The organism is Enterococcus sp. 2STP, assembly GCF_032465635.1.
GTDB classification, from domain to species: Bacteria; Bacillota; Bacilli; order Lactobacillales; family Enterococcaceae; genus Enterococcus_B; species Enterococcus_B lactis.
The window spans coordinates 1-57,671 of sequence record NZ_JAWDJH010000009.1 but is presented as its reverse complement, the minus strand read 5'-3'; the positions used below and the strand labels follow the sequence as shown (position 1 = coordinate 57,671).

The following is a 57,671-nucleotide window of genomic DNA, read 5'->3' as shown; positions in this document are numbered from 1 at the left end:
ATCAGCCTTGCCCTCTTTTTAAATAAAAAAATATATAAGTACAGCGTATACTATATAAGGGAGCGGGAAGTAATGAAAGCAGAAATAATAGCTGTCGGAACAGAACTTTTACTAGGACAAGTCGTGAATACGAATGCCACTTTCTTGTCAGAACAGCTAGCTGATCTAGGTATCGAAGTTTATTATCAGACAGTCGTAGGAGATAATCAGCAGCGTTTAGAAGAGTTGATTGCTCTAGCTGAAACAAGAAGTGAACTCATACTCTTATGTGGCGGATTAGGGCCGACAGAAGATGATCTGACAAAAGAAGCAACTGCGGCTCACCTCGGTAAGTCTCTCATACAAAATACGGAAGGATACAAAAAATTATTGGCATATTTTGAAACAACCCATCGAAAAATGACCAAAAACAATCTGCAACAGTCTCAAATCATCGAAGGCGGGGTTCCTCTACCAAATCGTACAGGGCTTGCTTTAGGGACTTTTTATCAAACAGATACACACGCATATATCCTTCTTCCCGGTCCGCCTAATGAGTTGAAACCAATGTTTGTGGAACAAGTACGTCCATTACTAGAGGAACGTTTTCCTTCTGAAGAAAAACTGATTTCTAAAGTTTTGCGCTTTTATGGGATTGGTGAATCGCGACTGGTCACTGAACTAAAAGATCTGATCGAGACACAGATCAATCCAACGATCGCTCCTTATGCCAAACCAAATGAAGTGACATTGCGTCTAACAGTGAAAACAAAGGATGTTCAGGCAGGAAATCAAGCTCTTTTAGCATTGGAAGAAAAGATTCAAGAACGAGTAGGAGAATATTTTTATGGATATGGCGATGATAATTCGCTAGCAAAAGTCGTAGTGGAACTGCTGAAAGCAAACAAGCAGACTGTAACAGCGGCGGAAAGCTTGACAGCCGGTGCCTTCCAAGCCGCATTGGGCGATATTGCTGGTGTATCTGAAGTATTTCCAGGCGGCTTCGTTACCTACTCGTTCCAAACAAAAGCTGGTTTTCTGGAGATTGATCCGGAGCTATTAGCAAAATATGGAACAGTCAGCAAAGAATGTGTGGAGCAGATGGCCATTCAAGCACGTGAGATAGCAAGAACAGATTACAGTGTAGCTTTCACCGGAGTGGCTGGACCGGACACATTAGAAGGTCACCCTGCAGGAACAGTATGGATCGCAATTTCATCTAAAGATGGCGTGGTTTCAGAAAAATATCACTTTGCCAGAGACCGTGCGGCTATCAGATATAATGCGGTTATGCAAGGATTTGATCTTTTGAGAAAACAGCTTTTAAGAAAATGATAAATGCGAATATTTGTTCGGTTTTTTCTTGCTTTTTATTACTAAAAACGATATGATAAGGATAATGAAATGTTGCTCTGATTTGTAAATATAAGGAGGATTATCGTATTGGCAGATGATCGTAAAGCAGCCTTAGATGCTGCACTGAAAAAAATTGAAAAGAGCTATGGTAAAGGCTCTATTATGAAATTGGGCGAAAAAATCGACCAACAAATCTCTACAATTCCAAGTGGCTCTCTTGCGTTAGATGTCGCTTTAGGTGTCGGCGGTTACCCCCGTGGACGTATCATCGAAGTATATGGACCTGAAAGTTCAGGTAAAACAACAGTGGCGCTACACGCTATTGCAGAAGTACAAAAAAATGGCGGAACGGCCGCTTTCATTGATGCTGAGCATGCGTTAGATCCGCAATATGCACAAAAATTAGGTGTGAATATCGATGAACTACTTCTTTCACAGCCTGATACAGGAGAACAAGGTCTGGAGATCGCTGATGCTTTAGTATCAAGTGGGGCTGTAGATATCGTAGTAGTCGATTCAGTTGCTGCTTTAGTTCCACGAGCAGAAATCGACGGCGAAATGGGTGACTCACATGTCGGGTTACAAGCACGTTTGATGTCTCAAGCATTGCGTAAACTCTCTGGTTCGATCAACAAAACAAAAACAATCGCTATTTTCATCAACCAAATCCGTGAAAAAGTAGGCGTGATGTTTGGGAATCCAGAAATCACTCCTGGAGGACGCGCATTGAAATTCTACGCAACGATCCGTTTAGAAGTACGTCGTGCAGAACAATTGAAACAAGGAACAGATATTGTTGGTAACCGTACAAAGATCAAAGTCGTAAAAAACAAAGTAGCACCTCCTTTCAAAATCGCTGAAGTAGATGTCATGTATGGTTTAGGGATCTCACAAGAAGGAGAACTTCTAGATATGGCAGTAGAAAAAGACATCGTTGATAAAAGCGGTGCTTGGTACTCTTATAAAGAAGATCGGATTGGCCAAGGACGAGAAAATGCTAAAATCTATATGGCTAATCATCCTGAAATGATGGCAGAAGTTTCTGCTCTAGTTAGAGCAGCTTATGGCATTGGTGAAGAAGTGGCTGTCCCAGAAGATACAAAAGGCCAAGAAGAATTACCTTTAGAAGAAGAATAATAAACAACATAAATAAAAACGGCTGGTCTGAAGAGTAGATACTCTCCTTGACCTGCCGTTTTTTTATTGAATAAAGAACAAAGAAATCTTGAGTTATTTAATCATACGAGTAGCTACATAAAATAAAAAATATCTATTCGACTACAAAAAGTAATTTAGTGAAAAAGTTTCTCAACTTAAAGGTTTACCTATATGAAACTAGTGTCATTTATTCTAAAAACCACCGTTTAATGAATAACCAGAAAGCCGTTTCTTTGTTTATTTAAAGTTGACACTACGGGGTACAAACATTAGAATAAAGTTGTGCATGTTTTTTGTACACATATATGCGAAGATGCATATTGACAAGTTTAGAATAATTTATCATAGAAGCTGTATAGATGATAAAAATGAAAAAGATAGTATGGAGGTGGATTTTATGGTATTCAACATTCTCCTCGCTATCATCGGTTTAATTGTCGGTCTTGGTTTAGGGTTTATGGTCGCAAAGTCACGTCACGAGAAAGAAATAGCTGGTGCACAATCATCAGCTGCTGGGATCATCGATAGTGCAAAGAAAGAAGCAGAAACTCTAAAAAAAGAAGCATTGTTAGAAGCTAAGGAAGAAAATCAGAAATACCGTTCTGAAGTTGAAAGTGAGCTGAGAGAAAGTAAGTTAGAATTAAAATCTCAAGAGAATCGTTTGATTCAACGCGAACAAACGCTGAATCGTAAAGATGACTCGTTAGAAAAACGCGAGAACTCACTTGAAAGTAAAGAAGAAGCACTTAGTTCAAAACAGCAATTAATTGAAGAGCGAGAAAAAGACGTTGAAAAAATGATTGAAGATCAACAAAAAGAACTAGAAAAAATTGCTGGTTTATCAAAAGAGGACGCACGAGATGTCATCATGAAATCGACTGAAGAAGAGCTGAATCATGAGTTAACTCTAATGGTAAAAGAATCTGAACAGCGTGCCAAAGAAGAAGCAGATCGCAAAGCGAAAAACTTATTATCATTAGCGATTCAACGCTGCGCAGCAGATCAAGTTTCAGAAACGACTGTTTCAGTCGTTACCCTTCCGAATGATGAAATGAAAGGTCGTATCATTGGACGAGAAGGTCGTAATATTCGAACGCTTGAGACGCTGACTGGTATCGATTTGATCATCGATGACACACCTGAAGCAGTTGTTCTTTCCGGATTTGATCCAATCCGAAGAGAAATCGCACGAATGACCTTGGAAAAACTGATACAAGATGGACGAATCCATCCAGCACGAATCGAAGAAATGGTCGAGAAATCTCGTAAAGAAATGGATGAACGTATTCGTGAATACGGGGAAGAAGCAGCATTTGAAGTCGGTGCCCATACACTTCATCCAGATCTAATCAAGATCATCGGACGTCTGAGATTCAGAACTAGTTACGGACAAAACGTCTTGAAGCATTCGGTTGAAGTTGCAAAATTAGCTGGTATCTTAGCAGCAGAACTTGGCGAAGATATCCAATTAGCAAAACGTGCCGGATTGCTCCATGATATTGGAAAAGCACTTGACCATGAGATTGAAGGATCTCACGTTGAGATCGGTGCGGAATTAGCTGCCAAGTACAAAGAAAACCCAGTAGTCATCAACGCAATCGCTTCTCACCATGGCGATGTGGAAGCGACTTCTGTTATCTCTGTCCTTGTAGCTGCAGCAGACGCGCTTTCAGCAGCAAGACCTGGTGCGCGAAGTGAATCATTGGAAAACTACATCCGTCGTTTAAGAAGTCTGGAAAATATTTCGAACAGCTTCGCCGGTGTAGAATCAAGTTACGCAGTTCAAGCTGGACGCGAAGTTCGGGTAATGGTCAAACCAGAAGAAATCTCGGATCTGGACGCTGTTCGTTTAGTACGCGATATCCGTAAACGAATCGAAGAAGAGCTGGATTATCCTGGACATATCAAAGTAATCGTTATTCGGGAAACTCGCGCAACTGATTATGCTAAATAAGAGTAAACAAAAAAGAAGAGTCGCGGCAAAAGCCGCAGCTCTTCTTTTTTTGTAAGGCACGAAAAAACATTGCTATTATTATTTATTCAACATCTCAAGATCTTTCTCGATCGTCGTATTGATTCCTTTGATGATTGCTGGGATGAATCCTGCTTCTTCTAGGGCAACTACACCGGCAACGGTTGTACCACCAGGAGAAGAAACTTGGTCTACAAGTTCCCATGGATTTTTATCACTTGAAAGGAATTTTTGACAAGAACCCATGATTGCTTTTGCAGCAATTTCAGTTGCTGTTTGTTTGGACAAACCATTTAATACACCAGTCCGTCCCATCGCATCGATCAGCATATAAATGAATGCGGGCGAGCTGCCAGCAAGTCCGATGAATGTACTGAAATCTGCTTCTGCTAAAGGATAGACGCTACCGATTGCTTCAAAAATTATCGTGGCTTGTTGAAGCTGTTCATCCGTGGCAGCTTCATTTTTGCAAATCGCAGAAACGCCTGCTCCTACGCTGACATTGACATTCGGCATCACACGTACGATGGAGGCCTGAGGATCTTCAAGCGCTGTTTCTAAATCTGTTAATGATTTTCCTGAAGCAATAGAAATGAATAAGACCTTCTGGCTGTATTCTTTTAGTTCTTTCAATACTTTTTCAATGATTTTTGGTTTCACGGCTAAAAGAACGATATCTGATTTTGATGCAACTTCCTGGTTGCTTTTGCACGCATGGACGCCAGTTTCAGCAGCGAATGTTTGTGCATTTTCAAAATGACCACTGGAAACGAACACTTTTTCTTTCGAGACTGTTCCTGTTTTCAATAAACCATCAATAATAGCTTGTGCCATATTCCCTGTACCGATAAATCCTACTTTCATGTTATCCTCTCCTTTAGCATTAGGATATCTTTCTTTTTCTATGATCGCAAGCAAAGAACAGGTCTAAAGTGGAAAAATTAAAATAAATAAGATAACATTGGGGTATAACACAAAAGTATACAAGTTAGGAATGGGAAAATGTGAAAAATAAACGATACTTGATGCTGCAATGGATAAAGGAACATAGTCTGATTTTAAAATTGATTTTTTTCGGCTCCGTGTTAGTCTTTGTGGCAAATCAAGTCGCAAATATTGCTAATGGCATGAGTTGGCAAGATATTTGGCAAAGGATGGGACAACAAAGCCATATGACGATCCTGCTCATGATTCTGGCTGGACTGCTGGGTGTCACTCCGATGTTGTTGTATGATTGGGTGACGATCAGAGTCTTAGAAAAACAAGGAAAACCAAAAATGGAAAGAAAAGAGTTTCTTCTTGCTGCGTGGGTAACAAACACGATCAACAATCTCGCCGGTTTTGGTGGTGTGGTAGGAGCAAGTCTTCGGGCTAGTTTTTATGGAAAGCAGACAAATAGGAAAATGGTGTTAGTGACTGTTTCAAAAGTCGCACTATTTATGCTGACTGGTTTGTCTGTATGGTCATTTCTTACATTTATTGATGTCTTTTTTATTCAGTCAGAAAGTATTTTTCGGAGCTATTGGATCTGGCTTTTCGGCGGTAGTTTTTTAGCGCCAGTCATTTTCTTTTTTGCTTACCTAAAGAGAAAGACCTTGTTCTCTGAGTTTTATCCAAAAGGCTTGCTTGGTTTGCTACTGGCATCTTTTGGACAATGGACAGGGGCACTTGCGGTATTTCTGACTATCGGCAAGTTGATGAGAATAGATATTTCCATGTTTTCGATCTATCCTATGTTCATGATTGCGACGCTGATAGGAATGTTGACAATGGTCCCAGGTGGAATGGGGACTTTTGATGTTTTGATGATCTTAGGAATGAGTCAATTGTCTGTTCGGCAAGACGTAGCAGTAGTTTGGTTGTTATATTATCGGTTGTTTTATTATGTCCTGCCTTTTTTGACGGGACTTCTATTGTTCATCACACATACAGGAGTCAAAATCAATCGATTTTTAGATAATATACCGCGATTATTTTTCCAAAAGGTTGCGCATATCGTGCTCGTAAGTGCTGTATATTTTGCAGGGATCATGATGGTACTCCTGTCAACGATCACTAATCTGTCTGCAATCAGTCGGCTGTTTCAGGTATTATTGCCGTTCTCGTTCAACTTTTTAGACCAGACATTGAACCTATTAGTGGGCTTTTTATTGCTCGGTCTTGCTCGAGCACTTTCAGTAAAAGTCAAAAAGGCATTTCTGCCTACGATCGCTTTACTAGCTTTTGGTATTTTAAATACGATCACACGTACATTATCTTGGCAATTGTTATTGGTATATGTCTTGATTCTATTGGCTGTGTGGTTATCTAGAAAAGAATTTTATCGAACAAAATTCGTTTATTCTTGGGGAGCGATACTCTTTGATGCTAGCTTGTTCGGTTTCTTGTTTATTGTTTACGCAATTGCAGGTTATCATAGTGGACGCTTTTTAGTTGGACGGATAACAGGTAACCATTTTATTTTGTTTCCTTCAGATGATGTGTGGTTCTCAGGGCTCATTGGTTTGGGCATCTCATTGCTAGCTTTAGTGGCGCTTTATCAATACTTAGCAGAAGATCCTACGACGCTTGGCATTGAGTACGAAAAAGAACGTTTTGACCGTTTATTGGAAACATATGGAGGCACAGCTACAAGCCATCAGCTTCGCTTGCCAGGATACAGTTATTTTTATTACCAAAAAGACGACCAAGACCAAGTCGTTTTTGGCTATCAAATCAAAGGGAACAAATGCTTTGTTTTAGGAGATCCAATTGGTAATCCCAAAATGATGCGGGCAGCAACGAATCAGTTCATGAAACGAGCAGATTGTTTAGGTTATCAGCTTGCTTTTTATAAGATATCAGAAAGCTACGTAGTGATGCTTCACGAATTGGGCTTTCATTTCACGAAAGTAGGTGAAGCAGGAATTGTTGATCTAGAGACAGAAGACTTGTCTCGGCTGAGTCAGCAACTTGAATATCAACGTTTGATGAAAGAAGGATACCATTTCACTTGGTACGACCAACTACCAGAAGAATTACATCAAGCTGTAAATGAAGTTTCACAAAAATGGCTTCACGGGGCACGAGAAAAATACTTTTCTGTGGGACGATTTGATGAATCCTATGTATTGTCTAGTGGCGTCGGTATTGTCCGTAAAGATCAAAAAGTCGTAGGCTTCATCACCGCTCAACCGATGACGAAAGAACAAGCGGGGTATGATTTGCTGCGAATCTTGCCTGAAGAGCCTGAAGAATTAGCGGATTATCTATTAGCTAATTTGTTCATTGTATACGAGAAAATGGGCTATCTGGAAGCAAATCTAGGATTAGCTCCTTTAGCAAATGTTGGAGAAACAGATTTTTCTTTCTTTCAAGAAAAAGTCATGCATATCGTATATAATTATGGTAATTTTTTCTATTCCTTCCAGTCTGCTTATGAAAAGAAATTAAAATATGTCGATCATTGGGAAGGTCGCTACTTTGCATATCGGAAAGGAAGTAATTTCGGATTTGCTACCATGCAGCTGCTCAGTCTGATAGGGAAAGAAAAAGGAAATGTGCCGAGTTTGGCAGAAGAAGTGCTCACAGAATTATAAGAATCACTAGAGTTTATTTGGATTATGAAGAGAAAATTCTATGAAAGCTGTTGAAACGATGACAAAATCAACAGCTAAGCGGACATAAGCTATACTTTTATTTTTCCCTATGATAGAATACTTGCGACTTAGACTTTTCGAATGGGTGAGAGGATGGAATTGATTGAAAAAGCGCCAGCCAAGATAAATTTAGGACTGGATGTATTATATAGACGGCAAGATGGGTATCATGAGTTGGAAATGGTGATGTCGAGCGTAGACTTGGCAGATCATCTATTTTTTGAAGAAATAGCAGAAGATAAAATCATTGTAGAAACAAATAAAGCATTTTTACCGGTAGATGAGCGTAACAATGTTTATCAAGCTGCTTTATTATTAAAAAACAAATACAATATCAAAACCGGTGTCAAGATCTTTGTTAAGAAGAATATTCCAGTAGCCGCTGGATTAGGCGGAGGAAGTACAGACTGTGCAGCTGCTTTAAGAGGGATCAACCAATTATGGAATCTAGGTTGTTCATTAGAAGAGCTAGCAGAGATCGGTTTGGAAGTTGGTACAGACGTTCCTTACTGTGTATATGGAAGTACGGCTTTTGTCGGAGGTAAAGGGGAAGAAATCCAAGTATTACCTTCTATGCCGCAGTGCTGGGTTGTGTTGGTCAAACCAAGAATGAGTGTTTCCACACGTACAGTGTTTAGGGAAGTAGATACGCAAGTTATCCAACATCAAGATATCCACGGACTTGTTGAAGCCATCCGAGAGCAAGATTATCAGCAGATGATCAAAAAAATGGGAAACAGTTTAGAAGATGTAACGGGAAACCGGCATCCAGTCATCCATCAAATCAAAGAACGTATGGTCAAGTACGGAGCAGATGCTGCATTGATGAGTGGAAGCGGACCAACCGTTTTTGCCTTGTGCCAACATTATTCAAGAGCGCAGAGAGTATATAATGGGTTAAAGGGTTTTTGTGAAGAAGTTTATTTAGTACGAACCTTGCAATAAAAATAGAAGAAGTAAAACAGGTAAGGAAAGACTGAGGAGTCCTAAAATAGGATTCTTCAGTTTTTTTATTGTAATGAACAGCTTAAACATGAGTGTTAACTCATCCATTTTACGATTTAATCAGAATATCCATGTTTAAATCAGAAATTGATGGATTTCTATTGACGGCGTTTTTTTATTTTGATACATTAATTCACGTTGATAAATCGTAAAATTACGATTTGTTTATTTGAAAGGAGCATATAGATGAAAAAATATCTTTTGACAGCTACGGTAATGATAGGTGCTTTATTGTTTGCAGCATGTGGAAATACGAATAAGGAAGCAGATAAAAAAGAAGACTTGACGATCGTTACGACATTTTATCCGATATATGATTTTACAAAAGAGATCGTAGGGGACGAAGGAAACGTGAAACTTTTGATCCCTGCCGGAACGGAGCCTCATGATTTTGAACCAAGCGCAAAAGAAAGAGCAGAAATTTCCGATGCAGATGTTTTCGTGTATAATAGTTCAGACATGGAATTTTTCGTGGATTCGTTGAAGGATTCAGTGGACAGCAAACAGACCTTGATGATCGAAGCAGCTAAAGGAATTGACCGCTTAGAATCTCAAGAAGCAGATGAACACGAAGAATCAGAAGAAGGACATAATCATGCGCATGAATATGATCCCCATGTTTGGCTCGATCCGGTATTAGCTATAAAAGAAGTCAGAACAATTGCTGGAGAATTAGGCGAAAAATATCCAGATAAAAAGGAAATATTTACGAAGAATGCTGATGCTTATATCAAAAAGCTTGAAGCACTGGATCAAAAATACTCCGAAGAACTCAAAAATGCGACAAACCGCACATTCGTCACTCAGCATGCTGCTTTTGCTTATTTAGCGAATCAATACAACTTAGAACAAGTGGCGATTTCAGGTGTTTCGCCAGATCAGGAACCAACACCAAGCCGCTTAGCTGAACTAAAAGAATTTGTGAAGAAAAACAACATCAAAGTGATTTACTTTGAAGAAAACGCCTCTTCGAAGGTGGCAGAGACATTGTCGAATGAAACGGGTGTGAAGTTAGAGGTGTTGAATCCTTTAGAAAGCTTGACCAATGAACAAATCAAAGCAGGCGAAAATTATATTTCTGTCATGGAAAAAAATCTGGAAGCTTTAAAAGAAAGTATCAATTAAGTCTAGAATGGAGGTTATAAGGTGCGTTACATCGAAATATCTGATTTGACCTTTTATTATGATGATGAACCAGTACTAGAAGATGTCTCCTATCATGTAGACGCGGGTGAATTTGTCATTTTGACTGGAGAAAATGGAGCAGCCAAGTCAACCTTGGTGAAAGCATCGTTAGGATTACTGAAACCTTCAAAAGGAACGATAAAGATTGCTGAGAAAAATCAAGAGGGAAAAAAATTAAGTATCGGCTATATTCCCCAACAAGTTGCATCTTTCAATGCAGGTTTTCCAAGTACGGTGATCGAATTAGTCCGATCAGGAAGATACCCAAGAGGCCGCTGGTTCAAGCGTCTCTCTGAAAAAGATCATCAACATGTACAGCGGGCTCTAGAAGCTGTTGGGATGTGGGATATGCGAAACCGGCGGATAGGTGAATTGTCTGGCGGACAAAAGCAGCGGATCAGCTTAGCACGTATTTTTGCTACTGATCCTGACTTATTTGTCCTTGATGAGCCAACAACAGGAATGGATGAAGAGTCTCGAAATGAGTTTTATCGCCTTCTTCGACATAGTGCCCATGTCCATGGGAAATCAGTTCTAATGATCACTCATGATCATGAAGATATCAAACAGTATGCGGACAGACAGATCCGACTGGTGAGAAAGGAGGATTCTCAATGGCGTTGCTTTCATATGAATTCATGAGAAGAGCTTTTCTTGCGGCTATCTTCATAGCGGGGATCGCCCCGATGCTAGGTGTGTTTTTAGTGATCAGAAGACAATCGCTGATGGCTGATACACTTTCCCATGTCTCTTTAGCAGGGGTAGCGTTAGGATTCTTTTTGAACCTTAATCCTACACTTACGACCATGCTAGTCGTTGTGCTAGCAGCTGTGATATTGGAATATCTGCGAACGATCTACCGAACCTATTCGGAAATCTCCATTGCCATTTTAATGGCTGGCGGTTTAGCGCTAGCTTTAGTATTAATGAATCTGAGTGGCGGGAATTCTGCAACAAGCATCCAATCTTATCTGTTTGGTTCGATCGTGACCATTACTTGGGAGCAAGTCATCTTTTTAGGAATCTTATTCGTTGCGATCGGTATATTGTTCTTTTTATTCAAACGTCCGATGTATGTTCTGACTTTTGATGAGGATACCGCTCATGTAGATGGATTACCCGTTCATTTGATGTCAATGATGTTCAATGTGATTACTGGTGTAGCTATTGCTGTGATGATCCCGATTGCCGGTGCACTTTTGATATCCGCAATCATGGTTCTTCCTGCAGCAATCGGTATGCGGTTAGGTAAAAGTTTCAATGTTGTGATTGCTATCAGTGTTTGTGTCGGATTTCTAGGGATGCTGTCAGGATTGACTAGCTCGTTTTATCTAGATACCCCTCCAGGAGCAACAATCACATTAGTCTTTATTGCTTTGTTCCTGATTGTAAATATCATCAAACGAATATTGGTTGCCTTTAGAAGAAAAAATAACTGAATGATAAAGAAAAGAAGCCTGATAAAAACGAAAAATTTTTTATAGGCTTCTTTTTATTTTAATAAATACCGAACTATTTTCTTATTTTTTCATAAAATGCTCGAATTTTTGAAGAAAAACTTATATAATGTAAAACGATAAAATTTCTTAAAAGGAGTTGGAATAGGTGAAAGTACGTCGCAGTGAACGTCTGGTTGACATGACACAGTATTTATTGAATCACCCGCATGAATTGATTTCCTTAACAAGCTTTGCCGAACGTTATGAATCTGCTAAATCTTCCATCAGTGAAGATTTGGGAATCATCAAGAAAACATTTAAAGAACGAGGGTATGGTACCTTGGAAACAATCCCAGGTGCTGCAGGTGGTGTATTGTTCATCCCTGAAATTTCATATGAAGAGGCGAAAAAATATATTGAATCTCTAGCAGAACGTCTATCAGAACAAGATCGTCTGCTTCCAGGAGGATATGTTTATCTCTCTGATTTGTTAGGAGAACCTGAACTGCTGCGTCAAGTTGGGAGAATCATTGCTTCTAAATACCTTGGTGAAAAAATCGATGCTGTAATGACTGTAGCCACAAAAGGCGTACCTATTGCCCAAGCTGTGTCCTATTATCTGAATGCACCATTCGTTATTGTACGCCGAGACTCAAAAATAACAGAAGGATCAACAGTAAGTGTCAACTATGTGTCCGGTTCTTCTGAAAGAATTGAAAAAATGGAATTGTCTAAGAGAAGCTTGAAACGTGGTTCACGTGTCCTTGTAGTGGATGATTTCATGAAAGGCGGCGGAACAGTTAACGGAATGAAGAGCTTGATCGAAGAATTCGAATCAGAACTTGTTGGCATCACTGTATTTGCCGAATCGAAATTCAACGGACATCGCGCTATCGATGATTATACGTCACTGCTTTATGTCAAAGATGTAGATACTCAAACGAAAAATATCACGGTTGTGCCGGGAAATTATTTTTCAGAATAAGAGGTTGTGAAAAAGCCGCTTAGTTTCGAGTAGTAAGAAAAATTTTGTGAAAATGGCTTTCCACATTTTTTCATAAATTTGGCTTAATACCGAGGAGTTGGCAGGAGAGCACCGGTTACCCAATAGATAGGCCCTTTATGGTCTATCTATTTTTTTATCCAAAGAACACCGTGGTGAAAGAAAATCACTTGTTTTGTTGAAAAAATGGGTATACTGGGATAAACTGAAATCAGCAAACTATATTTAGGAGTGACGCAGTTGGACGCACGTTATGCAATTATTTTGGCGGCAGGGAAAGGTACCCGCATGAAGTCAAAATTATATAAAGTTTTACATCCCGTCTCTGGTAAACCTATGGTAGAACATATCATCAATCGGGTCAGTGAAACGAAACCAGATGAAGTGATTACCATCGTTGGACACGGAGCAGAACAAGTCAAAGCACAACTAGGAGAACGCAGTAAATATGCGTTACAGGCGGAGCAATTGGGAACAGGACATGCTGTTTTGCAAGCCGCTTCTTTCTTGGAAGGAAAAAAAGGAACGACGTTAGTTATCAGTGGCGATACACCATTATTGACTACTGAAACGCTGAACAATCTTTTTGAATATCACCAAGGAAAAAATGCAAGTGCGACGATCTTGACGGCACAAGCAGAAAACCCAACAGGATATGGTCGGATCATTCGTGACCATATTGGGATCGTAGAAAAAATCGTGGAACAAAAAGACGCAACACCAGAAGAAGCACTTGTACAAGAAATCAATACAGGAACATACTGTTTTGACAACGAAGCTTTGTTCGATGCGTTAAGCAAAGTCGGAACAAACAATGCTCAAGGTGAATACTATCTGACAGATATCATCGAAATCTTAAAAGAAGAAGGCAATACAGTTGCTGCTTATCAAACAGATGATTTCGAAGAATCAATGGGAGTCAATGATCGGATCGCGTTAGCTAAAGCAAATGAGATCATGAGAAAGCGGATCAACCAGATGCATATGGTCAATGGCGTAAGCTTTGTCGATTCAGCAACGACATACATCGATGCAGGCGTAGAGATTGGTCCAGACACATTGATTGAAGCAGGTGTACAAATCCAAGGCAATACAGTCATCGGTTCTGATTGTGTCATCGGGGCACATTCAAAAATCGTAGACAGTAGGATTGAGGATCACGTCGTCATTGAAAACTCAGTCATTGAAAGCAGCCATGTCAAGAAGCATGCAGATGTGGGACCTTATGCACATTTACGACCAAAAGCTGAAATTGGCGAAAACGTCCATATCGGAAACTTTGTGGAAGTGAAAAATGCTCAAATCGGCAAAGGAACGAAAGTCGGTCACTTGACTTATGTTGGTGATGCTACGTTGGGAGAAGAGATCAATGTCGGATGTGGTGTTGTCTTCGTCAACTATGATGGAAAGAACAAGCATCATACGACTGTCGGCGACCACAGCTTTATTGGTTCTAGCACGAATATCATCGGACCTGTCGAGGTAGCTAAAAACAGTTCGATTGCTGCCGGGTCAACAATTACAGACAATATTCCAGAATATGCGCTGGCAATTGCGAGAGCAAGACAAGTCAATAAAGAAGGATATGCAAAAAAACTCCCTTATCTAAACTAAGACTTTTGCAAAATCACTTGATTTATTTAAAAAATATGACTACTATTTATTAGGTAGAATTCTAGAGTTGTGAAAAAGAAAGTGGAGGTCCCCATGTCAAAACATTACTTTGACCCAAGATTAAAAATTTTTGCGTTAAATTCCAATCGCCCATTAGCAGAGAAAATTGCAGCAGCAGTCGGTGTCGAGTTAGGAAAATCATCTGTTACTCAATTTAGTGATGGAGAAATTCAAGTAAACATTGAAGAAAGTATTCGTGGATCGCATGTCTATGTGATCCAATCAACGAGCAGCCCAGTCAATGATAACTTGATGGAGTTGCTGATCATGATTGATGCACTGAAACGAGCAAGTGCAAAAACAATCAACGTAGTCATGCCTTATTATGGTTATGCGCGTCAAGATCGTAAAGCACGTGCACGGGAACCAATCACAGCGAAATTAGTAGCAAACATGATCCAAAAAGCCGGTGCAACACGAATGCTGACTTTGGACCTTCATGCAGTCCAAATCCAAGGTTTCTTTGATATTCCAGTCGATCATTTGATGGGTGCGCCACTTATTGCTAATTATTTCTTGGAAAAAGGAATCAAAGGCGACGATGTTGTCGTTGTTTCACCAGACCACGGTGGCGTTACACGAGCACGTAAATTAGCGGAATTCTTGAAATCTCCGATTGCGATCATCGACAAACGCCGTCCAAAAGCAAATGTTGCAGAAGTAATGAACATCATTGGTCAAGTCAAAGGCAAAACTTGTGTACTGATCGACGATATGATCGATACAGCAGGTACGATCACATTGGCTGCCAATGCTTTGAAAGAAGCTGGTGCAACAAGTGTGTATGCTTCATGTACCCATCCAGTATTATCTGGTCCTGCTTTACAAAGAATAGAAGATTCAGCTATCGAGCGACTAGTTGTCACAGACTCGATCTATCTTCCAGAAGATCGTAAAATCGATAAAATCGATGAAGTAAGTGTTGGCGGACTAATGGGAGATGCAATCAAACGTATCCATGAAAACAAACCAGTTAGTCCATTATTTGAAACAAAAAATAAATAATAAATAAACTCACAAAGGGGAGTCCAATTGGGCTGAGATTGAATCTATTTCTAAACCCTTCGTACCTGTTTCGGTTATGCGAGCGTAGGAATTGTGAAAAAACAGCTGTTTGAAGATTTTCGAAAGCTGCTTCCTCCTTTGTGACTTTTTTATTCAAAGGAGGAAGTTTTTTTATGGGAAAAAATAGAGTTTGGGTAGAAGGAACGATTGTTGCAGCGTTAGCGATGGTGCTGTCATTGATACCAATCCAGATCGGCAGCAGCTTTTCTATTTCATTAGGGCAGATTCCATTGACTCTTTTTGCGTTAAGAAGAGGGACAAAGGCAGGGATGCTGGCAGGTTTCATTTGGGGGATCTTACACTTTCCGTTGGGACAAGTTTATTATTTAAGTGTCGTTCAAGTGTTGATTGAGTATCCGATTGCTTATACTTTTGCAGGTGCAGCAGGGCTCATGGCTTCAAATGTCCAAAAAAGCTATGCAGATGGAAATACGAAACAAATCAGAAAAAACATAGTGTTTGGTGCATTGATTGGCGCACTTTCCAGATATTTTTGGCATTTTATTGCGGGAGTTGTTTTCTGGGGAGCCTATGCACTATGGGGGATGAATCCTTGGCTCTTTTCTTTCGTAATGAATGGTGCTAGCGGGTTGAGCACAGCGATTGTGACGATGATCGTTTTATTAGGGATCCAACAAACGATTCCATCGCTTTTTGTGCCAGATAAACGACAGAATCTTTAAATAAAAAAGGAAACAAAAAACTTGAGACAGAATCATGTCCTAAGTTCCTTGTTTCCTTTTTGTTTTTCGGTAAGAAATAGATTCACTTCAATGGCAGATAAGAAAGACCGGCATCTTCTACCAATTGCCAGCGCCGATCGTTGACAGAGTAGATTAAAGTAGCGACGACTTCTTCTTCCCGATACCGAGTACCTTTCAATTTCCAAATATAGTCCTCAATCACATAAATAGGAATACGGTATTCGTCATCGATCAAACCAACTTGATCAAAAGAAAAAATGATCCCTTCCTGCATTAAATTACGCATTTCTTTCAATAATTCCACACTGATTTTTTCAACAGGAGTTTCCTTTTTAAAAAAGGATTTTTTTACATTGATCTTATCTGACAGGATAGAACTTAATTTACTAGCAAAAATCCTGTAAAATTCATCTAAATAGCGATAATAAATTCGGTTCAACTGATCGTTCAGATCGAAGTACACGAAATTATTTTGTAGCTTATAAAAAAATGGTGAGTGGAGGTGTGTTTTCATATGGCCAAAATATAACAATTCTGAAATTTCTAAAGGTGTCAATTCTTTCAGCATCGTTAAATCAGTAAAGTCGATCCATTTCAATTCATCGAATCCACGCCTGTTTCGAGAAGAGGAAAAGAAACGCTGGATATTTTCTGTACCACGGATTACTTTCAGTCCTGTATGAGATTCGTATTCTCCAGCAGAAGCAGATGGATCAAGCAAAAGCAAGTTTTGAGGAAAATGCACGATACTGTTCGCAAAATCAGTAGCAGTCAGTCCTTTTGTTAAAACAGCATTACTTGTGGTATCAATATGTACATAAACTGACTCAGTCATCATGTTCCTCCTCTTATTTCCTCTTAATCTCTTTTATTTTACAACATTTGCATAAAAAAAGCTTGTTTCTTTTATTTTAAAATTCCATTACAAAATCACGTTTTCATTGAAAATACTCTCATTTTCAATTAATTTTTGTATTTTTTATTTAAAGGTGGTTTTATGAATTGTTTTCTTATGGAATATCCAAAGTCGAATACGATACTCATGAACTTTTTTCGACGTACTGGTATACTTGAAGAAAAAGGAGAAAGCGATGGAGATAAAAAAAGTTTACTTTTCACAGAAAATGTCGCTGTATTCGCGTATCAACCAAGCAAAACAACCTCTTCCGTTTTTTCAAAGCCATCAAGAAAGTAGAGAAGCATTTTGGCGTTCTGCAAAAAAGCAATGTGCCTTTGAAGCAGTATCAAAAAAATATACCATCTATTTTACTATTGATAAAAGTAGAGAAGATGTTATTTTTAATAACTTGCTGATTGAAGGCGAAACTTTTGAATGGCAAAAACTTTTTCAGCATATGGAAGCTTGCGCTCGTTTTTTTATTAAAGAAAACTGTTGTTTTTTATTTCAATCTCCTCTATCAGAAGAATGGTTGCGTATTTTTCATAAAAACGGCTATCAAGGAACCATGCAACTAAATAAAAAGCTGGTCTATCACACAGCACTTGTATTAGGAGGAGGGGGAGCACACGGTGCCTATCAGATTGGTGTATGGCAGGCGCTGAAGGAACATAACATCCAATTTGAAATCATCACTGGGACCTCGGTAGGTGCGCTGAACGGCGCATTGATTTTACAAGGAGACATGGAAAAAGCTGTGGGTTTATGGAAAAAGCTATCAACCAGACAAGTGCTTGCGTTACCAGAAATGGCTGACGTAGAAGACTTGCGTGAACGTTTCTATCAAGAAAGACGCCAAATGACGAAAACGGCACTAGTTGAAGGTGGGGTTTCGTCTGCGCCATTGGAAAAGCTGGTCAAGGAAAATTTAGATTTGTCTTTGCTCAAATACAATTCCAAAATACGTTTATACACGGTGTCTACTAAATTGCCAGAACTAGCGGAAGTAGTGACTGCTATCCAACAAACAAAAACAGAAGAAATACCAGATTGGATACTTGCCTCTGCTTCATTTTATCCTGCTATGGCTTACCGAAAGATCGGAAAAAATAAATATGCAGATGGTGGATATCGTAACAAAATTCCTATTGACATCGCGATTAACGAAGGCGCAACAGAGGCGTTTGTCGTGGATGTGCAAGGACCAGGGCCAGCGAAAAGAATCCGTGTGCCAGATACGTTTATCCATTGGAAATGTCAAACATTGTGGACGCTTGGCAGCTTTCTGCTTTTTGATAGCCAAAGAAACCAATTAAATTTACAATTAGGCTATCTGGAAATGAAAAAACGATTAGGCTGTTACTACGGGAATTGGTATACATTTGATTCTGTCAAACAAGCAGGAACATGCTGGCGTGGATTTTTATCTTACTTAATAAAAGAACTTCAGTTAGAGCTATCTTTTTTCAAAACCATAAAATTTTGGCAAAAACTGCGTAATATATATAAGAACAGGGTCGAACCAGAAACATGCGGACTGGCGATGCTGGAACTTTTAGCAAAAAAACATTTTTTATTGCCAAACAAAGTCTATGAAGTAGATTGGATGTTTCAAATGATCTGCCAACAAGATAGAAAAAGTATGCCAGACGATTTATTGGCACAAGTTGGTCAATTAAGTACAGAAGAATGGCGGAGGTATCGAAAATATCAGCAGAAAATACAAAATGAACGCACGAAAGCCGTTTATTTTGAAAAACTGCTGCAAGAAAAATGTAAGGATCGTTTGCAGCGTGAACTGCTTGAACAGCCAGTTGACACATTACTGATCCTATATTTATATTATCTCAAGGAGGAACAACCATGGCACAAGAATTTTCATATGAAATCGTAGAAGAAATCGCTGTTTTATCAGAAAACAACAAAGGATGGCGTAAAGAGCTGAACTTAGTTAGCTGGAATGGTCGTCCGCCGAAATTCGATCTTCGAGATTGGGCACCCGACCATGAAAAGATGGGGAAAGGGCTGACACTGACGAACGAAGAGTTTGAACAACTGCAAAAAGCAATAGAAAATATGTAATGAGGAAGGACCCTGTCGAATGAAAAGTATGACTGGTTTTGGCAAAGCCATCCGCGAAACAAAAGCATATCAGCTAGATATCGAAATAAAAAGTGTCAATCAGCGTTTTCTAGATGTCCAAATACGAAGTCCTAAAATCCTGAACTTTATTGAAAACGATTTTCGTCAGCTTATCAAACAGCAGTTAAGCCGCGGACGGATCGAGGTATTTGTGAATCTAGCTTATATTGGCAAAAACGAAAAGCAGATCGTCATCAACTGGGAATTGATTGATTCACTTATCACCCAATTGACAGACGGGATTCAACAACGATACGGGAGTCAAAATCAAGTGTCAATTCGTCGGCTGGCGGAACGCTTCGCGCTGGATGAAAACTTCGTAACGGTAGAAGAAAAACCGGAAGAGAGCATGGAAGAATTGGCACAGTTAGCTCTAGATACATTGAAAAGTGCACTTGATTCTATTGAAGCCAGTCGAGAAAAAGAAGGACAAGCCTTAGCTTCAGTGCTGAAAAAGAACACGGAAGAATTCAAACAAGTACTAAAAAAACTCAATAGTTTTGTAGACATCTATGAACAGGAATTTCAATTAAGGTATCAAAAAAAGCTGGAGGAATTTCTTGGAGCGAAAGTGGATGAGCAACGGTTGCTGACGGAGTTGGCTATCTTGCTGGAACGTGGAGATATCCACGAGGAACTGGACCGTTTGGCGATCCATGTCCAAAAACTAGATGAACTTATCGAGGCGCAATGTCCTGTAGGGCGAGAATTAGATTTTTTGATCCAGGAAATGAATCGGGAAATCAACACGATCGGTTCCAAATCAAATGCAATCGAAATTAAAAATCAAGTCGTCCAATCCAAGACGATCTTAGAAAAAATCAGAGAACAGGTCCAAAATATTGAATGACGAAAGAGGTAGAGACAATGAAATACTATGACGTAACGTTCCACGAATTAAGTGGAAAAACTGTTGTTAAACGGGATATCCCTTCTGAAAAAAACGGCTTTGACGTATGGAAAGATGCCTGTGCAGACTATACTGAGAACGAACTGTTTATTTTGATCAACGACGGTGCTTACGTGACGATGAATCGGAAATTTATTGTTCGAATCGACACAGAAGAGGTAGAAGATCCGACAGAAAAAGCACGTTCTCGAAAAGATGAGATCATGGGTGTAGTGAATACTTTGTCCAATATGGGCTTTTAGCAAGGACGTTGAACAAAGAAATACAATAAATAATCAGAATTGCATTTCTACGCTTAGCTTCTTTGCTCTAGGAATACATTTAAAGGTTGTGACAAAATTCGTGTCACAATCTTTTTTTATTTTGAATAAGTGATGTTCAAAAAACATTTTCTCGGTATGAAGCCAAATTTATGCAAAAATGTGAGAAGCCATTTTTATTTGGCTGTTCTTATTACTTGATGCAGGGTAGCTTTTTTGCCAATTTCTAGCTATAATTAAAGATAACCTTGAAAGTTGCAGAAAAAAAGTGCAAAATAAACGATAAGTACAAAAAGACTAGTTGAAAGGACGTCGTCATGTCAGAGCGTGGATTATTAATCGTGTTGTCTGGTCCATCCGGTGTAGGAAAAGGCACAGTACGAAAAGCAATTTTTGAGAGTGAGGATAATGATTTTCAGTATTCAATCTCAATGACTACCCGTAAAATGCGTGAAGGGGAGGTCGAAGGCGTTGATTATTTCTTCCGAAGCAAAGAAGAGTTTGAATCAATGATCGAAGCTGGAGAGATGCTGGAATACGCAGAATATGTCGGGAATTATTATGGAACGCCTTTGTCATATGTCAACAAGACATTGGATGAAGGAAAAGATGTTTTCTTGGAGATTGAAGTCCAAGGAGCAAAACAAGTCAAAGAAAAAGTGCCCGATGGTGTATTCATTTTTTTGACTCCGCCAGATTTAGCGGAATTAAAATCACGGATCGTAGGCCGAGGAACAGATGCAGATGAAGTAATCGAAGAACGAATGAAAGTTGCAAAAGAAGAAATCGAAATGATGGCTCTTTACGACTATGCTGTTGTGAATGATGAAGTGCCGCTAGCAGTTGAACGAATCAAACACATTATTGCCAGTGAACATTTTCGAGTAGATCGCGTAATCGGTAAATATATTAAAATGTTAAAGGAGATGTAGTCTTATGATGTTAAAACCTTCAATTGACTCACTATTAGATCGTGTAAATTCAAAATATTCTCTAGTAATTTTAGCAAGTAAACGCGCGCATGAGTTGGATGCAAGTGCACAACCTACACTAGATTCTTTTGATTCAGTAAAAAGCGTTGGTCAAGCTTTAGAAGAAATCGATGCAGGGAATGTAGTCAATGATCCTCATCCTGAATTAAAACGTGAACGTTTGAAGATGGAAGAAGAGGAACGTCAAGCTCAAAAAGAACGTGAACAACACGAATTGGAATCACGTATCCGCGAAGAGCAAAAAATGTAATAAAGAAAAGTAGAGCGAACATCTAAAAAGAAAAGCAAACCCAGCTGTTTCCTTTTCAAACATTCGCCACTTATTGTCTGGTAGAAAAGGCTGTGTCTGAACTTTTTGACACAGTTCTTTTTTTTCTTATCCGCTGTTAATTTTTTGTTAGGATTTGGCAGAAAATAAGACAAATCCAGCGATCTCTAGTAAAATAGGCAAGGAACTTTTTGTCGCTTGATATGAAAAGACAAAAAAAGGAGGAAACGAACCATGACATTAACAGCTGAAGTCATTGTGGACGTACCTACTATGCAGACCGATCAGCCATTCACCTATCTGGTTCCCTCTGAAATGGAAACAGCTTTGCAAGTCGGGATGCGGGTAGAGGTCCCTTTTGGTAATGGCAATCGTCATGTCCAAGGATTTGTTATGGCTATCCAAAAATCAGAAGAATCAGCTAACCCATCGTTGAAGGCAGTGATCCGTTTGCTGGACCTTGCCCCAGTGGTCAATGAAGAATTACTTTCATTAGCTGATTATATGAAAAAGATCACTTATGCATTCAAAATCACTTGTCTACAAACGATGCTTCCGAGTGTGATGAAAGCAGAATATGATAAATTGATCTATCCTTTGGCAGATACACCAGAAATTCAGGCATTGTTTGGTCAACGGGAAGTGATTTCCTGGAAAGAAGCAGAAGAAGGCAGCCTTTCTCAGTTGATTCGTTGGCGCCAAGAGCAATTAGTAGATATCAAATACGAAGTCCATACACGAAATAAAGTAAAAACGATTCGTTTGGTCCGTTCCCTATTAACTGAAAAGCAAATCGAAGAAGAATGGGCAAAATTACGGCAAAATGCCAAGAAACAAAAAGAGCTTCTTTTGTGTTTATCTGAACTGAGCCAAGAAGAACCAATCGCTTATTTCAAAGATAAAGAAATCAGTACTGCTGTCTTGAATCAAGGAAAAGAAAAGGGCTGGCTGGAGTTTGTAGAATCAGAACGTTATCGAGACCCTTATCAAGACCGAGTATTTGACCAAACGACGGCATTGGAACTGAATGCAGAACAAAAAAATGCTGTCGAACAAATCATCACAGCAGGTCAGCAACAAAAAGATCAGGTCTTTTTGCTAGAGGGAATCACCGGTAGTGGAAAAACAGAAGTATATCTTCAATCAATCGCTGATGTTTTGTCAGAAAATAAAACGGCTATTATGTTAGTGCCTGAAATCGCATTGACTCCGCAAATGGTCGAGCGATTCAAAGGACGCTTCGGTGAATCAGTTGCGGTCTTACATAGCGGACTTTCCCAAGGTGAAAAATATGATGAATGGCGCAAGATCGAGCGGGAAGAAGCACAAGTAGTAGTAGGCGCACGCTCTGCTATTTTTGCTCCGCTGAAAAATATAGGATTGATCATTATCGATGAAGAACATGAATCAAGTTATAAACAAGATGAGACGCCGCGTTATCATGCGAGAGATTTAGCTATTTGGCGCAGTAAATACCATCATTGCCCAATAGTCCTTGGAAGTGCGACACCCTCTTTGGAATCAAGAGCACGAGCTCAAAAAGGTGTGTATCAGTTATTGCAGTTGAACCACCGAGCCAAAGCAGCTGCACAACTTCCAGCTATTGAGATCGTAGACATGCGTGAAGAGTTTCAGAATCATCGGACCTCTACTTTTTCTGCTAATTTGCAGGAAAAGATACAAGATCGGTTAGACAAAAAAGAACAAACTGTCCTATTGCTCAATCGTCGAGGATATTCGTCTTTTGTGATGTGCAGAGACTGCGGATTTGTTCTCCCATGCCCTAATTGCGATATCTCTCTTACCTTGCATATGGATACACGTTCGATGCGCTGTCATTATTGCGGACACGAAGAACCTATTCCTAATCGCTGTCCCAATTGTGGGGGCAACAAAATCCGCTACTATGGGACAGGCACCCAAAAAGTAGAAGAGGAACTCCGAGAACTTTATCCGCAAGCTAGGATTTTGCGTATGGATGTAGATACCACCCGAAGAAAAGGGGCACACGAACAGATTTTACAAAAATTCGGTGCAAAAGAAGCAGATATTTTATTAGGGACACAAATGATCGCTAAAGGCTTGGATTTTCCAGAAGTCACATTAGTTGGCGTGTTGAATGCCGATACCTCCCTGAATTTACCGGATTTTCGTTCTAGCGAGCATACATTCCAATTGCTGACCCAAGTCTCAGGACGAGCAGGACGAGCGGAAAAACCAGGTGAAGTCGTGATCCAAACGTTCAATCCTCAGCATTACGCCATAGAATTGGCTAAAAAACAAAACTATGAACAGTTTTATCAGCAGGAAATGCATGTACGGCATCGTGGAGGTTACCCTCCGTATTACTTTACTGTGAAAATAACTGCCAGCCATCCTGAAGAACAAGTGGCGGCAAAGAAAATCTTTCAGATTGCCAATCAGCTAAAAGAAGTATTAAGTCCTCAAAGTTTGTTACTAGGACCAACACCCAGCATGATTTTGAGAGTGAAAAATCGATACTATTATCAACTGATCATCAAATATAAACATGAGCCGAATCTTCCTCATGTTTTGGATGAAATCTTGAATGGAAGCCAGAAAGAACAGCGGCAAGGTCTTTTTGTGGCAATTGACAACGAACCATTAAACTTTATTTAAGAAAGGACCAACTTATGCGCTATCCTATATTGATCCACCCTAATGATAAATTAAAAAGACCTGCTCAGCCAATCGACGTGATCACGGATGAAACGATTGCTTTGTTAGACAACTTATATGAGACGATGATTGCGAATGACGGAATAGGGATTGCTGCTCCTCAAGTAGGAAAAAACAAGAGAATCGCTGTGATCGAAGTAGATGAAGGCGAAAAATTCGAACTGATAAACCCAGAAATCATTGAAGCAAAAGGTGAAAGCATGGACGTAGAAGGCTGTCTCAGTATTCCGCATGTCTATGGAACAGTCAAGCGAGCAGATGAAGTGACTGTACGCTATTATGACCGAGATGGAGAAGAGATAGAAGTGACAGCTTTCGGCTATTTAGCCCGTGCCTTCCAGCATGAAATCGATCACTTAGACGGTATTCTGTTCATTGAGAAAATGGTACAGCAGATCCCGGAAGAAGAACTTGAAGAATATATGGAGGAACATCTTGATGACTAAGTTAGTATTTATGGGCACACCTGCTTTTTCTGTGCCAATTCTTGAAGGGCTGATAGAATCAGGCTACGAGATCCAGGCAGTAGTCACACAGCCCGACCGTCCAGTTGGGCGGAAACGAGTAATTACGCCGACACCGGTAAAAGAAGCTGCTCTAAAGCACGGTATCCGTGTGTTGCAACCAGAGAAAATCTCCGGTTCGCCAGAAATGGAAGAAATCATTGAATTGGCGCCTGATTTGATCGTCACTGCGGCGTTTGGTCAATTCTTGCCTGAAAAGTTATTGCAAGTGCCAAAATTAGGGGCAATCAATGTCCATGCTTCTTTACTTCCTAAATATCGGGGAGGTGCGCCTGTTCATTATGCCATCATGAGCGGGGAGAAAGAAACTGGTGTAACGATCATGGAAATGATCAAAAAAATGGATGCAGGCGGAATCTATGCGCAAGAAAGCATGCCAATCACTAAACAAGATGATGTGGGGACGATGTTTGAAAAGCTCAGCCTTTTAGGAAGAAAGCTATTGCTAGAAACATTGCCTAATATTTTGAATGGACAAAAACCAGTTCCTCAAGACGAGTCAAAAGCCACTTTTTCGCCAAACATCACACGTGAACAAGAAGCGGTCGATTGGCATAAAACTGCAGAAGAAATTGACAACCAAGTACGCGGGATGCGTCCTTGGCCGATTGCATTCACGACCTATGAAGGTACACGCTGGAAATTATTATCGGTTGAAGTACTGGCAGAAAGTACAGACGAAGCACCAGGCACGATCATCCGAAAAGACAAAAAAAATCTATGGATTGCTTGCGGTAAACAGACCGTATTAGCCATCAATGAATTACAGCCAGCTGGTAAAGGAAAACAAGCCGTACACGATTTTCTTAACGGAAGCGGTCAGCAAGTTCAGATTGGTCAGCAGGTGAAATAATGAAAAAAATCCCTAAAAAAATGAAAAAATCTGTACGATATATGGCATTACTGACATTAGAGCGAGTGAACAAGGGCGGCGCCTACTCGAATCTTTTGTTGAATGAGATGATCAAACAAAGCGAGCTAAATCAAAAAGATGTGGGTCTATTTACAGAATTGATCTACGGTACGATTAGCCATCAGCGACTATTGGAATTTTACGTTGCACCATTGATCGCTAAAGCAAAAAAAGTGGATGACTGGGTCAAGACGCTTCTTTATCTTTCTGTATATCAATTAGAATTTTTAGATAAAGTCCCTGCACATGCTATTTTAAACGAGGCGGTCGAAATCGCGAAAGTAAAAGGAAATCCTGGGACAGGAAAATTTGTAAATGGTGTTTTGAGGAATTATCAGCGTCAAGGAGCACCAGATCTGCAAGGCATTACTGATCCTATCGAAAGACTTTCTGTCAAAATCAGCCTGCCTCTATGGATGACGAAGCGGTTGGTGGATCAAATCGGTTACGAAGAAACTGAAAAGCTCGGTTTATCGCTATATCAGCCTAGCCATGCTAGTGCCCGAGTAGATACACGCCGACTTTCCAGAGATCAGGCCATCACTGTTTTGCAAGAAGAAGAGATCACAGCTGAAAAAAGCCAAGTCAGTCCATACGGTATAGTAGCGAAAAAAGGGCATTTAGCTTCTAGCTCATTGTTCCACGATGGCGTCATGACGATCCAAGATGAAAGTTCGATGCTTGTAGCGCCGTCTATGCAAATCGAGCCTGAACATCATGTCTTAGATGCCTGTGCAGCACCCGGAGGTAAGACGACACATATTGCTTCTTTTTTGGATCCTTCATGTGGTGGGGAAGTGATTGCTTTAGATGTACATGAACACAAAGTCAAACTCATTGAAGAAAATGCAACACGTCTGGGTGTCTCTTCTGCTGTTTACGCTCAAAAGATGGATGCTAGAGAAGTCAGCAAGCAGTTTGAACCAGAGCAGTTCGATCGGATTTTAGTAGACGCGCCTTGTTCAGGTCTAGGGCTCCTTCGGCGAAAACCAGATATCCGTTATAAAAAACAGCCGGATGAATTAGCGAATTTACCAAAAATCCAATTGGAAATTTTAGAAAGCTGCGCACCAGCTTTAAAGTCTTCCGGTATTCTGACTTATAGTACTTGTACGATCTTAAAAGAAGAAAACCAAGACGTTGTTTCTGCTTTCTTGGAAACACACCCTGATTTTGAGAGGATTGATGTTTTGACCGATCCTATGCTACAATCATCAATCGTAGAGAAAATGTTGACTTTGTATCCGCATCAGTTTTACACAGATGGATTTTTCATTTGTTGTTTGCGCAAAAAGTAATGAGGTGAAAAAATGCAGATTGAATATCAATCAGATGTAGGAAGACGACGTAACACCAATCAAGACTATGCCAGTGTATTTACTAGCCGTTCAGGTCTCAAGCTTGCTGTATTAGCAGATGGGATGGGTGGCCACCGTGCTGGAGACATTGCTAGTCAAATGGCGGTAACAAATCTAGGCGAAGCTTGGGAAGAACAAGAAGCTGCCGACGATGAAAAAATCGCCCAGTGGTTCATTCAATCGATCCAAGAGGAAAATGTGCTGATTTATCAGCGAGGACAAGAACAGCCGGAATATAACGGTATGGGAACAACAATCGTAGCGGCAGCTCTGTCAGATGACTGGTTCACGATTGCGAATGTTGGCGACAGCAGAGCGTATTTGATTCGCGAAGATAAAATCATGCAATTGACAGAGGATCATTCTTTAGTTAACGAACTAGTCAAATCAGGGGAAATCAGCGAAGAAATGGCAGTGAACCATCCAAGAAAGAATATTTTAACACGTTCTGTCGGCATGCCAGGAACAGTCGAAGTAGATGTTTCTACTCATCTTTGGCAACTAAAAGATCGCTTGCTGTTATGTTCAGATGGCTTGACGAATATGCTATCTGAAGAAGAAATAGGAACGATCATTAATCAAGAAGGCCCGTTATCCCATAAAGTAACTGAGCTGATTGATCGTGCCAATGAAGCAGGCGGAGCGGATAATATCACCGTTCTTCTTATCGAATATAAGGAGGACAGTGTATGATCGAGTTGGGAAAAAAATTAAATGGCCGTTATCAAATCACGGGGAATATCGGTAGTGGTGGTATGGCTAATGTATTTTTGGCGCACGATTTGATCTTGGATCGAGATGTAGCAGTCAAAGTCTTACGATTCGACTTTCAAAATGATCAAACCGCGATTCGACGATTTCAGCGAGAAGCTTTAGCAGCAACAGAACTCGTTCATCCAAATATTGTCAGTGTTTACGATGTTGGTGAAGAAGACAATATGCAGTATCTAGTGATGGAATACGTCAAAGGAATGGACTTGAAACGATATATCCAAACACATTATCCTGTTCCTTATGAAACAGCAGTAAATATTATGCAGCAGATTCTTTCTGCTATTTCTTTAGCTCATAACCATCAAATCATCCACCGAGATTTGAAACCCCAAAACGTATTGATCGATAACGAAGGTGTAGTAAAAATCACGGATTTCGGGATTGCTATTGCTTTATCTGAAACATCGATCACACAGACAAATACGATGCTGGGATCTGTTCATTACCTATCTCCTGAGCAAGCAAGAGGGAGTATGGCAACGAAGCAGTCAGATATTTATGCTTTAGGGATCATTCTTTATGAGATGCTGACAGGTAGCGTGCCGTTTGACGGTGAATCTGCTGTGACGATTGCTTTAAAACATTTCCAAGATGATCTTCCATCCATAAAGGCACTTGATCCAAATGTACCGCAAGCACTGGAAAATGTGATTTTACGGGCGACGGCTAAAGAACCTGCAGACCGTTACAAGTCAGCCGAAGAAATGTCTGATGATCTTTCTACAGTATTATCACCAGCTCGTGCAAACGAAGAAAAATGGCAACCTCATGCGATGGATAACGAAACAAAAGTTATCACACCGCTTGCGGCAGATACACCAATGCCGGATTCATTCAAATCTATGCCTCTGCCAAAAGACGAACCGAGAAACGAAACATTGCCGGAAGAGGAAGAAGTTCTGCCTGACCCTAAAAAGAAAGGGCAGAAAAAATGGTGGCTGATTCTGTTAGCTGTCCTCGCTGTTTTAGGAATCGGAACAGCTGTATTCTTTGCTTCTGGCGGACGGGGAGAAGTTGTTGTTCCTGATGTTTCTGATCTTTCTGAAGCTTCCGCCAGAGAAACACTCGCAAAAGCGAAATTAGAAGTAGCAACAAAAACAGAAGAAATTGCAGATGACAAAATCGAAGAAGGCAATGTGGTGAAGACAGACCCAGCAGCGGGAACGACAGTCAAGCAAAAACGCGAAGTCACTCTTTATATCAGCAGTGGCACGAAAAAAATCAAATTAGATGATTACAGTGGTAAAAGTTATGAAGATGCTGAAGCAAGTTTGAAAGAATTAGGATTTTCTGCTGATTTGATTCAAAAAGAAGAGGAATTCAGTTCAGAGGTAGAAAGCGGAATGATCATTTCGCAATCTCCATCAGAAGATACAGAAGTCGATCCTAAAACAGACACGATTACTTTCACAGTCAGCAAAGGACCAGAAACAGTGACTTTGAGTAGTCATGTAGGAGAAAACTACGAAACTGTCCGTAATTGGCTTGTTACACAAGGATTCAATATCAATAACATTAGTGCTACTTATGACTATAGCGACACTGTGCCATCGGGTTCGATCATTAGCCAGGATCCAGCCTCAGGTGAAGTTGTAGCAGAAGAAACTTACATCAGTTTTGTCGTAAGCCAAGGAACAGAACCTAAACTGAATGACATCTCCGGCTATACAAAAAGCGAAGCACAAAGTTATTTGGCTAGTATTGGTGCAGAATATATCGGTCATGAGACTTCTGAATATTCAAGCACGGTGGATAAGGACAAAGTAATCCGTACAGTGCCAGGGGCAGGTACGACGATTACCAAAGGAATGGTTGTAAACGTGATTTACTCTAAAGGACCAGACCCAGCGTCTTCTAGTTCTGAGAAAGATTCTTCAGACAGTTCTAGCAGCTCAAGTAGCTCTAGCAGTACGAGCAGCTCTTCCAAAGAAGAATCTTCCAGCACCACAAGTTCATCAGATAGTACCTCAGAAAGCTCAAAATAAGTTTTTAATAAAATAGAACAAAGAGGTTGTGACAGAAGCTACTTCTGGAACACCGTTTATTCGAAGGGACTGTGTCGCAGTCCCTTTTTTGTGTTTTCTATCCCTTTTGATTAGTTTTCAAGCCTTTTACTTTGAGAAGTTTGCGTGGAACGACACCTACTTTCCTCTTCATATGGTAAAATAAACAAAAACGGAGGTGGCACTTATCAAAGGACAAATCAGAAAAGCAATCAGCGGTTTTTACTATGTATACGCAGACGGAGAAACCTATCAAACAAGAGGAAGAGGGAATTTCCGGAATCGGAAAATCACGCCGCTTGTCGGAGATCAGGTAATCTTTGAGAGTGAAAATCAAACAGACGGCTATCTTCTGGAAATCTTGCCGAGAAAAAATCAATTAGTTCGCCCGCCAGTCACAAATGTTGATCTTGGAATCATTGTCACAAGTATCGTGGAACCTGCATTTTCTTATAATCTGCTTGACCGCTTTCTAGTTACCTTGGAATATGAATCAATCGAACCGCTCATTTTTTTGACGAAGACCGACTTGTCAGACGACCCGAAAACAATCGAAGAAATCAAACAAACCTATACTAAGATAGGCTACCCAGTGATTGTACCCAATCATGCGGGTGACACGACAGAATTGATCCGTTACTTTCCAGAACGGCTATCGGTCTTCATGGGACAGTCTGGAGCAGGAAAATCAACACTACTGAATCAAATATCTCCAGAACTGAATTTAGCAACAGGAGAGATTTCTGATGCACTTGGAAGAGGGCGTCATACAACACGGCATGTGGAGCTGCTCCCTATCTACGGTGGGTTAGTAGCAGATACACCAGGATTCAGCTCGATTGACTTTTTGACTATCGAAGCAGGAGAATTGCCAAGACAATTTCCGGAATTTGTGGAAGCTTCTGCCCATTGCAAATTTAGGGAGTGCATGCATGCCAAAGAACCTGGCTGTGAAGTGAAACATAGAGTAGAAACAGGTGGTATCGCACAGACACGTTACGATAATTATTTGCAATTCTTACAAGAAATCGAGAAAAGAAAACCCATGTATACGAAAAAAGAAGGTAAACGAAAATAGGAGGAACCAAGAATGAAAATAGCACCATCCATTTTGAGCGCAGATTTTGCCAATTTGCAAAGAGATATTGAGTTAGTAGAAAAAGGAGGCGCAGATTACATCCACGTAGATGTCATGGATGGCCAATTTGTCCCAAATATCACGTTAGGGCCAAATATTGTTCAGGCAATCCGACCTGTCACTAAATTACCGCTAGACGTCCATCTGATGATCGTTGATCCGGAAAATTACATTCCAGCATTTGCGAAAGCTGGAGCAGATATCATTACTGTTCATGTAGAAGCAACTCCTCATATCCATCGGGCACTCCAAATGACAAAAAGCTTAGGTGTCAAAGCTGGAGTAGTTATTAATCCGGGGACACCAGTCTCCATGATCAAACATGTTTTGCCTTTGGCTGATCAAGTGCTGGTCATGACTGTCAATCCTGGGTTTGGCGGACAAAGCTTTATTGAAGAAACGGTAGAAAAAATCACAGAACTCGCTGATCTACGTAAAGAGAACACTTGGTCTTATGCAATCGAAGTAGATGGCGGAATCGTTCCAGAAACAGCAAAAATCTGTAAAGATGCAGGGGCGGATGTCTTTGTTGCAGGATCATATATCTATGGAGCCGAAAATCCAGTCGGACAAATCGAACGGTTAAAAGAGGCATTAAATTAAATGAAAATTTTATTAGCTGCTGGAGGTAATCCGGAAAACTGGCCGCAGCCTCTACTGACCAAATACGATGCCTATGTCGGAATAGATCGTGGTGCGCTGTATCTGCTTCAAGCAGGCTACCCAGTAGATCTGGCAGTAGGTGATTTTGATTCATTGTCGAACGAAGAGCAGGAGGAAGTATTTGCAAAAGCCAAAGAGTATGCCCGTTCACCCGCAGAAAAAGACGATACAGATACACAATTGGGGATCTTAAAGACATTTGAACGTTATCCGCAAGCTGAAGTCACTTTGATCGGCGCCACAGGCGGAAGATTGGATCATCTTTTAGCCAATCTCTGGTTAGGTCTGGAACCTCGATTCAAACCGTTTGCCCATCAGCTTATTATTAGAGATCGTCAAAATTATTTGGCTTATTATTTGCCTGGAAAGCATATAGTAAGACAGGTTCCAAGTATGAAGTATCTAGCTTATTGCTGTTTGACGCCCGTCTCGGCTCTTACATTGAAAGGCAGTAAGTATGTATTGGAAAATAAAGCAGTTGAATACCCGATATCTTATGCAAGTAACGAGTTTCTTTCAGATACCGCTGAATTTTCTTTTTCAGATGGTATGATTGCAGTTATTCAAAGCAAAGACTGACCAATGAACAAAAGGAAAAGTTTTGTCTTTCAGGCTAAAAATGACAGAATCTATTATTTACTAAAAAAAAGCTTAAGAGGAGCAACTTGCCTTTTGTTTCCCGACATTTAGTGATAAAATTGAACACAAGAGTCTAATTAATTCGAGGTGTCTTTGTGAAGAAGTTCAATCCTAATAAAAATATTATTATTACCTTGGTTATTGTTATCATCGTGGTGACGATACTAAGTGTGACCGCTGCACAGCGAGCGAATGAAGGAAAGCCTAATTTCTTCCAATCCATCGTTAATGACAGTGTTGCAATGGTTGATAAAACAATCTCTGCCCCAGTACGGTGGGTGCGAAACGGAGTAGATTCTGTCCATAATCTTTTTTCAACTTATGCCGAAAATGAACGGCTAAAAGAAAAAATCGATAGCTATGATGACGTTGCACAGCAAAACAAGAATTACGAGAGAGAAATCGAATCTTTGAAAAAAGAACTTGATTTGAACCAGACGCTGACGAGTTACGAAAAAGTAACGGCAAATGTCATTACCCGTTCACCAGATAGCTGGCAGGACATGCTGATCGTAGACAAGGGTTCTAAAGACGGTATCGAAGCAAATATGGCAGTCATGTCGCAAAAAGGATTGATCGGCCGAGTGATCGAAGTCAATACAGCTTCGTCTAAAATCGAATTACTGTCATCCTCTAACGAAAGCTCCAATCATTTTCCAGTACGGGTATCTTCGGCTAATGGCGAAGCATTCGGTTTGCTTAAAAACTATGATGAAAAACTCCATGCATTAGTGGTGACCCAATTGACTGGTGATACGGATATCAAAGAAGGGGATGTTGTTCAGACATCCGGTCTTGGAGGAAATTCTCCAGCTAACTTGCCGATCGGTACGGTTATCAAAACGAAACCAGACAGTTATGGCCTGGATCGGGAAGTTTATGTGAAACCTTATGCAGAAATGTATGATGTGTCAGTTGTGACGATTGTCCAACGGCTAGCGGAGGATTAGTCCATGTTGAAAAAAGAAACAATGAAGTACTATCTGCCAATCGTTCTTTTCTTTTTGATGTTGATAGATGGCCATTTAACAAGAATGCTAGGAGAGTGGTCGAAAGGCAGTTATATGTCAAATGCCCACTTTCTGATCTTGGCATTGTTATGTTGCAGTATGGCATTTGAAAAACGCTATTTGCTAATCACCACGATTGTTCTCGGTGCAGTCTATGATGTTTACTATATCGGTGTTATCGGTATCTATGCCGTAGCTCTCCCTTTGATCGTATGGTTGATGTATGTAATGAAAGATGTTATCCACGTCAACATCTTTACTGAATTTTTCAGTATGATTATCTTTGTCACGGGGTATGAACTGTTTACGATGGTGGTCCAATTGATTTTTAAACTAGCAGTAGTAAATAACACGTATTTTATTACAAGGTTCTTAGGGCCTACACTGCTGTTGAACATGATTATTTTTGTATTATTCATTTTTCCATTTAAGAAATTATTCAGTGATGAATAATTTCTTTTTTTGTTTTTCCTCTGAAAGTAAAAAAGAATTGTTGTTATCTTAAAAAAAGCCCGTCTTAGCATGCCTTTTTCATGATCATTTTCTGAAACGAACAGTTTTGTCATTTTTAGAGGTTGTTTTGAAACATTTTTGTAACATAACTATTATATCGCTGACATACTGCTATGGTACAATTTTTATATCGTTAAGAAAGACTTAAATATATTTAGATATTTATTAAATTAAGCCAGTCGGAGGAATGAAGAGTGAAAAAGAGTTTAATATCAGCAGTAATGGTATGTTCAATGACCTTGACTGCCGTAGCATCACCGATCGCTGCCGCGGCGGACGATTTTGATTCTCAGATACAACAACAAGATCAAAAGATTGCAGACTTGAAAAACCAACAAGCAGATGCACAATCACAAATCGATGCCCTAGAAAGCCAAGTTTCTGAAATCAACACACAAGCACAAGATCTATTAGCAAAACAAGACACATTGCGTCAAGAATCTGCACAATTAGTAAAAGATATTGCAGATTTACAAGAACGTATTGAAAAACGTGAAGATACAATCCAAAAACAAGCACGTGAAGCACAAGTAAGCAATACAAGCTCAAACTATATTGACGCTGTATTGAATGCTGATTCATTAGCAGATGCTATCGGACGCGTTCAAGCAATGACAACGATGGTAAAAGCAAACAACGACTTGATGGAACAACAAAAACAAGATAAAAAAGCTGTAGAAGACAAAAAAGCTGAAAACGATGCTAAACTAAAAGAATTAGCTGAAAACCAAGCTGCTTTGGAATCTCAAAAAGGCGATCTTTTATCTAAACAAGCTGATTTGAACGTACTGAAAACTTCATTAGCTGCTGAACAAGCAACTGCTGAAGACAAGAAAGCTGACTTGAACCGCCAAAAAGCAGAAGCAGAAGCAGAACAAGCACGCATTCGTGAACAACAACGTCTAGCAGAACAAGCACGTCAACAAGCAGCACAAGAAAAAGCTGAAAAAGAAGCACGCGAACAAGCAGAAGCACAAGCACAAGCTACTCAAGCTTCATCAACTGCACAAAGCTCAGCAACAGAAGAATCATCAGCTGCTCAATCTTCAACGACTGAAGAATCATCATCAGCTGCTCAATCTTCAACAACAGAAGAATCAACAACAGCACCTGAATCTTCAACGACAGAAGAATCAACAACAGTTCCTGAATCTTCAACAACAGAAGAATCAACAACAGCGCCTGAATCTTCAACAACAGAAGAATCAACAACAGTGCCTGAATCTTCAACAACAGAAGAGTCAACAACTGTACCTGAATCTTCAACAGAAGAATCAACAACACCTGCGCCTACAACACCATCAACAGATCAAAGTGTTGATCCTGGGAACAGTACTGGTAGTAATGCAACTAATAACACAACTAATACAACACCAACACCAACACCTTCTGGAAGTGTGAATGGTGCAGCAATCGTAGCAGAAGCTTACAAATATATCGGTACTCCATATGTTTGGGGCGGTAAAGATCCAAGTGGATTTGACTGCTCAGGATTCACACGCTATGTTTACTTGCAAGTAACTGGTCGTGACATTGGTGGTTGGACAGTTCCTCAAGAATCAGCTGGAACAAAAATATCAGTTTCTCAAGCAAAAGCTGGAGACTTATTATTCTGGGGTTCACCAGGCGGAACTTACCACGTAGCGATTGCTTTAGGCGGAGGACAATATATCCATGCTCCTCAACCAGGCGAAAGCGTAAAAGTTGGTTCAGTTCAATGGTTTGCACCTGACTTTGCTGTCAGCATGTAAGAATGATTAATCAAAAAGAGTTAGTCCAGAAAAGGGCTAACTCTTTTTTTGTTGAGAGAAAATAGAAATCAGATGAATTCTTCTGTCAATTCCATGAACGTTTGGATATCTTCCATCACCATATCGATACCTGCTTGCCAAAAATCTGGTTGAGTGAGATCGACATTCAAATGTTTCTTTGCAAGCTCTTCCGTCGTCATTGAAGCAGTATCACGTAGTAAATGGATATATTCTTCTTCGAAATTTGCCCCTTTTTGATTAGCGTAAGCATAAATGCCTAAACTAAACAGGTAGCCAAAGGTGTATGGGAAGTTATAAAACGGTACGTCATCAATAAAGAAATGTAATTTTGCAGCCCAGAAATATGGATGATAAGTGGCTAAAGCTCCTTGGTAGCCTTCTTTTTGTGCTTCAACCATCATCTCTGTGATCTTATCTTCTGAGACTAATCCTTCTTGCCGTGCTTCATAGAATCGATTCTCAAAAATGAATCGAGAATGGATATTCATGAACATAGCTAAAGCATTTTGCAGTTTTGTATCTAGCAAATTGATTTTTTCTTCTTTTGTTTTTGCGGCTTTTAATGTAGCATCGGCTACGATCAGTTCTGCGAATGTACTTGCTGTTTCTGCGACATTCATTGCGTATTCACGATTTAAAGAAGGCAAGTCCCACATCGTGCTGCTATGGAAAGCATGCCCCAATTCATGAGCAAGTGTCGCAACCTCATTAACAGAATTGCTGTAGGTCATAAAGATCCTTGATTCTTTTGTTTCTGGTAACTCAGTACAATAACCACCAGGACGTTTTCCAGGACGATCTTCTGCTTCGATCCAGCTCTTTTCAAAAGCAGATTGTGCGAATTTAGCCATTTTTGGACTGAATTTATTAAAGTTTTCGATAATAAATGCAGCTGCTTCGTCAAAACTAAAGGCTTTTTCTTTCAAATCGCCTAAAATAATAGGTGCATCTTGATCCTGCCATTCCATTTTTTCTTTACCGAAAAGATTGGCTTTTCTAGTCAAGTAATCAACAAGGGGTTGTTTGTTTTTTTGGATCGTCTCCCACATGACAGACAATGTTTCTTTTTTCAAACGGTTGTATTCTAATGGTTTTTGCAGAAAATCCGTGATGCCATGAAGTTCATAGTTAGAAAGTCTGAAACCATCTAAATGATTCAAAGTATCTGTGAAGAGGGGGGCCTTTTCTTTCCATGCTTTTTCCCATGCTGCGAAAAGTGTTTCTCTGATTTTTGGATCTGGATCGCCCATCATCTTATTGAAGGTTTGGCCAGCAGATAATTCGACTACTTGGCCATCTTGTTCGAAGGGAATCGAAATGCTGGCTACAATCGTATCATAATGACTGCTCCAAGCATTTAGACCATCTAATGAGAGCGTGTTGATAATGTTCTCTTCAGCTTCTGATAATAATTGTGAACCGTCACGACGGATCTCGTTTAAACGAAATGCGATTGTTTCAAACGAACCTTGGGAAAGCATCTGATTCCAATCATTGTCAGATATTTCTGCAAATTTCTTCGACAATACTGTTTCGGCTGATTGTAGACGAGGAAGCATGGCGTAAAGCTTACCTGATAAGATCTTTGCATCTGAATCATTGACATTGGCAGAAAGCAATGCAGTAATATAGCTGTTGCATTGGGTAAAGCCGTTCGTAATCGTTTCTTGCAATTGAAGAATCGCGTTTAGCTGCTCTGCCTTGTCAGAACTAGGTGACCATTTTGTTACACGTTGATAATATTCGTTCGTTTGGTCTTCCAATTGCTTCATCCGTTGGTTCAAAGCATCAGAATGGCTTCCTCCGGGGAAAATAGAATCTAGATCCCAATTTAATGAATAACTCATGAAAAAACTCCCTTCATATTGTAATACAAAATTAAGTATAGCACTTTTTTATAGAAGAAGTCTCTATGAAAATGATTGTTGTTTCTTCAAAAAAAGTCTAAGATAAATACAGAGGTGACTTATGAATTCTTCAAAAAAACAACTGAAAAACGGAAATATTTATTTAGTGATCGCACTTATAGTCGTTGCCATCTTATTTTACAGTTCTTCTCAAACTTACGGACAGCAATCACAAGTTTCGCGATTAGAAAGCTGGCTTCCTAATCAGCCATTTAAGGACACATTAGCAGGTATACGTTTTAATTATGGTGGAAGTATCGTGAGTATCGACCATCTGGGCTATGCCAAATTTGTAGAGTTCTTTTTAAGAAAGGGCGCACATTTTGCTACTTATTTTGTTTTGGGTGGCAGCTTGTTTTTAGGTGTTTTCCCTAAACTAAAAATTTGGTGGCTGACAGCGATCCTTGCTTGGCTTTCAGCAACAGGGTACGCAGGTTTGGACGAATTCCATCAGATGATGACCGGTGGACGAACACCTATGTTCCAAGATGTCATGTTGGATTCGATCGGTGCTCTGACTGCTGTGGTATTATGTGTGCTTTTTGCGGCATTCAAGAAGCGTTTATAGATTGGCTGTGGCTTTGTTTTTTTGTGAAATAGTACTAGAATAGAAGTGTATTCTCAAAAGAACAAGGGAGGAAAAATCATGTCAGGACATAGTAAGTGGCATAATATCCAAGGAAGAAAAAATGCCCAAGATGCGAAACGAGGAAAAGTCTTTCAGAAACTTTCTCGTGAAATCTATATGGCAGCTAAAGCAGGCGGTCCTGATCCATCCATGAACCCAGCTCTGCGGCTTGTTGTGGACAAAGCAAAAGCTGCAAATATGCCAAACGACAATGTAGAACGGGCGATTAAAAAGGCTACCAGTGCCGTAGATGAAACAAATTACGATGAAATCACGTATGAAGGATATGGTCCGGGTGGAGTAGGAATCTTAGTCCATGCATTGACGGATAATCGTAATCGGACAGCGACAAATGTCCGAGTAGCTTTTACTCGAAACGGCGGGTCACTGGGAGAAACGGGTTCAGTCAGTTACTTGTTTGATCGTAAAGGGTATATCGTCATTGAACGCGATGGGTTGGCTGTGGATGAAGAGACGATGTTTGAAGATGTATTAGAGGCGGGGGCAGAAGATCTGCAAACTTCTCCTGAAGTGTTCGAGATTTATACTGCACCAGAAGATTTTGCTGCTGTACGAGATGAGCTGGAAAAAGAGTTCACTTTAGCGCAAGCAGAATTGACGATGATCCCACAAACGACGATCGATTTAAATGAGGAACAACGGGAGCAATTGGAACGTCTAGTAGATAAGCTAGAGGACGATGATGATGTCTCAGAAGTCTTTACTGCTGCTGAAATGTAAGCAGCGCATAGTTGAGATAATAAGTAAGAACGCACCTGTACGATTCGTACAGGTGCGTTCTTTTTATCAATTCTTTTTTGTTAGAAGACCAATACAGGTGTTCCTTTTTCGACCATCCCGAATAATTCCTTCATTACACTTGGCGGAGTGTTGATACAGCCATGTGAACCGCGGGTTTTCCATAAGTCTCCGCCGTATTCAGGTTGCCAGTCAGAATCGTGGATACCAACACCTGTCCAATCAATCGGCATCCAGTAATTTACTGGACTCTCGTAAGGTGTTCCGTCGTCATTTGTTCCTTTTAAAGTTGCATCTTCTTCTTTATTCCAAACATAGAAGACCCCAGCAGGTGTAGGTGTAGATGGCTTTCCGGAAACGATATCTGTTTCAAGGGCTACTTTTCCGTCTTTATAATACCACATATGCTGGTTCTCTAGATCAACTTCGATATACGTATCTTCGATCAATGGATGATCAGCGGTTGTGCCACCTTGCACAATCGGAGAACGAGTAAAGTCTTGGCCTGTCAGAATAGCTTTTTTCAACGCTTCTGTCTCGCTATCTGTTTGGATCGTCCAGCTGTAAGTGCCAACTGGGACCGTAACTTCTCCTCTTTTTGTACTTTTAAATTTTGTGTCATTCGTACTTGTGTTATACTTTGTGCCTAAATCTGTTACATATTGACGTACTTGTTCTGTATCTAAATCGACTTTTCCGTCGTAGGTCAGCCAGCTCATGATATCACTTGATGGGATCTGGAAAGTCTCACCGTTTATACTGTAAGTAGCTTTTACTTTTGCGATAGCATTCATGGATTCGAGCTGTTCTTTCAGTGAACTGTCTCCGGAGGTTACTTTTGGTTTTTCTTTGAACTCAGTTAATTCAATCGTATCTTTACCGGAATTTACTGCACTTTTTATTTGTTTGACCGCAGCATCGACGTTGATGGTATTTCCATTGACTTCAGGCTTGATAACAAAAGAGTCGCCTGATTTTTCAATTGTTGCATCAGTTGTAGGTGTCCGGTCTTTATTCAGATCAGTCAGTTTAGTTGTCAATGTCTGAACGGTAGTATCCAGTTTCTGGTGGTCTTGACTGATAGGATCGATTTCTTGTTTTTCCGCTGCTGAAACATAAGTCATTCCCCAAGTCCATCCGTTTTGTTCATTTAGGATCGGAGAAAGCTCAGAAGTGAAATCATCTTTATAGCCGAGCTCAGATTTTGGTACTTCCTGCCAGACTTTTCCATCTTCTTTAATAGCTAATTTTTTATCGGAATAAGCTTCTTTTAATTTTTCATTTGCTTTTTCGACTGTTAGATCGCTGACATTTATTCCGTTGATTTCCGTATTCGGCAAAAAATGTTTTGTGTAGTATGTACTGCGATAGGTATAAAAGCTAATCAGCACTAAGAGAACACCAAGAGCTGAAAGCAAAGCAACATGTTTCGATTTTTTTCGATGCGAAGATCTTGTCATATCGACAACTCCTTAAGTAAAAGTTTAGGGTGGAACGGTCTCATGATAGCATAATTTAGACGAAAAGACGAAGGTTATCTCTTCTTTATGAAAAAATTTAGAAACCAGAAGAGTGATAAAATAAAAAAACGGAAAACACCGTTTAGATGTTTTCCGTCATATTCAAAAATTATTCAGCGTCTAGTTTAGCAAAAGCTTCATCTAGAATTTCTTTTAATTGTTTAGCAGAAGCAGCCATGCGGTCTTGTTCGCTGTCGCTTAAAGGAATTTCGATTACTTTTTGGATACCTTGACGGTTGATAACAGCAGGTGCACCAATGTAGATGTCGTTCAATCCATATTCGCCATTCATGAAGACTGATAAAGGAAGAACAGCATTTTCATCATCTAAGATGGCACGAGTGATACGTGCTAATGCTACTGCGATACCATAGAAAGTAGCGCCTTTTTTCTCGATAATTGTGTAAGCAGCGTCACGTACGCCGAAGAATAGGTTAACCATAGCTTCTTCATCGATTTCAGGGTTGTTTTTCACCCATTCATAGATTTGCAAGCCGGCAACATTTGCATGTGACCAAACTGGGAATTCTGAATCTCCGTGTTCACCTAAGATGTAAGCATGGACATTACGTGCATCAACGTCAACTAATTCCGCAAGTGCTTGACGGAAACGAGCAGAGTCAAGAGACGTACCTGAACCGATAACGCGTTCTTTAGGGAAACCTGAGAATTTCCAAGTTGAGTAAGTCAAAATATCTACTGGGTTAGCGGCAACTAAAAAGATACCGTTAAATCCTGATTCAACGATTTGTGTGACAACATCGCGGTTGATTTTTAAGTTTTTGTTTACTAAGTCTAAACGAGTTTCACCTGGTTTTTGTGGTGCGCCAGCTGTAATAACAACTAAGTCAGCATCATGTGCGTCTGCGTAAGTAGCAGAGTAGATTTTTTTAGGTGAAGTAAATGCCAAAGCGTGAGACAAGTCAATTGCGTCTCCTTCAGTTTTAGCAGTATTGATATCCACGATACCTACTTCTTGAGCAATATTTTGAGTAACTAGAGCAAAGGCATAGCTAGAACCTACGGCGCCGTCTCCAACAAGAATAACTTTTTGATGATCTTTTTTTTCTGCAGCTGCAGTCATTTAGTATCAATCCTTCCATTGATTTGTTTTTTCCCATGCTTATGCTAACATTTCTCAAGCCCCATGTCACGCTATTTGGCTATAAAATATAACAGATAACAAGGTTGTATTATATGTAAAAGCTTACATGTGCGTTATTTCACTATTTTTATAAATCAATTATTTCATTAAACTTTGAAGAAATTTTTAATTTCTTTATCATTTATTAACGATTCTCTTTTAGCCGAAACGCTTTGTTTTGTGGTATACTATACATTGACAGTATAAAAAAGAAAAAAAGCTCGATGGACTGGACCGCTAATTAGCAGTCCAGCCTTTTGTGCTGTTTTTAGAATTAGGTGGAAAAACAAAAATGAAAATGATTGTCGGGTTAGGAAACCCAGGTACCAAATACCAATATACTAAACACAATATCGGCTTTATGGTCGTGGATCAAATTGCACGCGAACATCAAGCTACTTTCAAAAAAAATCCATTCGAAGCAGAAGTTGCCGAATTTTTTCATAATGGAGAAAAGATCCTTCTAGTCAAACCACAGACATTTATGAATGAATCTGGTCGTGCAGTCGGACCGTTAATGACTTATTTTGGGATTTATCCAGAAGAATTAGTCGTCATCTACGATGATTTGGATCTGGCAGTAGGAAAGATCCGGCTCCGTCAAAAGGGGAGTGCCGGCGGGCATAATGGTATCAAAAGTATCATTTCCCATTTGAATACGAATGTCTTTGATCGAATCAAGGTGGGAATCGGCAGACCAGAAGGAAAAAAAACAGTGGTCCAACATGTGCTTAGTCCTTTCAGCAAAGAAAACCAGCCTTTGATAGAAGAAAGCATATTTCAATCTGTTAAAGCAGTCGAATATCTCATAGAAGGGCATTCGTTCGTGGATGCGATGAATCAATTCAATTGAGAAAGGAGGAAAAGGAATGGATATCATTCAATTAGTCGGAAAAGATCCGCAAGTAAAAGAATGGATCAGCAATTTAGAAGAAAAAATGCCTAGACAACTAATCACAGGATTAGCTGGCTCAGCGAAGACGCTTCTATTTGCTCGAGCATTTAAGAAAACAAATAAAAATATGATCATTCTGATGCCAAATTTGTATTATGCCAATCAGTTAGCAGAAGATCTGCAACATGTGATTCCGCAGGATCAGATCCATTTATTTCCAGTGGATGAAGTGCTTTCTGCTGAAATGGCCTTTTCTTCTCCAGAAGCGCGAGGCGAGAGAGTCGCAACGCTCAACGCACTTCAAGAAAAAAAAGCAGGTATCTATTTGTTGCCAGTCGCAGCTTTGCACAAGCGGCTGCCGAATAAGAAAACTTGGCTACAGGCGCAATTGAATTGGCATGTTGGTGATGAGATAGATGTGGAAAATCTTCCTCGCCAATTGACTTTGATGGGCTATGTACGAGAAGAAATGGTCGCAAAACCCGGAGAATTCAGTATTCGAGGAAGCATCGTCGATATTTACCCATTAACAACAAACTATCCTATTCGTGTAGAATTATTTGATGTAGAGATAGATTCTATGCGGTATTTTGAAGCAGAAACACAACGTTCAATCGAAAAAACGGAAGAAATCTGGGTTTCTCCAACGAGTGAACAAGTCTATGGACCAAAGGATCTGGAACATGGAATAGAGCAAATGCAAAAAATGCTAGAAAAACGGCTTGCTGCGACCACAGAAGAAGCAGACCGCGAGTTTTTACAAGATTACTTCGGTCAGATGACTTCAAGTTGGCAAGCAGGTATCCCGACAGAAGAAGCAAAATTCTACTCAGATCTTCTTTACCAAGAATTTGTAACGATCTTGGATTATTTTCCTTCAAATAGTTTACTAGTCGTTGATGATTACCAGCGGATCATGGAAACAAATCGGGAAATCGAAAGGGAAGCGGCAGAATGGCATACTCAAAAAATCAGCGAATTGCGGGTTTTTTCTGAGCAGTCATTTTCAGCAGATGTACAAAGAATCGTTCAAAAGGAAAAATTTACTACAACCTTTTTCTCACTCTTCCAAAAAGGGATGGGAAATCTTCGTTTCCAAGCAATCCATAATTTTCAATATCGGACGATGCAACAGTTCTTCGGACAAATGCCATTGCTGAAAACAGAAATGGATCGTTGGCGCAAGCAAAAACAGACTGTTGTGATCTTTATTCCGACAAAGGACAGAATACGTAAAGCAGAACAAATGCTTCGAGATGAAGATATATTAGTAGTAGAAACAGAAAAAAATGCATTGATCAGAGGACAGGTACAATTAGTTGAAGGAGCTTTGCAGGCTGGTTTTGAACTTCCTCAAGAAAAAATAGTAGCTATCACAGAAAAAGAAATTTTCCAAAAAACGACGAAAAAACAAACGAGACGACAAACAGTAACAAACGCAGAGCGATTGAAAAGCTATAATGAGTTAAAAGCAGGAGATTACGTTGTCCATGCCAATCATGGTATCGGGAAATACATTGGGATGGAAACGCTAGAAGTAGATGGCGTTCACCAAGACTATATGACTATTTTGTATCAAAACGACGACAAACTGTTTATTCCTGTTACTCAACTGAATCTGATCCAAAAATATGTCGCCTCGGAAGCCAAAGCACCTCGCATCAATAAGTTAGGCGGAAGTGAATGGACGAAAACTAAACGAAAAGTATCTTCGAAAATCGAAGATATCGCTGACGATTTAATCAAACTATACGCAGCAAGAGAATCAGAAAAAGGATATGCTTTTGGTCCTGATGACGCCTACCAAAAAGAATTTGAAAATGCTTTCCCTTATTCTGAAACAGATGACCAGTTGAGAAGTGCAGCGGAGATCAAGCGGGATATGGAAAAAGAAAAACCAATGGATCGACTACTCGTAGGTGATGTTGGTTATGGGAAAACAGAAGTAGCGCTTCGAGCGGCCTTTAAAGCGATAAAGGAAAGCAAACAAGTAGCCTTTTTAGTTCCAACAACGATCTTGGCACAGCAGCACTATGAAACGATGCTGGAAAGATTTGAAGGTTTCCCCGTAAATATCGGGCTATTAAGTCGTTTCAGAACAAGAAAGCAACAAAAAGAAACCATCGAACAACTGCGCACAGGTCAAGTTGATATTGTTGTAGGAACCCATCGAATCTTGTCAAAAGATATTGAATTTAGCGATTTGGGTCTATTGATCATTGACGAAGAACAACGTTTTGGTGTAAAACATAAAGAACGATTGAAACAGTTACGTGCACAAGTGGATGTTTTGACTCTGACAGCAACACCGATTCCGAGAACTTTGCATATGTCGATGCTAGGCGTGCGGGATCTTTCAGTAATCGAAACACCGCCTGCGAATCGTTATCCGATCCAAACATATGTTATGGAAAAAAATCCTGGGGCTATCCGCGAAGCAATCCATCGAGAAATGGGACGAGGTGGACAAGTATTCTATTTATATAATCGAGTAGAAACGATCGAACAAAAAGTAGAAGAAATCCAAGAACTCGTTCCGGAAGCGCGGATCGGCTATGCTCATGGACAAATGACAGAGGCGCAATTAGAAAATACGCTCTTTGAATTTATTGAAGGTCAGTATGATGTTCTTGTCACTACGACCATCATTGAAACAGGAGTGGATATCCCGAACGCAAATACATTGTTTGTTGAGAACGCTGATTATATGGGTTTATCCACGTTATATCAATTACGCGGACGGGTAGGAAGAAGTAGCCGTGTCGCATATGCTTACTTTATGTATGAGCAGCAGAAGATCCTTAATGAAGTCAGTGAAAAACGTCTTCAGGCAATCAAAGATTTTACAGAACTGGGATCTGGATTCAAAATTGCGATGCGTGATCTTTCCATTCGCGGTGCAGGTAATCTCTTAGGTGCTCAGCAACATGGATTTATTGATGCAGTCGGTTTCGATATGTATTCTCAAATGCTGAGCGAAGCAGTGTCTCGTAAACAAGGAAAGAATAGTCAAGTGGAGAAGACCACTGTTGAGATCGACCTCGGTGTTGACGCATATCTACCTGAAACATACGTGGCAGATCAGCGGCAGAAAATCGAGATCTATAAACGAATTCGTGAACTTGATTCGCAAGAAATGCTAGATGAACTGGAAGATGATCTGCTCGACCGTTTTGGAGAATACCCAGAAGAAGTAGCACACCTCCTGACAATCGGACAGATTAAAATGGATGGCGATCGAGCGCTCTTGGAAACGATAAGGAAACAGGAGCCGCATATCGTCTTTACTCTAAGCAAAGTTGGAACGAAACGCTACAGCGTGGAACAATTATTCGAAGCGCTAACGGCGACGAAACTAAAAGCCAGTCTAGGCGTTGAAAAAGAACAGATGGTGATACGCTTGACGATTCCAAACCAAATGGAAGAAGCAGTGTGGCTTCAGGAAATCCAAAAGTTTGTCAAAGCATTGCGTGAGCAAAAATATCTGTCAGCGTAGGAAGGAGCAACGATTTGGATCATAAAGAAATGCGGCGCGTCATGCAAGGAGCATTTGTACTGACGATTGCTTCTTTCATAGCAAAAGTATTAAGTGCCCTTTACCGAATTCCCCTCCAAAACTTAGTCGGCGACGAAGGTTTTTATGTTTATCAGCAAGTTTATCCAATTTATGGGATAGCAATGACTTTAGCTTTATCAGGTCTTCCGCAGTTCATATCAAAGTACGTTGCAGAAAGAAAGAATCCTTTCGAGCGAAAGCAAGCTTTGCAAAGTCTTTATCCCTTGGTGTTTTGGACAGGCGTCTTTCTGTGGTTGTTTGTCTTTTCATTTAGCAGTTGGATTGCTTGGATGATGGGGGATATACAATTGAAACCACTGATCCAAGTAGTTTCTTTTACCTTTTTGCTGATGCCTGGTTTATCTTTTTATCGAGGGAATTTTCAAGGAAGATTTTTGATGGAACCAACGGCAGTTTCTCAAGTAGTTGAGCAGTTCGTTCGTGTTTCTGTAATCGTCTGTAGTGCATTTGCTTTTAGAAAGCTCGGATGGACGGTGTACCAAACAGGGACGGCAGCGATGAGTGGAGCCGTTTTTGGCGGGTTATGCGCATATGGAATCCTTCACTACTATGAACAAAAGATTCATGGAGGAGTATTAAGCTTCCGCCGGTTCCCATTATTCAAACAGCCACCAAAATCTTTGATCCGACGCTTTCTAGTAGAAGGCGGTCTGGTTTCGATTTATAGCGGATTACTCATCTTTTTTCAGCTGATCGACTCTTTCTTTGTAAAAAATGCTTTGGAAGTTTACGGTCTATCGGAATATGGTGCGAAGATAGCAAAAGGGGTCTATGACCGAGGGCAGCCTTTGGTTCAATTAGGTTTAGTGATTGCCACCGCATTAAGTGCGACATTTCTGCCTGCATTGACCCGTCATTTGACCAATCGGATCTATCGTCAGTTTTTGCAGACAGCCAAAATCTATCTTAGATTGACGACCGCTTTGGCATTAGCTGCATCTTTGGGATTAGCCTTACTGCTTCCTTATATCAATTATGCGTTGTTTAAAGATTATGCAGGAAATGCAGCGCTTGTATTGTTTGTTTTTTCCATTGCTTTTACTGCAGTCATCCAAGCCTATCAAAGTATTGCTCAAAGCAAGAACTCTTTTCGCCCTTCTTTAAAAGGAGCAGGATGGGGGCTCTTGGTAAAAGGATTGACTACTTCTTTTCTAACTGGTTTATTAGGAACAGCCGGAGCAAGCCTGTCTACCCTTTTAGGATTAGGTGTGACGCTTTGGTATTTTGTCCGAATCGAAACAAAAGAGCTAAATGCTTTTTGGAAAGAACGACATTTTGGGCGGAAGTTGATTATCAGCCTTCTTTGTATGACAGCAGTCCTGCTGCTGTATTATGGTGTGTTGAATATAGTGTTTGGTCCTGTAACTCATCGTTCCACTGCTTTTTTTGTCAGTGTGATAGGCGTTGGGGTTGGCGCATCTGTGTTCATTTATGCAGTGATTCGTCTCCGTCTGTTTACAGTAAGAGAGTGGCTCATGTTGCCATTTGGTAAGAAAATTCTACGATTAAACAAAAAAATCAAAAAGTGAGGAATAAGATATGCGATTAGACAAATTTTTAAAAATATCCCGAATCATCAAAAGACGATCAGTAGCAAAAGAAGTGGCTGATAAAGGAAGGATCCAAATCAACGGAAAATTGGCGAAATCTTCCAGTGACGTCAAAGTAGGCGACATTTTGAAAGTCCAGTTCGGCAACAAAACATTGGAAGTGAAAATTACGGAATTACATGAATCGACCAAAAAAGAAGATGCACAAAAAATGTACGAAATTATTTCTGAAAATCGCACAGAAACACTAGAGAAATAGATTAGACAAGCTTTCATGATATTGGTATAATGAGAAAGACAATCAAAAAAGATTGGAGCGAATCCAAGTGACGAAAAAAAGCAATAAAATCGCTGCGCTAGATACGGAATATGCAAAGAAAAAGTATGCTGAATTTCAGCAACAACAACGACAACTGGTTTTTCGAAGACGCAGACTGGCTGCAATTTTTGTTGGTGCTTTGGTCATTTTCGCGATAATAGGTGTGCAGATTTTCCATGATATGCAAAGGATGCATCAATTGAACGAATTGAGAGTCGAAGCAAATACTGAAATGAAAGAAGTCAACGCAGACGTTGATCAGCTGCACCAAGATGTTTCATTGCTGAAAGATGATGAATATGTAGCTAAACTTGCCAGAAGCAAATTCTTTTACTCAAAAGACGGTGAAAAAGTTTATCCTATATTAGAATCAAATACAGACAGCTCGACAAATGAAACAGATCAATCAACTAGTTCTACAACTGCAAAATAAGCAGGAATATAAAAAAGGGAAATAATTAGGAGGAACATTTTTTTTATGTCAATCGAGGTAGGAGCAAAACTGCAAGGAAAAGTATCAGGAATTACAAATTTTGGTGCGTTTATTGATCTAGGTGCTGGAAAAACGGGTCTAGTTCATATTAGCGAAGTGTCAAATGGATATGTAAAAGACATCCATGATGTTTTAAGTGTAGGAGATGAAGTAACAGTCAAAGTTATTTCAGTAAATGATGATGGGAAAATCGGACTATCTATCCGCAAAGCGCAGGAACAACCTGTAGAATCTGGAGAAGAAAGCCGTCCTAAAAAATTTCAACAAAAAGATTCCCGTGACAACCGCAATCGTCCAGCACAGAAAAAATCTTTTTCTCGCAGTCAGCCTTCAGCTCAAAAAGAAGACTTCGATTCATTGATGAGTTCATTTTTGAAAGATAGCGATGACCGCTTATCTTCATTGAAGCGAAACACAGAAGGAAAACGCGGTGGTCGTGGCGGACGCCGCAGCTAATAAAGCTGAAAATAATGATAATGCGACTATTTTAGTCAGAGTATCAACAGAGGGCAGGTTAATTGTCGTTTTAGACGTTTTCCCGCTCTCTTTTTTTAGGAAGAAAGGGTGTGGAAAGAATGAGCGTTGAAAAAGACGGTAAAAAAGTACCGCTATTGCAGCAGTCATTTATTCGGCACGGGAATGAACAAAGATTCTGGCAAAAAGAATCAAGGATTTTAGCAGCGGTATCAGGTGGGGTTGATTCGATGGTTTTGCTCCATTTGCTTTTGCAAGCGCAACGCCAAATCGGTTTTTCTTTGGGCGTCGTCCATATCAATCACCAATTGAGAGAAGAATCAGCAGAAGAAGCTGCTTATCTTCGCTCATATTGTGAAAAGAAGAATCTCCCTTTATATGTAAGTGTTTGGGAAGATCCGGCCAAAACGGCCATAGAAACAGCAGCCCGTAACTTTCGTTATCAAGCATTCACTCGCGTGATGGAAGAAGAACAATATGATACGTTGATGACTGCTCATCATGGAGATGATCAAATCGAGACGGTGTTGATGAAAATCATTCGTGGAGGACAGTTAAGTACTTTTTCTGGGATCAAAGAAGTACAACCATTTGCTACGGGCAGGCTTGTTCGTCCATTGCTGAGTTTCAGTAAAGAAGAATTATATGCTTATGCAGCAGAATCACAGCTTGTTTACTTTGAGGATCAGACGAACCAATTATTAGATGTCCAAAGAAATCGGCTTCGCCATTTGGTTGTTCCTCAGTTAAAACAAGAAAACACCCAGGTGATGAGACATTTTCAGCAGTTTTCGCAACAGATTCAATGGGCAGACCAAGTCATTCAAAAATGTATGGGGCAGTTAATCGAAAAGGAAGTCGAACAGTTAAAGGATCGATTTCAATTTTCAGCAGAAATGATAGAAAAAATGGAAGAAGCGGAACGATACTATTTTTTCCACTCCTTCTTCGACAAAGTATTCTCAGAAACAGGGGTCATTTTGAAAGAGCAGCAAATGACATCGATTTTAGAGCAGTGGCAACAGAAAAAAAGTCAATGGCAGCTTAGCATCGGCAACAACTGGGTACTGAAAAGAGAGTATCATTTTGTTGTACTCGCTAAAAAAGAAAAACAAGCCGCTACTCAGACAGAAGATCAGCGCTTGTTGCTTATTCCAGAACAAGGGATACAGTTGAACGAAACAGAATGGATTGGTCTGGTCAAACCTGGACATTCAGAGGACATCAAAGCAACAGATTCATGGTCTCTGTTTTCTCATGACATTTGGGTTCCCGCCGATGTGCAACTATATGTCGAAAAAAGAAAAGCAGGAGACCGTATTCAATTAACGGAGAAACTTACAAAAAAAGTATCTAGATATTTTATCGATCAGAAAGTACCTAATTCACAAAGGCAGCATGCTTGGATCATTACAGATGCCAAAAGAAATATATATAGCTTGATACCTTTTGCCTTTTCATATTTGAGTATTCGTGAAGAAACTGATAAAATACACTACATACTTCTTTACAAATATCAAAAAGAAGCAATTGGAAGGAGAACCTGATGTTGGAAAAGGATATTGAGAGAATTTTGATCTCACAAGAAGAGATACAAGTTCGTTGCAAAGAACTAGGCAAAGAGTTAACAGAAATTTACCAAAACACCAATCCCCTAGTAGTAGGTGTCTTAAAAGGAGCGGTACCATTCATGGCAGATATCGTTCGTTCTATCGATACGTATTTGGAATTGGATTTCATGGATGTTTCAAGCTACGGGAATGCAACAGTCTCGTCAGGGGAAGTAAAAATCGTCAAAGACTTGGATACAAATGTAGAAGGTCGCGATCTGTTGATCGTTGAAGATATCATTGACAGCGGAAGAACACTTGCTTATTTAGTGGATCTTTTCAAATACCGCAAAGCAAAATCAGTCAAAATCGTTACATTACTTGACAAACCCGAAGGAAGAGTAGTAAACATCGAAGCAGATTATGTTGGGTTCAACGTACCAAATGAATTTGTTGTCGGTTATGGCTTGGATTATGCAGAAGCATATCGTAACCTTCCGTACATCGGTGTATTGAAACCTAGTGTTTATCAATCAAATTAATGCTGTATCTCAATTAAATTATGGTACAATAGAATGGTCAGGATTGATAAAAAACTGTTAAATTAAATTGACGCTTAGGGAGGGCAACTATGAACAAAAAGAACAATGGCATGATGAAAAATGCCTTGTATTATGTCCTCGTAATCTTAGCGATGGTAATGGTCGTTTATTTCATTTTTGGTAATAACGGCCAGCGATCGTCAGATATCGAGTACTCAAAATTCACAGAACAACTACAAGCAGGCAAAATCAAAGAGTTTGAAGTGCAGCCTGCAAATGGTGTATATAAGATCACTGGTGAATACAAGGAACAGCAGACAGTCGCTAACAGCGGCGGGTTAGCTATCTTGGGTTCAACAGATACGACTACTACCCATTTCACAACAATCATTTTGCCAAATGATACAACATTGAGCCAAGTAACAGAACTGGCAAAAGAAAACAAAGTTGCTACAACAGTAAAAGAAGAATCAAGCAGCGGCGTATGGGTTTCGTTATTGCTTAGCTTCTTGCCGATCGTGATCATCATCTTTTTCTTCTACATGATGATGGGACAACAAGGCGGCGGTGGTGGCGGTGGCGGCCGTGTCATGAACTTTGGTAAATCAAAAGCCAAAGAAGCAGACAAAAAAGCTAATCGCGTACGTTTTTCTGATGTAGCGGGTGCGGAAGAAGAAAAACAAGAACTAGTTGAAGTTGTTGAATTTCTGAAAGATCCTCGCCGATTTGTTGAATTAGGTGCCCGTATCCCGGCAGGTGTACTTTTAGAAGGACCTCCAGGAACAGGTAAAACCTTGTTAGCAAAAGCTGTTGCCGGAGAAGCTGGCGTACCATTTTATTCGATCTCAGGTTCTGATTTCGTAGAAATGTTTGTCGGTGTCGGGGCAAGCCGTGTTCGTGATTTGTTTGAAACAGCGAAGAAAAACGCACCGGCTATCATTTTCATCGATGAAATTGATGCAGTAGGTCGTCAACGTGGTGCCGGTATGGGCGGCGGACATGATGAACGCGAACAAACATTGAACCAATTGCTTGTAGAAATGGATGGTTTCGACGGAAATGAAGGAGTAATCGTCATTGCTGCAACTAACCGTTCTGACGTACTAGATCCAGCGTTACTACGTCCCGGACGTTTTGACCGACAAATTTTAGTTGGCCGTCCAGATGTAAAAGGACGTGAAGCAATCTTACGTGTCCATGCACGGAATAAACCGATGGCCGATGATGTTGACTTGAAAGTTGTTGCTCAACAGACTCCAGGGTTTGCCGGAGCAGATTTGGAAAACGTCTTGAACGAAGCGGCGCTAGTAGCTGCTAGAAGAAATAAAAAGAAAATCGATGCTTCTGATATCGATGAAGCGGAAGATCGCGTGATTGCAGGTCCAGCTAAAAAAGATCGTGTAATCAGCAAAAAAGAACGCGAAATGGTTGCTTATCACGAAGCTGGTCATACGATTGTCGGATTAGTGTTAAGTCGCGCTCGGGTCGTCCACAAAGTAACGATTATCCCTCGCGGACGCGCCGGTGGATATATGATCGCTTTGCCAAAAGAAGATCAGTTCTTGATGACAAAAGAAGATATGTTTGAACAAATCGTAGGCTTGCTTGGTGGACGTACAGCTGAAGAAATCATCTTCAATGTCCAATCAACTGGTGCCTCCAATGACTTTGAACAAGCGACAGCTTTAGCACGAAGCATGGTAACAGAATATGGAATGAGCGATCGTTTAGGTCCCGTTCAATATGAAGGCAATCATCAAGTGTTCGTTGGCCGCGACTACGGTCAAACAAAAGCTTACTCTGAACAAGTTGCTTTCGAAATTGATCAAGAAGTACGCAAGATTTTGATGGAAGCTCATGCCAAAGCTCATGAAATCATCGAAGCTCATCGTGCACAGCATAAATTGATTGCTGAAAAACTTCTGGAATTCGAAACATTGGATGCCAAAGCAATCAAATCGTTATTCGAACACGGTGTGATGCCTGAAGGTACTGAGTCAAATGATTATCCAAGCGAAAAAGAAGCGAAAACTTTTGAAGAAGCAAAACGTGCTTTGGAAGAAAAAGACGCTGAAAAACAAGCAGAAGAAAAACGTGATTTTGAAGAAGCAAAACATGAACTGCATGAGGAAAATAAAGCAGAACATGATTCAGATTCTCAACAATCAGAAGATGATCATTCAGACGATCGATACAAATAAAAAAATATAGGTCAATTGATCTGATAGGACTCCCGAAAACCGGAACAAAAACCGGTTTTCGGGAGATTTCTTTATTTAAGATGTAAATAGGATGATGTCCTGTTTTCTAGATGATTCTGAATTATTTTTAAAAGAAGCATTCCAAAGTTGAAAAAAGCAGGAGTTGCTAGTATGATTCACTATGAGTTTAAAAACGGAAAAAGGAGTACATAACAAATGAAAGATTATCTAGTTAAGGCACTTGCTCACGACGGATTCGTACGAGCATACGCCGTTCAAGCAACAAATACCGTAGCGGAGGCACAAAGACGTCATGATACTTGGCATACGTCCTCAGCTGCTTTAGGACGAACATTAGTGGGCAGTCTGCTGCTTGGTGCAACACTTAAAGGAGAAGATAAACTAACTGTTAGAATCCAAGGCGATGGTCCAGCAGCGGGAATCGTAGTAGATGCAAATGGGAAGGGAGATGTGAAAGGCTACATCAAAAATCCGCATCTCAGTCTTCCTTTGAATAGTGAAGGTAAAATCGATGTGCGAGGAGCAGTTGGGACACAAGGGATGTTTACTGTCACAAAAGATTTAGGATTAAAAGAACCTTTTTCTGGACAAACGCCAATTGTTTCTGGAGAAATCGCTGAAGATTTTACTTACTATCTCGCTATCTCAGAACAAATCCCTTCAGCTGTTGGACTAAGTGTACTGGTCAATACTGATGACAGTATCAAGACAGCGGGTGGATTCATGATTCAAATCATGCCAGGTGCCGATGAAGAAACAATCAGCAAGATTGAGGAACAATTAAAAACAACACCAAGAATCTCTACTCTCTTAGATGAAGGACAGACACCAGAAGAAATATTGAAGGGATTGCTTGATACAGAAGAGCTGAACGTTTTAGAAAAAATGCCTGTTCAATTCAAATGTGACTGTTCGAAAGAAAAATTTGCAGAAGCAATTATCGCGCTAGGTGCAGAAGAAATCCAAGCAATGATAGATGAAGATCATGGAGCAGAAGCGGTATGCTCTTTCTGTAACAATAAATACAAGTATAGTGAAGAAGAATTAGCTGGATTGAAGAAAGAAGCCTTAGGAGGAATTTAAGTGGAACACAAATGGAAAATCGGCAATGTTGAAATCCCTAATCGTGTCGTTGTTGCGCCGATGGCTGGAATAACAAATTCAGCATTTCGAGTCACTGTCAAAGAATTTGGTGCAGGCTTAGTCGTATGTGAAATGATCAGTGACCAAGGTATCCATTTCAGAAACAAAAAAACTTTAGAGATGCTCCACATTGAAGAAGCAGAACATCCATTAAGTTTACAGATATTTGGCGGGAACAAAGACAGCCTAGTTGAAGCCGCTCAATTTGTCGAAGAAAACACAGCTGCAGATATAATAGATATCAATATGGGCTGTCCAGTAAACAAAGTGATCAAAGCAGAAGCAGGGGCAAAGTGGCTTTTAGATCCTGAGAAAGTATACGAAATGGTTAAAGCTGTTTCTTCAGCAGTAGATATCCCTGTAACGGTCAAGATGCGTATCGGTTGGGATGAAGAACACGTCTTTGCTGTAGAAAATGCATTAGCAGCACAATCAGCTGGAGCAAGTGCCATCGCTATGCACGGGCGTACGCGGGTTCAGATGTATGAGGGAAAAGCAGATTGGGAAATATTAAAAGAAGTAAAAAAACATCTCACCATCCCATTTATGGGGAACGGGGATGTCAAAACACCCGAAGATGCAAAACGGATGCTTGATCATGTTGGTGCAGACGGTGTGATGATTGGCCGGGCAGCTTTGGGAAACCCATGGATGATTCATCGTACACAGCATTATCTAGAAACAGGAGAACTGATTCCTGAGCCAACACCAGCCGAAAAGATTGCTACAGCTAAACTTCATTTACAACGCTTAGCAGATCTCAAAGGAGAAAAAGTAGCATGTAGAGAATTCAGAACACATGCGGCTTATTATTTAAAAGGGATTCCTCGAGCAGCAAAAGTGAAAGTAGCAATCAATCAGACAGAAAATCAGCAAGAAATCAATGATCTGCTGGATCAATTTGTAGAAAAAGCAGAAAAAGTACTATTGAAACAAACGTTGTGATTTCTAAGTTTTTCGTGAATTTTCAAGCCGAAATTCCAAGTTCGGCTTGCTTTTTTTGTGTTTCATTGGCATTATAGGAAAGAGATTAACATGAGAATGGAGGAACTTTTGTGACACAGGAACAACAACATCAAGTAGAAGATTTAAATGATCAAATGCTTGTACGTCGTCAAAAAATGGAACAATTGCGTGAAGATGGAATTGATCCATTTGGAAAAAGATTTGAACGCACACACAACTCAGAAGAATTGCATGAACTATTTGATCCAAGAACAAAAGAAGAACTAGCAGAGATGGGATTGACCGCTAGTGTAGCTGGTCGTATGATGACTCGCCGAGGAAAAGGAAAAGCTGGATTTGCGCATCTACAAGATCGTGAAGGCCAAATTCAAATTTATGTGAGAAAAGACCAAGTAGGTGATGAAGCCTATGAAGTATTCAAACATGCAGACCTTGGAGATTTCTTTGGTGTAACTGGACAAATCATGAAAACAGACACAGGCGAAGTTTCTATCAAAGCTTCAGAAATCACGATTTTGTCAAAAGCACTTCGTCCACTGCCAGATAAATACCATGGCTTGACGAATATTGAACAACGCTACAGACAACGCTACTTGGATTTGATCAGTAATCGCGAAAGCTTTGACCGATTTATGAAACGAAGCCAAATTATCAGCGAGATCCGTCGTTATTTAGATGGCAATGGCTATATCGAAGTAGAAACGCCAGTATTGCATAATGAGGCAGGTGGAGCCGCTGCTCGTCCGTTCATCACGCACCATAATGCACTGGATATTGATTTATATTTGCGTATCGCGTTGGAGCTTCATTTGAAACGACTAATTGTCGGCGGAATGGAAAAAGTTTATGAAATCGGTCGTGTTTTCCGTAATGAAGGGATTGACACTACGCATAATCCAGAATTTACGATGTTAGAAGCATACACAGCATATACTGATTTCAATGATGTAATGAATCTGACAGAAGGTATTATCCGTAACGCAGCTCAAAAAGTACTAGGGACAGCGAAAATCACATATGATGGACAAGCTGTTGACTTAGAAAGCGACTTTAAACGTATCCATATGGTAGATGCGATCAAAGAACAAACTGGTGTAGATTTCTGGAAAGAAATGACATTGGAAGAAGCATTAGCCTTAGCTGAAAAGCATAACGTAGAAGTAACAGAAGCGATGGGAGTCGGACATGTTATCAATGAATTCTTTGAAACGTTTGTTGAAGAAACGTTGACACAACCGACATTTGTTTACGGACATCCAGTCGAAGTTTCGCCTTTAGCGAAGAAAAATCCAGAAGATCCTCGATTCACAGACCGATTCGAACTATTTATCGTAGGACGCGAATTTGCTAATGCCTTTACAGAACTAAACGATCCAATTGATCAAAGAGAACGATTTGAAGCACAAGAAAAAGAACGTGAACTAGGGAACGATGAAGCTCACGGTGTAGACGAAGACTTCTTGGAAGCATTAGAATACGGTATGCCGCCAACTGGTGGTCTAGGTATCGGGATTGACAGATTAGTGATGCTGCTAACTGACGCTCAATCCATTCGGGACGTTCTACTATTCCCAACAATGAGATAATCAAATAAAAGCTGTCTAGGGGACTCCTTAGGCAGCTTTTGCTATGTAGAAAGCAACAAACAATAACGAATGTTCAAAAGCTGTTATCAAATATTGCAGACATTAATGGAGCCGAAAGCGAACGATGAAGAAAGAAAAGTAGTAAATAATCGCTTATTGAAAAAAACTTGAAAAAATACAAAAAATTCGTTGACCAAGATAAATTTAGTTGGTATATTATTACTTGTCCAAAAGACAGAAGGAAATATTTCTTCAAAAACATAACAAAAAAGTTATTGACATGTTGCTAACGACATGATAAGATAACTGAGTCGTTAAAAAAGAACAGCTTGCGAAGCTTGATTTTATCGAAAAAACTTCAAAAAAAGTTCTTGACAAATAACAAACGATAAGTTATGATAAATGAGTTGCTGAAAGATTTCGAAAAACGAAATCGAAAAAAACTTTTAAAAAAGAGTTGACAATCGCTTGTTACTCTGATATGATATAAAAGTTGCTACGGTAACCAAAACAAATCGGAGAAACGCTTCCGATGAAGTAGACCTTTGAAAACTGAACAAAGTAAGACAAACCAAACGTGTAGGGCGTCTTGATTCAATTCAAGACAACAAACATTTTTAACAAGCAAGCAATATGCTAGCAAACAAATTGAGCTTAACAATCGCAAGATTGTTCGAACTTTTTATGAGAGTTTGATCCTGGCTCAGGACGAACGCTGGCGGCGTGCCTAATACATGCAAG

49 protein-coding genes, 1 rRNA gene and 1 riboswitch are annotated in these 57,671 nt (G+C 40.0%); of the genes, 45 read left to right on the top strand and 5 right to left on the bottom strand.

Annotated elements, in window-relative coordinates; all coding sequences use genetic code 11:
• Positions 1 to 72 precede the first annotated feature (72 nt).
• The 3 genes from RWU19_RS02205 to rny all read left to right on the top strand — a co-directional run bounded on the left by RWU19_RS02205 (position 73) and on the right by rny (position 4,447).
• Positions 73 to 1,314, top strand: coding sequence for a competence/damage-inducible protein A (locus RWU19_RS02205; protein ID WP_123837794.1), 1,242 nt, complete (start codon positions 73 to 75; stop codon positions 1,312 to 1,314).
• Positions 1,315 to 1,422: 108 nt separating this feature from the next.
• Positions 1,423 to 2,472, top strand: a complete 1,050-nt coding sequence (gene recA, locus RWU19_RS02200) for a recombinase RecA (protein ID WP_002293077.1) — start codon at positions 1,423 to 1,425, stop codon at positions 2,470 to 2,472.
• A gap of 418 nt (positions 2,473 to 2,890) precedes the next feature.
• A complete protein-coding gene (rny, locus tag RWU19_RS02195; protein WP_002287336.1) occupies positions 2,891 to 4,447 on the top strand; it encodes a ribonuclease Y in 1,557 nt (518 codons plus the stop codon).
• A gap of 78 nt (positions 4,448 to 4,525) precedes the next feature.
• Here the strand turns inward: rny and proC are convergent, their stop codons facing one another.
• Complete coding sequence (gene proC, locus RWU19_RS02190; protein ID WP_123837795.1) at positions 4,526 to 5,329, bottom strand: pyrroline-5-carboxylate reductase; 804 nt, start codon at positions 5,327 to 5,329, stop codon at positions 4,526 to 4,528.
• A 140-nt stretch (positions 5,330 to 5,469) separates the two neighbouring features.
• On the opposite strand from proC, the gene mprF reads away from it, so the two are divergent.
• The 9 genes from mprF to thiT all read left to right on the top strand — a co-directional run bounded on the left by mprF (position 5,470) and on the right by thiT (position 16,157).
• Positions 5,470 to 8,043 (top strand): bifunctional lysylphosphatidylglycerol flippase/synthetase MprF, encoded by a 2,574-nt coding sequence (gene mprF, locus RWU19_RS02185; RefSeq protein WP_123837796.1) that lies wholly within the window; start codon positions 5,470 to 5,472, stop codon positions 8,041 to 8,043.
• Positions 8,044 to 8,196: 153 nt separating this feature from the next.
• Complete coding sequence (gene ispE / locus RWU19_RS02180; RefSeq protein ID WP_086286424.1) at positions 8,197 to 9,048, top strand: 4-(cytidine 5'-diphospho)-2-C-methyl-D-erythritol kinase; 852 nt, start codon at positions 8,197 to 8,199, stop codon at positions 9,046 to 9,048.
• A 246-nt stretch (positions 9,049 to 9,294) separates the two neighbouring features.
• A complete protein-coding gene (locus RWU19_RS02175; protein ID WP_123837797.1) occupies positions 9,295 to 10,233 on the top strand; it encodes a metal ABC transporter substrate-binding protein in 939 nt (312 codons plus the stop codon).
• A gap of 21 nt (positions 10,234 to 10,254) precedes the next feature.
• Entirely contained in the window at positions 10,255 to 10,935 is a 681-nt protein-coding gene (locus RWU19_RS02170) for a metal ABC transporter ATP-binding protein (RefSeq protein ID WP_002315885.1), read from the top strand.
• On the top strand, positions 10,908 to 11,732 hold the full coding sequence (locus RWU19_RS02165) for a metal ABC transporter permease (RefSeq protein WP_002287344.1): 825 nt from the start codon (positions 10,908 to 10,910) through the stop codon (positions 11,730 to 11,732). The genes RWU19_RS02170 and RWU19_RS02165 overlap by 28 nt, the downstream gene beginning before the upstream one ends.
• Before the next feature lie 166 nt (positions 11,733 to 11,898).
• Positions 11,899 to 12,717, top strand: a complete 819-nt coding sequence (gene purR / locus RWU19_RS02160; RefSeq protein ID WP_002287345.1) for a pur operon repressor — start codon at positions 11,899 to 11,901, stop codon at positions 12,715 to 12,717.
• 258 nt (positions 12,718 to 12,975) lie between these two features.
• On the top strand, positions 12,976 to 14,349 hold the full coding sequence (gene glmU / locus RWU19_RS02155; RefSeq protein WP_002298200.1) for a bifunctional UDP-N-acetylglucosamine diphosphorylase/glucosamine-1-phosphate N-acetyltransferase GlmU: 1,374 nt from the start codon (positions 12,976 to 12,978) through the stop codon (positions 14,347 to 14,349).
• A 93-nt stretch (positions 14,350 to 14,442) separates the two neighbouring features.
• Positions 14,443 to 15,414, top strand: a complete 972-nt coding sequence (locus RWU19_RS02150; RefSeq protein ID WP_002287347.1) for a ribose-phosphate diphosphokinase — start codon at positions 14,443 to 14,445, stop codon at positions 15,412 to 15,414.
• Positions 15,415 to 15,419: 5 nt separating this feature from the next.
• Positions 15,420 to 15,522: riboswitch (TPP riboswitch) on the top strand.
• Between the two features lie 65 nt (positions 15,523 to 15,587).
• Positions 15,588 to 16,157, top strand: coding sequence for an energy-coupled thiamine transporter ThiT (thiT, locus tag RWU19_RS02145; protein ID WP_002293068.1), 570 nt, complete (start codon positions 15,588 to 15,590; stop codon positions 16,155 to 16,157).
• Between the two features lie 82 nt (positions 16,158 to 16,239).
• On the opposite strand, the gene RWU19_RS02140 is transcribed toward thiT, so the two are convergent.
• Positions 16,240 to 17,013: a hypothetical protein gene (locus tag RWU19_RS02140; protein WP_002293067.1), complete on the bottom strand. Its 774-nt coding sequence runs from the start codon at positions 17,011 to 17,013 to the stop codon at positions 16,240 to 16,242.
• Between the two features lie 256 nt (positions 17,014 to 17,269).
• On the opposite strand from RWU19_RS02140, the gene RWU19_RS02135 reads away from it, so the two are divergent.
• From RWU19_RS02135 to RWU19_RS02050, 18 genes are all read left to right on the top strand, one after another.
• Complete coding sequence (locus RWU19_RS02135; protein ID WP_104764583.1) at positions 17,270 to 18,970, top strand: patatin-like phospholipase family protein; 1,701 nt, start codon at positions 17,270 to 17,272, stop codon at positions 18,968 to 18,970.
• Entirely contained in the window at positions 18,940 to 19,158 is a 219-nt protein-coding gene (locus RWU19_RS02130) for a YdbC family protein (protein WP_002293064.1), read from the top strand. Before RWU19_RS02135 ends, RWU19_RS02130 begins: the two co-directional genes overlap by 31 nt.
• A gap of 19 nt (positions 19,159 to 19,177) precedes the next feature.
• Positions 19,178 to 20,068 (top strand): YicC/YloC family endoribonuclease, encoded by an 891-nt coding sequence (locus RWU19_RS02125; protein WP_002315890.1) that lies wholly within the window; start codon positions 19,178 to 19,180, stop codon positions 20,066 to 20,068.
• 17 nt (positions 20,069 to 20,085) lie between these two features.
• Positions 20,086 to 20,370, top strand: coding sequence for a hypothetical protein (locus RWU19_RS02120; RefSeq protein ID WP_033650092.1), 285 nt, complete (start codon positions 20,086 to 20,088; stop codon positions 20,368 to 20,370).
• Positions 20,371 to 20,705: 335 nt separating this feature from the next.
• Positions 20,706 to 21,320 carry a guanylate kinase gene (gene gmk, locus RWU19_RS02115; protein ID WP_002293062.1) on the top strand — a complete coding sequence of 205 codons (615 nt, stop codon included), beginning with the start codon at positions 20,706 to 20,708 and terminating at the stop codon, positions 21,318 to 21,320.
• Positions 21,321 to 21,324: 4 nt separating this feature from the next.
• Complete coding sequence (gene rpoZ / locus RWU19_RS02110) at positions 21,325 to 21,630, top strand: DNA-directed RNA polymerase subunit omega (RefSeq protein WP_002287365.1); 306 nt, start codon at positions 21,325 to 21,327, stop codon at positions 21,628 to 21,630.
• 252 nt (positions 21,631 to 21,882) lie between these two features.
• Positions 21,883 to 24,288 carry a primosomal protein N' gene (gene priA / locus RWU19_RS02105; RefSeq protein ID WP_123837798.1) on the top strand — a complete coding sequence of 802 codons (2,406 nt, stop codon included), beginning with the start codon at positions 21,883 to 21,885 and terminating at the stop codon, positions 24,286 to 24,288.
• A 14-nt stretch (positions 24,289 to 24,302) separates the two neighbouring features.
• On the top strand, positions 24,303 to 24,794 hold the full coding sequence (gene def, locus RWU19_RS02100) for a peptide deformylase (protein WP_002315893.1): 492 nt from the start codon (positions 24,303 to 24,305) through the stop codon (positions 24,792 to 24,794).
• Positions 24,787 to 25,725: a methionyl-tRNA formyltransferase gene (gene fmt, locus RWU19_RS02095; RefSeq protein ID WP_086286428.1), complete on the top strand. Its 939-nt coding sequence runs from the start codon at positions 24,787 to 24,789 to the stop codon at positions 25,723 to 25,725. The genes def and fmt overlap by 8 nt, the downstream gene beginning before the upstream one ends.
• Positions 25,725 to 27,083 carry a 16S rRNA (cytosine(967)-C(5))-methyltransferase RsmB gene (gene rsmB, locus RWU19_RS02090; RefSeq protein WP_002293058.1) on the top strand — a complete coding sequence of 453 codons (1,359 nt, stop codon included), beginning with the start codon at positions 25,725 to 25,727 and terminating at the stop codon, positions 27,081 to 27,083. Before fmt ends, rsmB begins: the two co-directional genes overlap by 1 nt.
• A 12-nt stretch (positions 27,084 to 27,095) precedes the next feature.
• Positions 27,096 to 27,836, top strand: coding sequence for a Stp1/IreP family PP2C-type Ser/Thr phosphatase (locus RWU19_RS02085; protein WP_002315895.1), 741 nt, complete (start codon positions 27,096 to 27,098; stop codon positions 27,834 to 27,836).
• Complete coding sequence (gene pknB / locus RWU19_RS02080) at positions 27,833 to 29,902, top strand: Stk1 family PASTA domain-containing Ser/Thr kinase (RefSeq protein ID WP_002293056.1); 2,070 nt, start codon at positions 27,833 to 27,835, stop codon at positions 29,900 to 29,902. Before RWU19_RS02085 ends, pknB begins: the two co-directional genes overlap by 4 nt.
• Before the next feature lie 196 nt (positions 29,903 to 30,098).
• Positions 30,099 to 30,998, top strand: a complete 900-nt coding sequence (gene rsgA / locus RWU19_RS02075) for a ribosome small subunit-dependent GTPase A (protein WP_002315897.1) — start codon at positions 30,099 to 30,101, stop codon at positions 30,996 to 30,998.
• A gap of 12 nt (positions 30,999 to 31,010) precedes the next feature.
• Positions 31,011 to 31,661, top strand: coding sequence for a ribulose-phosphate 3-epimerase (gene rpe, locus RWU19_RS02070; protein WP_123837799.1), 651 nt, complete (start codon positions 31,011 to 31,013; stop codon positions 31,659 to 31,661).
• Entirely contained in the window at positions 31,662 to 32,300 is a 639-nt protein-coding gene (locus tag RWU19_RS02065; protein ID WP_123837800.1) for a thiamine diphosphokinase, read from the top strand.
• A 155-nt stretch (positions 32,301 to 32,455) separates the two neighbouring features.
• Positions 32,456 to 33,310 carry a rod shape-determining protein MreC gene (gene mreC, locus RWU19_RS02060; RefSeq protein ID WP_002293051.1) on the top strand — a complete coding sequence of 285 codons (855 nt, stop codon included), beginning with the start codon at positions 32,456 to 32,458 and terminating at the stop codon, positions 33,308 to 33,310.
• 3 nt (positions 33,311 to 33,313) lie between these two features.
• Entirely contained in the window at positions 33,314 to 33,823 is a 510-nt protein-coding gene (gene mreD, locus RWU19_RS02055) for a rod shape-determining protein MreD (protein ID WP_002315901.1), read from the top strand.
• A gap of 254 nt (positions 33,824 to 34,077) precedes the next feature.
• The gene (locus RWU19_RS02050) at positions 34,078 to 35,634 is read left to right on the top strand and encodes an NlpC/P60 family protein (protein ID WP_123837801.1); all 1,557 of its coding nucleotides are present in this window, start codon (positions 34,078 to 34,080) and stop codon (positions 35,632 to 35,634) included.
• A gap of 68 nt (positions 35,635 to 35,702) precedes the next feature.
• On the opposite strand, the gene RWU19_RS02045 is transcribed toward RWU19_RS02050, so the two are convergent.
• A complete protein-coding gene (locus tag RWU19_RS02045; RefSeq protein ID WP_123837802.1) occupies positions 35,703 to 37,502 on the bottom strand; it encodes a M3 family oligoendopeptidase in 1,800 nt (599 codons plus the stop codon).
• 121 nt (positions 37,503 to 37,623) lie between these two features.
• Between RWU19_RS02045 and RWU19_RS02040 the strand changes: the two genes are divergently transcribed.
• Together RWU19_RS02040 and RWU19_RS02035 are read left to right on the top strand one after the other, a co-directional pair.
• On the top strand, positions 37,624 to 38,130 hold the full coding sequence (locus RWU19_RS02040) for a VanZ family protein (protein WP_024635044.1): 507 nt from the start codon (positions 37,624 to 37,626) through the stop codon (positions 38,128 to 38,130).
• Positions 38,131 to 38,208: 78 nt separating this feature from the next.
• Positions 38,209 to 38,931: a YebC/PmpR family DNA-binding transcriptional regulator gene (locus RWU19_RS02035; protein WP_002290927.1), complete on the top strand. Its 723-nt coding sequence runs from the start codon at positions 38,209 to 38,211 to the stop codon at positions 38,929 to 38,931.
• Positions 38,932 to 39,011: 80 nt separating this feature from the next.
• On the opposite strand, the gene RWU19_RS02030 is transcribed toward RWU19_RS02035, so the two are convergent.
• Both RWU19_RS02030 and RWU19_RS02025 read right to left on the bottom strand, forming a co-directional pair.
• Complete coding sequence (locus RWU19_RS02030) at positions 39,012 to 40,409, bottom strand: L,D-transpeptidase family protein (protein ID WP_002329834.1); 1,398 nt, start codon at positions 40,407 to 40,409, stop codon at positions 39,012 to 39,014.
• Between the two features lie 169 nt (positions 40,410 to 40,578).
• Positions 40,579 to 41,553 carry an L-lactate dehydrogenase gene (locus RWU19_RS02025; RefSeq protein ID WP_002287399.1) on the bottom strand — a complete coding sequence of 325 codons (975 nt, stop codon included), beginning with the start codon at positions 41,551 to 41,553 and terminating at the stop codon, positions 40,579 to 40,581.
• Between the two features lie 352 nt (positions 41,554 to 41,905).
• Between RWU19_RS02025 and pth the strand changes: the two genes are divergently transcribed.
• The 13 genes from pth to RWU19_RS01960 form a co-directional block, all read left to right on the top strand.
• Positions 41,906 to 42,466 carry an aminoacyl-tRNA hydrolase gene (gene pth, locus RWU19_RS02020; RefSeq protein WP_002315906.1) on the top strand — a complete coding sequence of 187 codons (561 nt, stop codon included), beginning with the start codon at positions 41,906 to 41,908 and terminating at the stop codon, positions 42,464 to 42,466.
• A 16-nt stretch (positions 42,467 to 42,482) separates the two neighbouring features.
• The gene (mfd, locus tag RWU19_RS02015) at positions 42,483 to 46,004 is read left to right on the top strand and encodes a transcription-repair coupling factor (RefSeq protein WP_123838291.1); all 3,522 of its coding nucleotides are present in this window, start codon (positions 42,483 to 42,485) and stop codon (positions 46,002 to 46,004) included.
• A gap of 14 nt (positions 46,005 to 46,018) precedes the next feature.
• The gene (locus RWU19_RS02010; RefSeq protein WP_002290933.1) at positions 46,019 to 47,614 is read left to right on the top strand and encodes a polysaccharide biosynthesis protein; all 1,596 of its coding nucleotides are present in this window, start codon (positions 46,019 to 46,021) and stop codon (positions 47,612 to 47,614) included.
• 10 nt (positions 47,615 to 47,624) lie between these two features.
• Complete coding sequence (locus tag RWU19_RS02005; RefSeq protein ID WP_002287407.1) at positions 47,625 to 47,894, top strand: RNA-binding S4 domain-containing protein; 270 nt, start codon at positions 47,625 to 47,627, stop codon at positions 47,892 to 47,894.
• Positions 47,895 to 47,961: 67 nt separating this feature from the next.
• Positions 47,962 to 48,387, top strand: coding sequence for an FtsB family cell division protein (locus tag RWU19_RS02000; RefSeq protein ID WP_123838292.1), 426 nt, complete (start codon positions 47,962 to 47,964; stop codon positions 48,385 to 48,387).
• 45 nt (positions 48,388 to 48,432) lie between these two features.
• Positions 48,433 to 48,903: a S1 domain-containing RNA-binding protein gene (locus tag RWU19_RS01995; RefSeq protein WP_002290937.1), complete on the top strand. Its 471-nt coding sequence runs from the start codon at positions 48,433 to 48,435 to the stop codon at positions 48,901 to 48,903.
• 119 nt (positions 48,904 to 49,022) lie between these two features.
• Entirely contained in the window at positions 49,023 to 50,468 is a 1,446-nt protein-coding gene (gene tilS, locus RWU19_RS01990) for a tRNA lysidine(34) synthetase TilS (RefSeq protein ID WP_123838293.1), read from the top strand.
• On the top strand, positions 50,468 to 51,013 hold the full coding sequence (hpt, locus tag RWU19_RS01985) for a hypoxanthine phosphoribosyltransferase (RefSeq protein WP_002287415.1): 546 nt from the start codon (positions 50,468 to 50,470) through the stop codon (positions 51,011 to 51,013). Before tilS ends, hpt begins: the two co-directional genes overlap by 1 nt.
• A gap of 89 nt (positions 51,014 to 51,102) precedes the next feature.
• A complete protein-coding gene (ftsH, locus tag RWU19_RS01980; RefSeq protein ID WP_002290943.1) occupies positions 51,103 to 53,214 on the top strand; it encodes an ATP-dependent zinc metalloprotease FtsH in 2,112 nt (703 codons plus the stop codon).
• A 216-nt stretch (positions 53,215 to 53,430) separates the two neighbouring features.
• Entirely contained in the window at positions 53,431 to 54,318 is an 888-nt protein-coding gene (gene hslO, locus RWU19_RS01975; RefSeq protein WP_002310401.1) for an Hsp33 family molecular chaperone HslO, read from the top strand.
• Complete coding sequence (gene dusB, locus RWU19_RS01970) at positions 54,319 to 55,323, top strand: tRNA dihydrouridine synthase DusB (protein ID WP_123838294.1); 1,005 nt, start codon at positions 54,319 to 54,321, stop codon at positions 55,321 to 55,323. It begins immediately after the preceding gene.
• Positions 55,324 to 55,433: 110 nt separating this feature from the next.
• A complete protein-coding gene (gene lysS, locus RWU19_RS01965; RefSeq protein WP_002290948.1) occupies positions 55,434 to 56,930 on the top strand; it encodes a lysine--tRNA ligase in 1,497 nt (498 codons plus the stop codon).
• A 680-nt stretch (positions 56,931 to 57,610) separates the two neighbouring features.
• Positions 57,611 to 57,671: ribosomal RNA gene (locus RWU19_RS01960) — 16S ribosomal RNA — on the top strand; the annotation flags it as partial.

Excerpts from the sequence above, each read along its gene's own strand:
- RWU19_RS02205 (WP_123837794.1), top strand. The coding sequence starts at position 73 with ATGAAAGCAGAAATAATAGCTGTCGGAACAGAACTTTTACTAGGACAA.
- rny (WP_002287336.1), top strand. The coding sequence starts at position 2,891 with ATGGTATTCAACATTCTCCTCGCTATCATCGGTTTAATTGTCGGTCTT.
- proC (WP_123837795.1), bottom strand. The coding sequence starts at position 5,329 with ATGAAAGTAGGATTTATCGGTACAGGGAATATGGCACAAGCTATTATT.
- ispE (WP_086286424.1), top strand. The coding sequence starts at position 8,197 with ATGGAATTGATTGAAAAAGCGCCAGCCAAGATAAATTTAGGACTGGAT.
- RWU19_RS02175 (WP_123837797.1), top strand. The coding sequence starts at position 9,295 with ATGAAAAAATATCTTTTGACAGCTACGGTAATGATAGGTGCTTTATTG.
- RWU19_RS02165 (WP_002287344.1), top strand. The coding sequence starts at position 10,908 with ATGGCGTTGCTTTCATATGAATTCATGAGAAGAGCTTTTCTTGCGGCT.
- RWU19_RS02150 (WP_002287347.1), top strand. The coding sequence starts at position 14,443 with ATGTCAAAACATTACTTTGACCCAAGATTAAAAATTTTTGCGTTAAAT.
- thiT (WP_002293068.1), top strand. The coding sequence starts at position 15,588 with ATGGGAAAAAATAGAGTTTGGGTAGAAGGAACGATTGTTGCAGCGTTA.
- RWU19_RS02140 (WP_002293067.1), bottom strand. The coding sequence starts at position 17,013 with ATGACTGAGTCAGTTTATGTACATATTGATACCACAAGTAATGCTGTT.
- RWU19_RS02135 (WP_104764583.1), top strand. The coding sequence starts at position 17,270 with ATGGAGATAAAAAAAGTTTACTTTTCACAGAAAATGTCGCTGTATTCG.
- RWU19_RS02130 (WP_002293064.1), top strand. The coding sequence starts at position 18,940 with ATGGCACAAGAATTTTCATATGAAATCGTAGAAGAAATCGCTGTTTTA.
- RWU19_RS02125 (WP_002315890.1), top strand. The coding sequence starts at position 19,178 with ATGAAAAGTATGACTGGTTTTGGCAAAGCCATCCGCGAAACAAAAGCA.
- RWU19_RS02120 (WP_033650092.1), top strand. The coding sequence starts at position 20,086 with ATGAAATACTATGACGTAACGTTCCACGAATTAAGTGGAAAAACTGTT.
- gmk (WP_002293062.1), top strand. The coding sequence starts at position 20,706 with ATGTCAGAGCGTGGATTATTAATCGTGTTGTCTGGTCCATCCGGTGTA.
- rpoZ (WP_002287365.1), top strand. The coding sequence starts at position 21,325 with ATGATGTTAAAACCTTCAATTGACTCACTATTAGATCGTGTAAATTCA.
- priA (WP_123837798.1), top strand. The coding sequence starts at position 21,883 with ATGACATTAACAGCTGAAGTCATTGTGGACGTACCTACTATGCAGACC.
- def (WP_002315893.1), top strand. The coding sequence starts at position 24,303 with ATGCGCTATCCTATATTGATCCACCCTAATGATAAATTAAAAAGACCT.
- fmt (WP_086286428.1), top strand. The coding sequence starts at position 24,787 with ATGACTAAGTTAGTATTTATGGGCACACCTGCTTTTTCTGTGCCAATT.
- rsmB (WP_002293058.1), top strand. The coding sequence starts at position 25,725 with ATGAAAAAAATCCCTAAAAAAATGAAAAAATCTGTACGATATATGGCA.
- RWU19_RS02085 (WP_002315895.1), top strand. The coding sequence starts at position 27,096 with ATGCAGATTGAATATCAATCAGATGTAGGAAGACGACGTAACACCAAT.
- pknB (WP_002293056.1), top strand. The coding sequence starts at position 27,833 with ATGATCGAGTTGGGAAAAAAATTAAATGGCCGTTATCAAATCACGGGG.
- rpe (WP_123837799.1), top strand. The coding sequence starts at position 31,011 with ATGAAAATAGCACCATCCATTTTGAGCGCAGATTTTGCCAATTTGCAA.
- RWU19_RS02065 (WP_123837800.1), top strand. The coding sequence starts at position 31,662 with ATGAAAATTTTATTAGCTGCTGGAGGTAATCCGGAAAACTGGCCGCAG.
- mreD (WP_002315901.1), top strand. The coding sequence starts at position 33,314 with ATGTTGAAAAAAGAAACAATGAAGTACTATCTGCCAATCGTTCTTTTC.
- RWU19_RS02045 (WP_123837802.1), bottom strand. The coding sequence starts at position 37,502 with ATGAGTTATTCATTAAATTGGGATCTAGATTCTATTTTCCCCGGAGGA.
- RWU19_RS02040 (WP_024635044.1), top strand. The coding sequence starts at position 37,624 with ATGAATTCTTCAAAAAAACAACTGAAAAACGGAAATATTTATTTAGTG.
- RWU19_RS02035 (WP_002290927.1), top strand. The coding sequence starts at position 38,209 with ATGTCAGGACATAGTAAGTGGCATAATATCCAAGGAAGAAAAAATGCC.
- RWU19_RS02030 (WP_002329834.1), bottom strand. The coding sequence starts at position 40,409 with ATGACAAGATCTTCGCATCGAAAAAAATCGAAACATGTTGCTTTGCTT.
- RWU19_RS02025 (WP_002287399.1), bottom strand. The coding sequence starts at position 41,553 with ATGACTGCAGCTGCAGAAAAAAAAGATCATCAAAAAGTTATTCTTGTT.
- pth (WP_002315906.1), top strand. The coding sequence starts at position 41,906 with ATGAAAATGATTGTCGGGTTAGGAAACCCAGGTACCAAATACCAATAT.
- mfd (WP_123838291.1), top strand. The coding sequence starts at position 42,483 with ATGGATATCATTCAATTAGTCGGAAAAGATCCGCAAGTAAAAGAATGG.
- RWU19_RS02005 (WP_002287407.1), top strand. The coding sequence starts at position 47,625 with ATGCGATTAGACAAATTTTTAAAAATATCCCGAATCATCAAAAGACGA.
- RWU19_RS01995 (WP_002290937.1), top strand. The coding sequence starts at position 48,433 with ATGTCAATCGAGGTAGGAGCAAAACTGCAAGGAAAAGTATCAGGAATT.
- tilS (WP_123838293.1), top strand. The coding sequence starts at position 49,023 with ATGAGCGTTGAAAAAGACGGTAAAAAAGTACCGCTATTGCAGCAGTCA.
- hpt (WP_002287415.1), top strand. The coding sequence starts at position 50,468 with ATGTTGGAAAAGGATATTGAGAGAATTTTGATCTCACAAGAAGAGATA.
- ftsH (WP_002290943.1), top strand. The coding sequence starts at position 51,103 with ATGAACAAAAAGAACAATGGCATGATGAAAAATGCCTTGTATTATGTC.
- hslO (WP_002310401.1), top strand. The coding sequence starts at position 53,431 with ATGAAAGATTATCTAGTTAAGGCACTTGCTCACGACGGATTCGTACGA.